Source organism: Rhizobium sp. 007 (assembly GCF_015353075.1).
Classification (GTDB): Bacteria; Pseudomonadota; Alphaproteobacteria; order Rhizobiales; family Rhizobiaceae; genus Rhizobium.
The window spans coordinates 3,492,501-3,548,469 of sequence record NZ_CP064187.1; the positions used below are offsets into that span (position 1 = coordinate 3,492,501).

At 60.3% G+C, this 55,969-nt stretch carries 54 protein-coding genes, 1 tRNA gene and 2 pseudogenes (1 of these 57 running past the window's edge); 29 read left to right on the forward strand and 28 right to left on the reverse strand.

Annotation, left to right across the window (positions count from 1 at the left end):
* The first annotated feature begins 208 nt into the window (after positions 1-208).
* A complete protein-coding gene (locus ISN39_RS17095) occupies positions 209-2,140 on the forward strand; it encodes a M23 family metallopeptidase (RefSeq protein ID WP_074069794.1) in 1,932 nt (643 codons plus the stop codon).
* 52 nt (positions 2,141-2,192) lie between these two features.
* Here ISN39_RS17095 and clpB read toward each other — a convergent pair whose 3' ends face one another.
* Positions 2,193-4,796, reverse strand: a complete 2,604-nt coding sequence (clpB, locus tag ISN39_RS17100; RefSeq protein ID WP_194728296.1) for an ATP-dependent chaperone ClpB — start codon at positions 4,794-4,796, stop codon at positions 2,193-2,195.
* A gap of 283 nt (positions 4,797-5,079) precedes the next feature.
* Between clpB and ISN39_RS17105 the strand changes: the two genes are divergently transcribed.
* A complete protein-coding gene (locus tag ISN39_RS17105) occupies positions 5,080-5,676 on the forward strand; it encodes a LysE family translocator (RefSeq protein WP_194728297.1) in 597 nt (198 codons plus the stop codon).
* A 16-nt stretch (positions 5,677-5,692) separates the two neighbouring features.
* On the opposite strand, the gene ISN39_RS17110 is transcribed toward ISN39_RS17105, so the two are convergent.
* The 5 genes from ISN39_RS17110 to ISN39_RS17130 form a co-directional block, all read right to left on the reverse strand.
* Positions 5,693-6,367, reverse strand: a complete 675-nt coding sequence (locus ISN39_RS17110) for a DUF4167 domain-containing protein (RefSeq protein ID WP_194728298.1) — start codon at positions 6,365-6,367, stop codon at positions 5,693-5,695.
* Positions 6,368-6,707: 340 nt separating this feature from the next.
* Positions 6,708-7,580 carry a peptide chain release factor N(5)-glutamine methyltransferase gene (gene prmC, locus ISN39_RS17115; protein WP_074069798.1) on the reverse strand — a complete coding sequence of 291 codons (873 nt, stop codon included), beginning with the start codon at positions 7,578-7,580 and terminating at the stop codon, positions 6,708-6,710.
* Positions 7,577-8,656: a peptide chain release factor 1 gene (prfA, locus tag ISN39_RS17120; RefSeq protein WP_194728299.1), complete on the reverse strand. Its 1,080-nt coding sequence runs from the start codon at positions 8,654-8,656 to the stop codon at positions 7,577-7,579. Before prfA ends, prmC begins: the two co-directional genes overlap by 4 nt.
* 28 nt (positions 8,657-8,684) lie before the next feature.
* Positions 8,685-10,952 (reverse strand): phosphoenolpyruvate--protein phosphotransferase, encoded by a 2,268-nt coding sequence (ptsP, locus tag ISN39_RS17125; RefSeq protein ID WP_074069800.1) that lies wholly within the window; start codon positions 10,950-10,952, stop codon positions 8,685-8,687.
* An 87-nt stretch (positions 10,953-11,039) separates the two neighbouring features.
* Positions 11,040-12,314, reverse strand: coding sequence for an aspartate kinase (locus tag ISN39_RS17130; protein WP_074069801.1), 1,275 nt, complete (start codon positions 12,312-12,314; stop codon positions 11,040-11,042).
* A 271-nt stretch (positions 12,315-12,585) separates the two neighbouring features.
* Between ISN39_RS17130 and ISN39_RS17135 the strand changes: the two genes are divergently transcribed.
* A complete protein-coding gene (locus tag ISN39_RS17135; RefSeq protein ID WP_194728300.1) occupies positions 12,586-13,995 on the forward strand; it encodes an adenylate/guanylate cyclase domain-containing protein in 1,410 nt (469 codons plus the stop codon).
* A 34-nt stretch (positions 13,996-14,029) separates the two neighbouring features.
* On the opposite strand, the gene ISN39_RS17140 is transcribed toward ISN39_RS17135, so the two are convergent.
* The gene (locus ISN39_RS17140) at positions 14,030-14,473 is read right to left on the reverse strand and encodes a YetF domain-containing protein (RefSeq protein WP_039846247.1); all 444 of its coding nucleotides are present in this window, start codon (positions 14,471-14,473) and stop codon (positions 14,030-14,032) included.
* A 12-nt stretch (positions 14,474-14,485) separates the two neighbouring features.
* Positions 14,486-14,986 (reverse strand): hypothetical protein, encoded by a 501-nt coding sequence (locus ISN39_RS17145; protein ID WP_194728301.1) that lies wholly within the window; start codon positions 14,984-14,986, stop codon positions 14,486-14,488.
* Between the two features lie 159 nt (positions 14,987-15,145).
* Here ISN39_RS17145 and ISN39_RS17150 point away from each other — a divergent pair.
* From ISN39_RS17150 to ubiG, 3 genes and pseudogenes are all read left to right on the forward strand, one after another.
* Positions 15,146-15,385: pseudogene (locus tag ISN39_RS17150) on the forward strand (isochorismatase family protein); the annotation flags it as partial.
* Between the two features lie 79 nt (positions 15,386-15,464).
* Positions 15,465-16,892, forward strand: coding sequence for an amidase (locus ISN39_RS17155; protein ID WP_194728303.1), 1,428 nt, complete (start codon positions 15,465-15,467; stop codon positions 16,890-16,892).
* 53 nt (positions 16,893-16,945) lie between these two features.
* Positions 16,946-17,692, forward strand: coding sequence for a bifunctional 2-polyprenyl-6-hydroxyphenol methylase/3-demethylubiquinol 3-O-methyltransferase UbiG (gene ubiG / locus ISN39_RS17160; RefSeq protein WP_194728304.1), 747 nt, complete (start codon positions 16,946-16,948; stop codon positions 17,690-17,692).
* A 3-nt stretch (positions 17,693-17,695) separates the two neighbouring features.
* On the opposite strand, the gene ISN39_RS17165 is transcribed toward ubiG, so the two are convergent.
* The 4 genes and pseudogenes from ISN39_RS17165 to ISN39_RS17180 all read right to left on the reverse strand — a co-directional run.
* Positions 17,696-18,124, reverse strand: a complete 429-nt coding sequence (locus ISN39_RS17165) for a DUF1178 family protein (RefSeq protein WP_194728305.1) — start codon at positions 18,122-18,124, stop codon at positions 17,696-17,698.
* Positions 18,121-18,978, reverse strand: a complete 858-nt coding sequence (locus ISN39_RS17170) for a carbon-nitrogen hydrolase family protein (protein ID WP_194728306.1) — start codon at positions 18,976-18,978, stop codon at positions 18,121-18,123. The genes ISN39_RS17165 and ISN39_RS17170 overlap by 4 nt, the downstream gene beginning before the upstream one ends.
* 10 nt (positions 18,979-18,988) lie before the next feature.
* Entirely contained in the window at positions 18,989-19,246 is a 258-nt protein-coding gene (grxC, locus tag ISN39_RS17175) for a glutaredoxin 3 (protein ID WP_022718762.1), read from the reverse strand.
* Between the two features lie 114 nt (positions 19,247-19,360).
* Positions 19,361-19,817 (reverse strand): annotated as a pseudogene (locus ISN39_RS17180) (double zinc ribbon domain-containing protein); the annotation flags it as partial.
* Between the two features lie 77 nt (positions 19,818-19,894).
* On the opposite strand from ISN39_RS17180, the gene ISN39_RS17185 reads away from it, so the two are divergent.
* Positions 19,895-20,779, forward strand: a complete 885-nt coding sequence (locus ISN39_RS17185) for a methyltransferase domain-containing protein (RefSeq protein ID WP_074070449.1) — start codon at positions 19,895-19,897, stop codon at positions 20,777-20,779.
* 23 nt (positions 20,780-20,802) lie between these two features.
* Here the strand turns inward: ISN39_RS17185 and ISN39_RS17190 are convergent, their stop codons facing one another.
* From ISN39_RS17190 to ISN39_RS17215, 6 genes are all read right to left on the reverse strand, one after another.
* On the reverse strand, positions 20,803-20,970 hold the full coding sequence (locus ISN39_RS17190; protein ID WP_194728307.1) for a Flp family type IVb pilin: 168 nt from the start codon (positions 20,968-20,970) through the stop codon (positions 20,803-20,805).
* A gap of 37 nt (positions 20,971-21,007) precedes the next feature.
* Positions 21,008-21,325, reverse strand: coding sequence for a hypothetical protein (locus tag ISN39_RS17195; protein ID WP_074069810.1), 318 nt, complete (start codon positions 21,323-21,325; stop codon positions 21,008-21,010).
* Positions 21,326-21,449: 124 nt separating this feature from the next.
* A complete protein-coding gene (gene mutT / locus ISN39_RS17200; protein WP_039846256.1) occupies positions 21,450-21,863 on the reverse strand; it encodes an 8-oxo-dGTP diphosphatase MutT in 414 nt (137 codons plus the stop codon).
* Positions 21,860-22,642, reverse strand: a complete 783-nt coding sequence (locus ISN39_RS17205) for a GNAT family N-acetyltransferase (RefSeq protein WP_194728308.1) — start codon at positions 22,640-22,642, stop codon at positions 21,860-21,862. Before ISN39_RS17205 ends, mutT begins: the two co-directional genes overlap by 4 nt.
* A 7-nt stretch (positions 22,643-22,649) precedes the next feature.
* Positions 22,650-23,891, reverse strand: coding sequence for a bifunctional glutamate N-acetyltransferase/amino-acid acetyltransferase ArgJ (gene argJ, locus ISN39_RS17210; protein ID WP_194728309.1), 1,242 nt, complete (start codon positions 23,889-23,891; stop codon positions 22,650-22,652).
* Between the two features lie 114 nt (positions 23,892-24,005).
* On the reverse strand, positions 24,006-24,881 hold the full coding sequence (locus ISN39_RS17215; RefSeq protein WP_074069814.1) for a peptidylprolyl isomerase: 876 nt from the start codon (positions 24,879-24,881) through the stop codon (positions 24,006-24,008).
* Positions 24,882-25,128: 247 nt separating this feature from the next.
* On the opposite strand from ISN39_RS17215, the gene secA reads away from it, so the two are divergent.
* From secA to ISN39_RS17230, 3 genes are all read left to right on the forward strand, one after another.
* Positions 25,129-27,843: a preprotein translocase subunit SecA gene (gene secA / locus ISN39_RS17220; protein ID WP_194728310.1), complete on the forward strand. Its 2,715-nt coding sequence runs from the start codon at positions 25,129-25,131 to the stop codon at positions 27,841-27,843.
* A 162-nt stretch (positions 27,844-28,005) separates the two neighbouring features.
* Positions 28,006-29,415 (forward strand): oligosaccharide flippase family protein, encoded by a 1,410-nt coding sequence (locus ISN39_RS17225; RefSeq protein WP_194728311.1) that lies wholly within the window; start codon positions 28,006-28,008, stop codon positions 29,413-29,415.
* 2 nt (positions 29,416-29,417) lie between these two features.
* A complete protein-coding gene (locus tag ISN39_RS17230; protein ID WP_194728312.1) occupies positions 29,418-30,695 on the forward strand; it encodes a GNAT family N-acetyltransferase in 1,278 nt (425 codons plus the stop codon).
* Here the strand turns inward: ISN39_RS17230 and ISN39_RS17235 are convergent.
* Positions 30,679-32,319, reverse strand: coding sequence for an AMP-binding protein (locus ISN39_RS17235; RefSeq protein WP_194728313.1), 1,641 nt, complete (start codon positions 32,317-32,319; stop codon positions 30,679-30,681). The two genes, ISN39_RS17230 and ISN39_RS17235, sit on opposite strands and share 17 nt — an antisense overlap.
* A 208-nt stretch (positions 32,320-32,527) precedes the next feature.
* Between ISN39_RS17235 and ISN39_RS17240 the strand changes: the two genes are divergently transcribed.
* Complete coding sequence (locus tag ISN39_RS17240; protein WP_194728314.1) at positions 32,528-33,505, forward strand: aldo/keto reductase; 978 nt, start codon at positions 32,528-32,530, stop codon at positions 33,503-33,505.
* A 23-nt stretch (positions 33,506-33,528) separates the two neighbouring features.
* Here the strand turns inward: ISN39_RS17240 and ISN39_RS17245 are convergent, their stop codons facing one another.
* Positions 33,529-34,113 (reverse strand): TetR/AcrR family transcriptional regulator, encoded by a 585-nt coding sequence (locus tag ISN39_RS17245; protein WP_194728315.1) that lies wholly within the window; start codon positions 34,111-34,113, stop codon positions 33,529-33,531.
* Between the two features lie 125 nt (positions 34,114-34,238).
* Here ISN39_RS17245 and ISN39_RS17250 point away from each other — a divergent pair, with 125 nt between their 5' ends.
* Both ISN39_RS17250 and ISN39_RS17255 read left to right on the forward strand, forming a co-directional pair.
* Positions 34,239-35,534 carry an MFS transporter gene (locus ISN39_RS17250; protein WP_194728316.1) on the forward strand — a complete coding sequence of 432 codons (1,296 nt, stop codon included), beginning with the start codon at positions 34,239-34,241 and terminating at the stop codon, positions 35,532-35,534.
* Positions 35,535-35,656: 122 nt separating this feature from the next.
* Positions 35,657-35,741, forward strand: a tRNA-Leu gene (locus ISN39_RS17255).
* Positions 35,742-36,071: 330 nt separating this feature from the next.
* On the opposite strand, the gene ISN39_RS17260 is transcribed toward ISN39_RS17255, so the two are convergent.
* Together ISN39_RS17260 and ISN39_RS17265 are read right to left on the reverse strand one after the other, a co-directional pair.
* Positions 36,072-36,650: a DUF1643 domain-containing protein gene (locus ISN39_RS17260; protein WP_194728317.1), complete on the reverse strand. Its 579-nt coding sequence runs from the start codon at positions 36,648-36,650 to the stop codon at positions 36,072-36,074.
* Positions 36,647-36,907 (reverse strand): hypothetical protein, encoded by a 261-nt coding sequence (locus tag ISN39_RS17265; RefSeq protein WP_194728318.1) that lies wholly within the window; start codon positions 36,905-36,907, stop codon positions 36,647-36,649. The genes ISN39_RS17260 and ISN39_RS17265 overlap by 4 nt, the downstream gene beginning before the upstream one ends.
* 81 nt (positions 36,908-36,988) lie before the next feature.
* On the opposite strand from ISN39_RS17265, the gene ISN39_RS17270 reads away from it, so the two are divergent.
* Complete coding sequence (locus ISN39_RS17270) at positions 36,989-37,576, forward strand: hypothetical protein (RefSeq protein WP_074069824.1); 588 nt, start codon at positions 36,989-36,991, stop codon at positions 37,574-37,576.
* A gap of 65 nt (positions 37,577-37,641) precedes the next feature.
* On the opposite strand, the gene ISN39_RS17275 is transcribed toward ISN39_RS17270, so the two are convergent.
* On the reverse strand, positions 37,642-37,848 hold the full coding sequence (locus ISN39_RS17275) for a hypothetical protein (RefSeq protein WP_194728319.1): 207 nt from the start codon (positions 37,846-37,848) through the stop codon (positions 37,642-37,644).
* A gap of 207 nt (positions 37,849-38,055) precedes the next feature.
* Here ISN39_RS17275 and ISN39_RS17280 point away from each other — a divergent pair, with 207 nt between their 5' ends.
* On the forward strand, positions 38,056-39,822 hold the full coding sequence (locus ISN39_RS17280; RefSeq protein WP_194728320.1) for a cation:proton antiporter: 1,767 nt from the start codon (positions 38,056-38,058) through the stop codon (positions 39,820-39,822).
* On the opposite strand, the gene ISN39_RS17285 is transcribed toward ISN39_RS17280, so the two are convergent.
* On the reverse strand, positions 39,792-40,091 hold the full coding sequence (locus ISN39_RS17285) for a hypothetical protein (RefSeq protein WP_074069826.1): 300 nt from the start codon (positions 40,089-40,091) through the stop codon (positions 39,792-39,794). The genes ISN39_RS17280 and ISN39_RS17285 overlap by 31 nt on opposite strands.
* Positions 40,092-40,290: 199 nt before the next feature.
* On the opposite strand from ISN39_RS17285, the gene ISN39_RS17290 reads away from it, so the two are divergent.
* Both ISN39_RS17290 and ISN39_RS17295 read left to right on the forward strand, forming a co-directional pair.
* Positions 40,291-40,881: a YqaA family protein gene (locus ISN39_RS17290; RefSeq protein WP_074069827.1), complete on the forward strand. Its 591-nt coding sequence runs from the start codon at positions 40,291-40,293 to the stop codon at positions 40,879-40,881.
* 22 nt (positions 40,882-40,903) lie between these two features.
* On the forward strand, positions 40,904-41,419 hold the full coding sequence (locus ISN39_RS17295) for a disulfide bond formation protein B (RefSeq protein ID WP_074069828.1): 516 nt from the start codon (positions 40,904-40,906) through the stop codon (positions 41,417-41,419).
* Between the two features lie 14 nt (positions 41,420-41,433).
* On the opposite strand, the gene ISN39_RS17300 is transcribed toward ISN39_RS17295, so the two are convergent.
* Both ISN39_RS17300 and ISN39_RS17305 read right to left on the reverse strand, forming a co-directional pair.
* A complete protein-coding gene (locus ISN39_RS17300; RefSeq protein ID WP_074069829.1) occupies positions 41,434-41,991 on the reverse strand; it encodes an HNH endonuclease in 558 nt (185 codons plus the stop codon).
* 111 nt (positions 41,992-42,102) lie between these two features.
* Positions 42,103-42,792, reverse strand: a complete 690-nt coding sequence (locus ISN39_RS17305; protein WP_194728321.1) for a DNA-3-methyladenine glycosylase — start codon at positions 42,790-42,792, stop codon at positions 42,103-42,105.
* Here ISN39_RS17305 and gluQRS point away from each other — a divergent pair.
* Positions 42,791-43,672 (forward strand): tRNA glutamyl-Q(34) synthetase GluQRS, encoded by an 882-nt coding sequence (gluQRS, locus tag ISN39_RS17310; RefSeq protein ID WP_194728322.1) that lies wholly within the window; start codon positions 42,791-42,793, stop codon positions 43,670-43,672. The two genes, ISN39_RS17305 and gluQRS, sit on opposite strands and share 2 nt — an antisense overlap.
* On the opposite strand, the gene ISN39_RS17315 is transcribed toward gluQRS, so the two are convergent.
* Positions 43,634-44,551, reverse strand: coding sequence for a YihY/virulence factor BrkB family protein (locus ISN39_RS17315; RefSeq protein ID WP_039846275.1), 918 nt, complete (start codon positions 44,549-44,551; stop codon positions 43,634-43,636). The genes gluQRS and ISN39_RS17315 overlap by 39 nt on opposite strands.
* Positions 44,552-44,627: 76 nt before the next feature.
* Here ISN39_RS17315 and ISN39_RS17320 point away from each other — a divergent pair, with 76 nt between their 5' ends.
* The 7 genes from ISN39_RS17320 (at position 44,628) to ISN39_RS17350 (ending at position 50,009) form a co-directional block, all read left to right on the forward strand.
* Positions 44,628-45,461, forward strand: coding sequence for an SDR family oxidoreductase (locus ISN39_RS17320; RefSeq protein ID WP_194728323.1), 834 nt, complete (start codon positions 44,628-44,630; stop codon positions 45,459-45,461).
* Between the two features lie 18 nt (positions 45,462-45,479).
* Positions 45,480-45,683, forward strand: a complete 204-nt coding sequence (locus tag ISN39_RS17325) for a twin transmembrane helix small protein (protein ID WP_194728324.1) — start codon at positions 45,480-45,482, stop codon at positions 45,681-45,683.
* A 23-nt stretch (positions 45,684-45,706) separates the two neighbouring features.
* Entirely contained in the window at positions 45,707-46,285 is a 579-nt protein-coding gene (locus ISN39_RS17330) for a cob(I)yrinic acid a,c-diamide adenosyltransferase (protein ID WP_194728325.1), read from the forward strand.
* Positions 46,286-46,320: 35 nt separating this feature from the next.
* Positions 46,321-47,088, forward strand: coding sequence for a rhomboid family intramembrane serine protease (locus ISN39_RS17335; protein ID WP_194728326.1), 768 nt, complete (start codon positions 46,321-46,323; stop codon positions 47,086-47,088).
* Positions 47,089-47,277: 189 nt separating this feature from the next.
* A complete protein-coding gene (locus tag ISN39_RS17340) occupies positions 47,278-48,027 on the forward strand; it encodes an electron transfer flavoprotein subunit beta/FixA family protein (RefSeq protein WP_194728327.1) in 750 nt (249 codons plus the stop codon).
* 21 nt (positions 48,028-48,048) lie between these two features.
* On the forward strand, positions 48,049-48,978 hold the full coding sequence (locus ISN39_RS17345) for an electron transfer flavoprotein subunit alpha/FixB family protein (RefSeq protein ID WP_194728328.1): 930 nt from the start codon (positions 48,049-48,051) through the stop codon (positions 48,976-48,978).
* A gap of 149 nt (positions 48,979-49,127) precedes the next feature.
* On the forward strand, positions 49,128-50,009 hold the full coding sequence (locus ISN39_RS17350) for a 3-hydroxybutyryl-CoA dehydrogenase (protein ID WP_074069839.1): 882 nt from the start codon (positions 49,128-49,130) through the stop codon (positions 50,007-50,009).
* Between the two features lie 2 nt (positions 50,010-50,011).
* Here the strand turns inward: ISN39_RS17350 and ISN39_RS17355 are convergent, their stop codons facing one another.
* Positions 50,012-50,674 (reverse strand): TlpA disulfide reductase family protein, encoded by a 663-nt coding sequence (locus tag ISN39_RS17355; protein ID WP_074069840.1) that lies wholly within the window; start codon positions 50,672-50,674, stop codon positions 50,012-50,014.
* A 41-nt stretch (positions 50,675-50,715) separates the two neighbouring features.
* On the opposite strand from ISN39_RS17355, the gene argH reads away from it, so the two are divergent.
* The 4 genes from argH to ISN39_RS17375 all read left to right on the forward strand — a co-directional run.
* Positions 50,716-52,119 (forward strand): argininosuccinate lyase, encoded by a 1,404-nt coding sequence (gene argH, locus ISN39_RS17360; RefSeq protein WP_074069841.1) that lies wholly within the window; start codon positions 50,716-50,718, stop codon positions 52,117-52,119.
* 76 nt (positions 52,120-52,195) lie between these two features.
* Positions 52,196-52,390, forward strand: coding sequence for a lipoprotein (locus ISN39_RS17365; RefSeq protein WP_074070451.1), 195 nt, complete (start codon positions 52,196-52,198; stop codon positions 52,388-52,390).
* A 12-nt stretch (positions 52,391-52,402) separates the two neighbouring features.
* Entirely contained in the window at positions 52,403-53,671 is a 1,269-nt protein-coding gene (lysA, locus tag ISN39_RS17370; RefSeq protein ID WP_194728329.1) for a diaminopimelate decarboxylase, read from the forward strand.
* A gap of 149 nt (positions 53,672-53,820) precedes the next feature.
* Positions 53,821-55,969: the 5' portion of a TIGR02302 family protein gene (locus ISN39_RS17375; RefSeq protein ID WP_194728330.1), read on the forward strand. The gene runs 515 nt beyond the window's last position; only the first 2,149 of its 2,664 coding nucleotides appear in the window; the start codon lies at positions 53,821-53,823; the stop codon falls past the right edge of the window.

Here is a 55,969-nt window from a genome sequence, read left to right on the forward strand (position 1 = left end):
AACGCCGGTAAAAATTGCCTTCGGCCATGGTTCCGCCCTCACAAGATCACAATCGGGTGGTCTCAGAAGGACGCATGATTCACGCAGGCATGGGCGCTAGATTGCGCCCTGCGGCGTGATTTGACTTCCATGCCCGAAATATGCACATCTTTCGGCCCAGCCGGAGCAGCCCCGAGTAAGCCCATGAAAGGACGCGGATAAAACTGCCATGATGACGGAGAAGATGATGATCCGCTCGTTGGGTAACGAGCCTCCGCTTCTCGCCGATGGCAGGCGCGCACCCGACAAGCGTGAGGTTTCTTTACGCTGGCTTTCGGGCACGTTCCTCACTGGCATCACATCGAGCGTGCTGATGGGTGTCGCGCTCTTTGCCGCCCTTGATGGCCGGCAGCAGCTGGCGATCCCCGCCGAGGCCTTTGCCAGCATCAATACCCATGAAGATAGCGCCGTTACCCGTGGCGGACGGCTGATCGCCCCCGCGATCGCCGCCAGACCTTCGGACCGGGCGATCATGGAAGTGTCGACGGTCGTCCATGACGGTGACAAGGAAATCGTGCGCCGCCAGCCCTTCTCGCATGTAAAGATGCGGCTCGCCGCCAATCACGTGGCGACCGAGGATTATCCGGATTTCGACGCGCTTGCGATCTTCGCGGCCGATGAGGCGCAGCCCGCACCGGCCGCACGCACCGGCGCGATTTACGGCTCGGACGTTGAATCCGAGGTCAGCCTCAAGACCGTTCCCTTCCCAACCGGAAAGAGCGACTTTCAGGCGGCGCCAGGCATGACTCTGGATGAAGTCGAGGAGAACGTCCGCTCGAACGGTTCGGCGCTGACTGACGGAGCCACTCAAGTCGCGGCGCTCTACTATGTCGACCCTCAGCGCTTTTCGAACGAGGACAACGATGTCGATCTGACATCTGGCCTGTCGGCCCGCGTTCTCGAGCAGAACATGACGGTGTCTGCGCCGGAATCGATCACGCCGCAGACCGAGGAATTTGCCGACGACATCGTGCCGGCCCGCCAGGATGTCACCATCGTCAAGGCGCTGATGGATTCCGGCTATCCCGAGCCGCAGGCGAAGATGCTCTCTGCCAACCTCGCGCCGCCACTCGGCAGCGACGAGCTTGCCAAGGGCGACGTCCTGCGTGTCGGCATCATCCAGAAGGGCGAACAGGCCAAACTCATCCGCGCCAGCGTCTATCGTGGCACGCGTCATCTCGTCACGATCGCTCTCGATGACAAGAGCCGCTTCGTTGAGGCAAGTGAACCGCCTAGGCTTGACGCGATCGCGACTGCCTTCGATGACAATTCGCTATCGGTTCCCGCTGGCCAGAACCTGCCGCGCGTTTATGACGGCATTTATCGCGCCGCTCTTTCCTACGGCATGACCAAGGATATGACGGCGCTGATCATCAAGCTGCTTGCGGCAAACGTTGACTTCCAGGCGCAATTGAGGGCGACCGATTTCCTCGAGGCCTTTTTCTCTGTCGCCGATTCGAGCGGCCGCGCGACGCCGAATTCCGAACTGCTTTACGTCAATGCCCGTTTTGGCGATACGGTGACACGCTTCTACCGCTTCCAGGATGCGGACGGAAACGTCGATTACTTCGATCAGGACGGCAAGAGCATCCGTCAGTTCTTGCTGCGCAACCCGGTGCCGAACGGCATTTTCAAGTCCGGTTTCGGTATGCGACGCCACCCGATCCTGGGTTTTGCCCGCATGCATACGGGCGTCGACTGGGCCGCTCCCCGCGGTACGCCGATCATCGCGACCGGCAATGGCACGGTCGAGAAGGCCGGCTGGGATTCTGGCGGCTATGGCAATCAGACGATCGTCCGTCATGCCAATGGATACGAGTCCTCCTACAACCACCAGAGCGCCATTGCCAAAGGCATCGTGCCCGGAGCCAAAGTTCGCCAGGGCCAGGTGATCGGCTGGGTCGGCACCACCGGCGAATCCACCGGACCGCATCTGCACTACGAGATGATCGTCAACGGTACCAAGGTCGATCCGCTCCGCATCCGCCTGCCGGGCGGCAAGTCGCTGGCCGGCGAAGCACTGGCTAAATTCCAGGACGAGCGCAAGCGCATCGATACGCTCCTGAATAACCAGCCGGTCGATCAGATCGCCAGCAAGTAGTCCAAAAAAATGGCGGCCGGAGCCGCCATTAGCTTTCCCGGACGCCGGTCTCTTACGCTGCTTCGCTGACGGCGGAATTGCGCGGGCGGAACAACAAGCGGTCGGAACCGTTGGTGACCTTCACCGTCGATCCGTCCGGCACCTGGCCGGAGAGAATCTGCTCGGCGAGCGGATCTTGGACATATTTCTGGATCACCCGCTTCAATGGCCGCGCGCCATAGACCGGATCGTAGCCTTTGTTGGCAAGCCAACTGCGGGCATCGTCATCGAGCTCGATCGTGATCTTGCGCTCGGCCAGCAACGCCACCAGCCGTTTCAGCTGGATATCGACAATCGCGCCCATCTCATCGCGCTTCAGGCGATGGAAGAGGATGATCTCGTCGACGCGGTTCAGGAATTCCGGCCGGAAATTGGCGCGCACGACCTCCATCACCTGCTCGCGAACCGTGTCGCTGTCCTGGCCCTCGCCCAGTTGGGTGAGGAATTCGGCACCGAGGTTCGAGGTCATGATGATCATCGTATTGCGGAAGTCGACCGTGCGGCCCTGGCCGTCCGTCAGGCGCCCCTCATCCAGCACCTGCAGCAGGATGTTGAAGACGTCGTGATGCGCCTTCTCGATCTCGTCGAAGAGCACGACCTGATAAGGCCGGCGGCGGACAGCTTCCGTCAATGCGCCACCTTCCTCGTAGCCGACATAGCCGGGAGGGGCGCCGATCAGCCGGGCCACGGAGTGTTTTTCCATGTATTCCGACATGTCCATGCGCACCATCGCCGTCTCGTCGTCGAAGAGGAAGCGGGCGAGCGCCTTGGTAAGCTCCGTCTTGCCGACGCCGGTCGGGCCTAGGAAGATGAATGAGCCGATCGGCCGGTTGGGGTCCTGCAGCCCGGCGCGCGCGCGGCGAACGGCACGCGATACGGCTTGCACCGCATCGCCCTGGCCGATGACCGAAGTCGCCAGTTCGTCTTCCATCCTGAGCAGCTTCTCGCGCTCGCCTTCCAGCATCTTGTCGACCGGAATGCCGGTCCAGCGGGAAACGACATGGGCGACATTGTCCGGGGTCACGACCTCCTGCACCATGGCGCTGCGGTCGCCATCCTGGCTTTCCGCATCGGCCAGTTGCTTCTCCAGCTCCGGAATGACGCCATAGGTCAATTCGCCGGCGCGCTGGAATTCACCCTTGCGCTGGGCGATTGCCAGTTCGTTGCGGGCGTCGTCGAGCTCCTTCTTGAGATCGGCGGCAAGACCGAGCTTCTGCTTTTCCGATTGCCAGCGGGCCGTCAGCGCATTGGCCTTCTCCTCCAGGTCCGTCAGTTCGGCATCGAGCCGCGTCAGACGGTCGGCGGAGGCCGCATCCGTTTCCTTCTTTAGCGCTTCACGCTCGATTTTCAGCTGCATGATGCGGCGATCTAACTCGTCGAGCTCTTCGGGCTTCGAATCCACCTGCATGCGCAACCGCGCGGCCGCCTCGTCCATCAGGTCGATCGCCTTGTCGGGCAGGAAGCGATCGGTGATATAGCGGTTTGACAGCGTCGCAGCCGCCACCAGCGACGAGTCCGAAATGCGAACCTTGTGGTGCTGCTCGTATTTTTCCTTGAGGCCGCGAAGGATCGAGATCGTGTCCTCGACCGTCGGTTCATCGACCATGACGGGCTGGAACCGGCGGGCGAGTGCTGCGTCCTTCTCGACATGCTTGCGGTACTCGTCGAGCGTGGTGGCACCGACGCAGTGCAACTCGCCGCGCGCAAGCGCTGGCTTCAGAAGGTTGGAAGCATCCATCGCTCCATCCGCCTTGCCGGCGCCGACTAGCGTGTGCATTTCGTCGATGAAAAGGATGATCTCGCCGTTTTCCGACTGCACTTCGTTGAGCACGGCCTTCAGCCGTTCTTCGAATTCGCCGCGATACTTCGCACCAGCAATGAGCGCGCCCATGTCGAGCGCCATCAGCTTCTTGTCCTTGAGAGACTCCGGCACGTCGCCGTTGACGATACGTAGTGCCAGTCCCTCGACGATTGCCGTCTTGCCGACGCCGGGCTCGCCGATCAGCACCGGGTTATTCTTGGTGCGGCGGGAGAGGACCTGAATGGTACGGCGGATTTCGTCATCGCGGCCGATCACCGGATCGAGCTTACCCTCGCGGGCCTCGCCGGTCAGATCGCGGGCGTATTTCTTCAGGGAATCGAAGCCTTGTTCCGCATTAGCGGAGTCGGCCGTGCGCCCTTTTCGAATATCGTTGATAACCTGATTGAGGCTCTGCGCCGTCACGCCAGCATTCTTCAGCGTCGCTGAGGTCGAAGCGGAAGTCTCAATCGCCAAGGCCTGCAGCAACCGCTCGACCGTGACGAAGCTGTCGCCGGCTTTCTTGGCGGCCTCTTCAGCCGTGGAAAAAACTCTAGCGAGCGGCTGGGCGAGATAGATGTTGCCGTTGCCGCCGGAAACCTTCGGCAGCTTTGCAAGCGCTGCATCGTTTGCAAGCCGCGCGGCCTTGGCATCGCCGCCGGCGCGTTCGATCAGCGAAGCGGCCATGCCTTGATCGTCGTCAAGCAGGACCTTGAGGACATGTTCCGGCGTGAATTGCTGGTGACCCTGCGCCAAGGCATAGGTTTGGGCGGACTGGACGAAACCGCGAACCCGCTCGGAATACTTTTCGATATTCATATTCTACCTCCATGGATCGCCCTGCCCTTATAAGGCACAGACCGATGATTGAGATTGAGCTCCCTCAAAAGGCGAGCCGTTGCTTCATCCTTTTTGGAAATTGGACGAAGCATTCGAGGAGGAATATGGGATGGATTTTCGCGAGTTTAAAGAGCCCGGAACCACGAAACCCGGGCCGAAGAATCCTCCGCGAACGCGCGGCGCGGGCTGATGGCACGAACGTTCAAGACCCGATTGTAGCGCTGCTGGTATGCGTTGCAGCTTCCTAAACAGCAGAGCCTTGATGACCCTCGAGCAAACGATTGCATTTCTGACCTTTTCAGTCGTCGGCGCCATCACGCCCGGCCCCAGCAACGTCATGATCATGGCGACCGGCTCACTCGTGGGTTTGACACGCGGCCTGCCATGCGTGCTCGGTGCTGCCTTGGGAATGTCGTCGCTATTCTTCTGTGCGGGCCTCGGCCTTGCGCAGTTGTTTCTGCTTTATCCGCTTACGCTAACGATCATGAATCTGATCGGCGCTGCGTTTCTGTTTTGGCTGGCCTGGAAGATCGCGACCGCGGACGTGACGCAGGCGAAAGGCGACACGAAAGCCGTGAGCTTTCTGCAAGCGGCGGCGTTTCAATGGATGAATCCGAAGGGCTGGCTGGTTGCCGTGAGTGGGATTGCCGCCTACTCCGGCGCATCTCCAGGAAGCGCTTTCGGCTTGGCCGCAACCTTCGCAGTTCTATTTTTTGTGGCAGCTTTCCCAAGCGGTCTCGCCTGGTTAATGGCCGGGGCATTGATGCAGAAACTGCTTCAAGACGCGCGCATTGCGCGCGCCTTCAATATCGTGATGGCAATCATACTCGCCGGCTCTGTCGCGACAATATTCGTGTGAGCCGGAGACGGCAGCCTTATTCCGTAGCCGCTTCGACCAGAGCCGGTGCTTCGGCGGAAGCAGCCTCGCCTTCGCCTTCGGCGCGGCGCGGACGGCGCGGGCGGTTGCTGGCGTTACGGCGGCGCGGCTGGCGTTCGCGCTGCGGGCCGCCTTCTTCCTCCATGGAGACTTCGGCCGGAATGCCTTCGATATCCGGCTGAGGGCCGGTTCCGTCGTTGGTATCCTGAGCCGGGGCCGGTAGAGAAGCGGGAGCTTCTGCGCGCTGTTCGCGACGATGCTGCTCGCGCGGCGGCTGAACGACGACGGCATCATCGCCGTCTACTGTATCCAGTTCGTCGCCATCGCGCTCGCCACCTTCGCGGTCGGTATATTCGTTCCGATCGTCGCGCTGGAAACGTTCCTGCATCTGCGTCTGGGCGGCCGCAATGATGCGGTAATAGTGCTCTGCGTGCTGCAGGTAGTTCTCGGCTATGACGCGGTCACCGGAGCTCTGGGCATCGCGGGCAAGCTGCGAATATTTTTCAGCAATATGCTGAGCCGTACCGCGGATCTTCACGTCGGGGCCGGAGCTGTCGTAGGTCCGAGTCAGCGGATTGCCACCCTTGCGGTTGAAATTGTTGTTGTTATTTCCGCCGCCGTTATTGTTACTGCCACGCCCTCGACCGCGCTTGTTCTGCTGTCCTGGCCTCATAGATCGTTCACCTGAATTCGCTGTTTGTGTGGAGTTATGGCACCAACCGCCGTGGCCGGTAAACCGGCTCAGGGCCTTCGTGCCGCAAGCATAATGCGCCTTCGCGCCGACCTGCCGCTTGTTCTCAAGTCATATTGACTGATTCACGCATTGGGTCGTGTTCAACCTTTGAAACTCTCGTTTAAAAGAGTGGACCCCCGAGGCCGACCAAGTACCGAACGAATCGACGTTCCTTCTTGACTGCCCAACGCGTGAGGGCAACCTATATCGCTTCCCCGGGAAATCCAAGCCTTTTCTTCGCAATAGCAGTAATGTCCTGTTCAATGCTGCAATTTGTCGCTCAAGCGATGGGTGCGAACACGAGCACCCGGTCATTCTGGCCATAATCCTTTGCGGATTCGACGCATTTGAAACCTGCGGCCTCGAAGACCGCCGTCACGTGATTGCGCTGGTCGTAGCCGATTTCCAGTCCTATGACGCCGTTTGGCTGCATGAACCTGGCAGCATCCTTGGCTATCGCTTTGTATGCGTCAAGCCCATCGGGGCCACCATCCAGAGCTGCCGCCGGATCAAATTTCGTCACTTCAGGAGCGAGATTGTCGATGACATTGGAAGCAATATAGGGCGGATTTGAGACGATTGCGTGAAACGTACCGTGAATGTTTTGAAACCAACTTGATTGCACAGTCTCAAACCGTTCCTTCAATCCGTTTCTTGCAGCGTTTGATTCAGCCGTCCTGAGGGCATCTGCAGATACATCGCTTCCGATACCCGACGCTCCCGGAAATTCGCTCAAAAGCGCAAGGCATATTGCCCCGGTTCCGGTTCCTAGATCAAGGATATGGAGATGTTCCTCCGTCTTTGCAAGGGTTCTTAAATAAGGAAGCATCGTATCGACGAGAATTTCCGTATCTGGCCGCGGCTCCAGCGTCTCGGCGGAAAGCGAAAGCGGCAGACCGTAAAATTCACGCTCGCCGAGAATACGGTGGACCGGCTCATGCGCTAGCCGTCGTTCCACAGCCGCCGGGATCAGCGCCTCTTTATCGGCAGCGACGGGCTCATTACCGCGTGATAGCATTTCGCTCGAGGAGAACTTCAGCAATCCGGCGACGAGCAGTCTTGCATCCGTTGCGGGATCGGCGATACCGGCTTCGGTGAAGCGGCGGCGGACTTCGGCGAGAACTTCAGAAACCGTCGGCCGCGCTCCGGTCATTGCTGCTCGCCAAGCTGAGCCAGTTGGCTTGCCTGATAATCGGCAAGCAGGGCGTCCACCACTTCATTGATCTCGCCTTCCATCATCCGGTCCAGCTTGTAGAGCGTCAGATTGATGCGGTGATCGGTAATGCGGCCCTGCGGGTAATTGTAGGTGCGTATCCGCTCCGAGCGGTCGCCGGAGCCGACCTGGCTCTTGCGATCGGCGGAACGTTCGCTATCGGCCCTTTGCCGTTCGGCATCATAGAGCCTCGAACGCAGTACCTGCATCGCCTTGGCGCGATTCTGGTGCTGTGACTTTTCCGAACTGGTGACGACGATGCCCGTCGGCAGATGCGTGATACGGACCGCGGAATCCGTGGTGTTGACGTGCTGGCCGCCTGCGCCGGACGATCGCATCGTATCAATACGAATGTCTTCCGGCCGGATCTCAATGTCGATTTCTTCGGCTTCGGGCAGCACGGCGACCGTTGCTGCCGACGTATGAATGCGCCCACCCGCTTCCGTTTCGGGCACGCGCTGCACACGATGCACGCCGGACTCGAACTTCAGCTTGGCGAAGACGCCCTTGCCGGTGATCGTGGCGATAATTTCCTTGTAGCCGCCGGCTTCGCCCTCGCTTGCGGAAAGGATTTCGACCTTCCAGCCATTCGCCGCGGCGAAACGCTCATACATGCGAAAAAGATCGCCTGCGAAGAGTGCGGCCTCCGAGCCTCCCGTACCCGCGCGGATTTCAAGGATCGCGCTCTTTTCGTCTGCGGCATCCTTCGGCAGCAGCAGGATCTGGATTTCCTGCGCCAGCGCCTCGATGCGCTCCTTCACATCCGGCAATTCCTGCTCCGCGAGATCGCGCATCTCACGGTCGACGGACCTGTCTTCAAGCAACGCTTCGAGATCGGAAAGCTCGGCTTCAGCCTTTTCATAGGCGCGGATCTTGGTGACGACGGGCTGCAGCTCGGAATATTCGGAGGCGAGCTTCACGTAGACGTCCGCCGACGGGCCGGCCGACATCCGCGCTTCAATTTCGCCGAAGCGGCGTTCCAGCTCGCGCATCTTTTCAACGGGAAGCTTCGCCACCCTTCGCTCCGATTCTTCTTATAATTTGCTAAAGGGGAATATTGTGGCTCTCGGCGAAGTGGGCAAGCACCTCGCGCATCGGGGTCGTCGCGTGGATATCGTCCAACGCCTCGTTCATGACCTTCGCCAGCGCCGCGGCATCGAGACCGAGCAGCATTGCCTTTACCGGCCCGATCGAGGCCGGCGACATCGACACCGAGCGAAAGCCGAGACCAAGCAGCGCCATCGCCGAGATCGGCTTGCCGGCAAGCTCGCCGCACAATGTCACCGGCGTATTGTTGCGCTCACCGGCTCGCACGATGTCGCGCAAGAGCCTGAGGAACGGCCTGCCCAGCGTATCGAAGCGGTCGGAAACGCGCGCATTGCCGCGATCCACTGCCATAGCGAACTGGAAGAGGTCATTGGAGCCGACCGAGACGAAATCGACAGCCGCCATCAGTTCGTCGAGCTGCCAGAGTAGTGCCGGCACCTCCAGCATCGCACCGAACTGCAGCTTGCGCGGCAGACCGTGGCCGAAGCGGGAGAGGTGTTGCACTTCCTTCTGCAGAAGCTCGCGAACGGCCGCGATCTCGGAAACCTCGGTCACCATCGGCACCATGAGCTTCAGCTCGGCCCCGGCAGCCGCCTTCAGCATGGCGCGAAGCTGCGTGCGCAAGAGCCCCGGACGGTCGAGCGACAAGCGAATGGCACGCCAGCCGAGTGCCGGATTCTCCTCTTCGTGGCCGCGGAAATAGGGCACAACCTTATCGCCGCCGATATCGAGCGTGCGGAAGGTAACGACGCGGCCGGCCGCCTGCTTCAGCACGTTGCGATAGAAGATTTCCTGCTCGTCGGCCTTCGGCATCGTCGAAGCGATCATGAACTGCAGCTCGGTGCGGAAGAGACCGATACCTTCGGCACCCGATTCCGCAAGTTGCGGCAGATCGACCAGAAGCCCGGCATTCATCAGCAGCGAAATCCGCTGCCCGTCCCTCGTCAGCGGCTCAACGGAGCGCAGCGCCCGGAATTGCTCCTGCCGGCGCGCGCGGAACCGGACTTTTTCCTCGTAAGACCTCTGATGCTCCGGCAACGGCCTCAGATGCACATGGCCGCCGTCGCCATCGATGATCACGGCATCGCCGTTTTCGGCAAGCGCGACAACGCCTGCCGCCTGGCCGATCACCGGAATGCCCATGGCCCGGGCGACGATGACGACGTGACTGGTGACGGCACCTTCCTCGAGCACCAAGCCGCGCACATTGGCGCGCGGGTAGTCGAGCAGTTCGGCGGCACCCATGGCGCGCGCGAGGATGATCGCATCACTCGGGAAACCATCACCCGACGTGTGGCCGCTGTAGCCAGTCAGTTGCCGCAAAAGGCGGTTCGCCAAGTCTTCGAAGTCATGCATGCGCTCGCGCAGATAAGGATCCGTCAGACGTATCATGCGCGCTTTGGTGTCGCTCTGGACTTTTTCGACCGCTGCTTCCGCCGTCAGGCCGTTGCGGATCGCCTCTTCGAGCTTCCGCACCCAGCCCTGGTCATGTGCGAACATGCGGTAGGTTTCCAGAACCTCGCGATGCTCGCCCTCCATCGACACGTCGCGGCTCGAAAGCAAGTCGTCGATCGAAATCCGAAGCGAACCCATCGCCTCCGCCAGCCTGCGGATTTCCTTCTCCGAATCTTCGTTGAGAAGATTGGTGACGACGATGCGCGGCTCGTGCAGCACGACATAACCGAGCCCGATGCCTTCGTTATAGGTATCGCCGTTGATCGTGACGGAGCGCGTCAGGTCAAGTTCAAGGCCGGGCTTCGTGATCTTCTTGAGCTCGCCGGTGGCGATCATCTCGGCGAGCACCATCGCCGTGGTCTCGAGCGCTTCTAGTTCTTCCTCGCGGTAGGTACGGCTCGCCTTGTTCTGCACGACGAGAACGCCGAGCGAACGGCCGGTGCGTAGGATCGGCACGCCGAGGAAGGAATGGTAGATTTCTTCGCCGGTTTCCGGGAGATAACGGAAAGCGGGGTGCGACTGTGCATCGGAGAGGTTGAGCGGCTGCGCCGAAGCGGCGATCGTACCGACGAGGCCCTGCCCCATCTTCAATTGCGATAGGTGGACGGCCTCTTTCTTCAGGCCCTCAGTCGCATAAAGCTCGAGAACGCCGTCAGAGCGCAGCACGTAGACGGAGCAAACCTCGGCCACCATGTTGCTGGCGATCTGCCGAACGATCCGGTCGAGACGCTCCTGCGGCTCCAGCGGCTCCGCCATCAACTCGCGCAGCCGCTTGAGCAGCACGCGCGGACCGCCGGATAGGTCTCTCATGGCGTCTCAAGCTCCAAAAACAAAAGCAAAGTAACCCGGCAGACGCCGCGTGACTTCACAACTTAAATGCGGCAGGCCTGCTGGGAATCAATTCTTATCCAGACCGTAGCAGGAATGCAAAGTCCTGACAGCGAGTTCCGCATAAGGACCGTCGATCAGGATGGAAATCTTGATTTCCGAGGTCGTGATCGCCTTGATGTTGATGCCCTTCTCGGCAAGAGCCTTGAAAGCGGTGGCGGCAACACCGGCATGCGAACGCATGCCGATGCCGATGACCGAAACTTTGACCAAGCCCGATTCGTTCTGCACGACGTCGTAGCCGATCTTCTCCTTGTTCTCGCCGAGCACCTTGATCGCCTTCTCGACGTCGCCCGAAGGCACGGTGAAGGTCATGTCGGTCTTTGAACCGTCCTCGGAAATGTTCTGGACGATCATGTCGACATTGATATGGCTCTCGGCGAGGGGGCCGAAGATCGCGGCGGAAACGCCGGGCCGGTCGGCAAGACGGCGAAGCGAGATCTGAGCCTCATCCTTGGCATAGGCGATGCCGGTGACTACTTCTTGTTCCACGATTTCATCCTCGTCACAAATCAGCGTTCCGGGCGGATTCAACAAATCACCCATGCCCGGAGCATCGGGATCTTCGAAAGAGGAGCGCACGAAGGTACGGACCTTGTGTACCATGGCAAGCTCGACCGAGCGGACCTGCAGCACCTTGGCGCCGAGCGAGGCCATTTCGAGCATTTCCTCGAAAGCGATCTTCTTCAGTCGACGCGCCTGCGGCACGATGCGCGGATCGGTCGTATAGACGCCGTCGACATCGGTATAGATATCGCAGCGATCGGCTTTGACAGCAGCCGCGATCGCCACCGCCGACGTATCCGAACCGCCGCGGCCAAGCGTCGCTATCCGATTGTCCGGCCCGAGACCCTGGAAGCCGGCGATGACGGCAACCTGACCCTCGCCCATGCGCTTAATGATATCGGCACCGTCGATTTCAAGGATGCGGGCAGCGCCATGCGCATTGTCGGTGCGGATCGGAATCTGCCAGCCCTGCCAGGAGCGCGCATTGATGTCCATGGCCTGCAGCGCGATCGCCAGCAACCCGCAGGTCACCTGCTCACCGGAAGCGACGACCGCGTCATACTCGCGCGCATCGTAGAATGGTGAATTGGCACCGACCACCTTCGGCGTCCCCTGCACCCAGCCAACCAGCTCGTTAGTCTTGCCGGACATCGCCGACACCACCACCGCAACCTCGTGGCCGGCATCGACTTCACGTTTCACATGGCGGGCAACGTTCTTGATGCGGTCCAGATCAGCGACGGACGTTCCGCCGAATTTCATTACGATGCGTGCCATAAGCCTCTACCACAGCAAACGCCGGGAGAGACGAAAGCCAGACCCGGCATGACGGAGCCCTGAAAACAGCATGGCCGAAGGGTCGGATAAGCAGTCTGTGGAACCCTTCTAAGGCCTTGCACCCAAGGGCCCAAGTTGCGGCGTCTCTTAGCGAGTTTGAATGGGGGTGGCAAGGTGGCCGTCGACTGAAACGGAAAGACCCGCGCGACAATCTCATCCACCTTGAGGAAATCCGCTTATCGCGCATCGGATTCGGTGTAAGATGTTTATCATGAATGAGGCCCGGTCTTTATTCGCACAACTGCGCCAGTCGGCGCAGCCGGAAATCGTCGACACTATGGAGCGGCTCGTCCATGACGCCCCCGACCGCAAGCTTTGCCGTGTCAATGCGCTTGCCTTCGCAGCCAGCGAGAACCTCGACGAAGAGCAGGTGGTCAACGCCTTCCTGCACGCGTCCCGCCTCGGCATATTCGATCTGTCATGGAACGTGCTGTGTCCCGGCTGTGGCGGGGTGCTCGACGCCAACACCTCGCTGAGGACCGTCCAGAGTGACGAGTATAACTGCGCACTTTGCGCGGCGGGCTACGAGCCGACGCTGGACGAGATGGTCGAAGTCACCTTCACTGTCAGTCCGCGGGTGCGCCGCATTGCCGCTCACAATCCGCACGAATTGCCGCCATTGGAGTATTTCCGCCAGATCTATTGGAGTTCAGGTGTCGACCTGCCGGAGGAAGATTTTGAGGCGAAGGTCGACGAATTCGTGCTTGAATCCCTCGAACTGCCGCCGGGAGAGAAAGCCGTCATTTCCCTGCAGTTGCCTGCGGATTTCGTCATCATCTTCGAACCGGTCACCCACGCAGCGCAGTTCCTGGATATCAAAGGCGAGCCAACTAAGGAGCGGCAGAGCCTCTCGCTTGTATTCGATCGCGCGCACCGGCATAGCGAGCCCCTTGAGCTGAGGCCCGGTCCGGTGCGCATTTCGGTGGAGAACCACACCGAGGTCCGCACATTGCCATCTGTTTGCATAGCGAACGAGGCCCTGCATGGTTTGCTCGGCCGCCGCCGCCCGTTCCTGACTGCCAAGCGCCTGCTCTCCAACCAGACCTTCCGCGACATCTACCGCACCGACACGATAGAAGTAGATCAGCGGTTGAAGATCACCAGTTTGACCTTCCTCTTCACCGATCTCCGCGGTTCGACTGAGCTTTACGAAAGAGTAGGCGACCTTGCGGCATTCGACCTCGTGAAAACGCATTTTAGCATTCTCAACGACATCGTTGGCGCGGAAGCGGGTGCTGTTGTGAAAACAATCGGCGACGCGGTGATGGCCACTTTCCCGACCCCCGACCGGGCAGTCATCGCGGCCATGCGAATGCGCGAGGCGATGCGCAAGCTCAACCAGGAACGCGGCAGTGAAGATCTGCTTCTGAAGATCGGCATCCACGAAGGACCATGCATCGCGGTGAACCTGAACGAACGGCAGGATTACTTCGGGCAGACGGTGAACATCGCCTCGCGCGTCCAGCATCTGGCCACATCGCGCGAAATCTTCGCGACCGGCTCGGTGTTGGGCGACCCGCGCGCCTTCAGCCTTCTGACGGATCGCGGCCTCAATCCGATGTCGCAAAAAGTTGCGCTTCGTGGCATCGCCCACGAAATCAGCATCTTTGCGATTCCGTAAGCCACCTTCCTGGCCTTCGAAGGCGGCTCAGCACTCATTGATTTTTGATGATGCTGATGGCGCCGCTCACCTCGAGGATAGCGAAGCGGATGTCCTTGACGCTTTCGACACCCTGTTGATTGCGCGCGGCCTCGAGCACGTCTTCCATCTGCAGCCTGCAGCCGCGCAAGGCCTCCTGGTCTGCAACCCCATTCGCAATCAGAATGGTCGGAACGCCGTCGATGACCTTGCCCGCAAGCGGTGACCAGCTCTTGAGATAGGAGAGCAGGATATCCGCAAGAAACAGGGTCAAGATCAGCACGATCGCATTGGTTATCGAAAAATCGTCGCCGAGCATCGCCTGCTGCGTCGTCTCGGAGACCACCAACAGGATCACGAGGTCGAACGGCGTCATCTGTGCGAGCGTCCGGCGGCCCGACAGGCGTATGATGACAAGGAGGGCAAAATAGATCGAAAGGCCGCGAATAACGCTTTCCATATCGAGTTCTCCTCACGGAAGGATCAAGACAAGCGGGGCCGAAACGTGATCGCCGATACCGAGACGAATGCGATGAAAGCCCGGCGACTGGGTGTGCAGGTGGAACCTGACATCGATCGGCATGCCTGGATCCCCGGGAAACTGATAATGGATCAGGCCGGCTTTGGACGTCACCGCCTTTGGTGGCGGGTCGATGCCCTCGACGAAAAAGCCCTTCAGAAACGCTGCATCGACTGTGAAGACGCAATCCGCATCGCCGGGTCCGAATCGAATATGAATCTCGTCCGGCGCATTCCATCGCGAGATGGCTGGGTAGTCGACCGTTCCTTGCGGCGTTTCCACCAAGGCGCGGGAAAGATATCCGTTTCCCAACGCGCCGACGAGGCAGCTCGCGAGGATAAGACCGAAGACAAACCAGGCCACACGCTGAACGATCCAGACCCGCCGTTGAAAGTCTCGATGTTCAGTGACGCCGTCGGGCAAATAGTCGCTGCCGGTCCCTTTGTTCGTCATCTGCGCCGCCTTTATCCGCCTGCGAGATAACGCCGCGGGCCGCAACGAGTTTCAATAATTCAAGGAACCCGACCTATGCCGAGTTAAAAGGTCGGAGGTTCCAATGAACAGAGGACCGCTCGGAAATTGGTGCCATATCTGTGTCGACATGCAGCGGCTGTGCTTCAGGCGCAACCATTCGAAACACTGGTGATTGCAGGCGGCGAAACCGACGTGTGCGTGATGGCGACGACACTCGGAGCGATTGATCTCGGCTACCGCGTCATCCTTGTCGAAGATGCGGCCTGCAGCAGCGACGACCAAACCTCCGATGCCTCGCTGGAATTCCTGAGAAATCGCTTCTCCGTTCAGCTCGAGCTGATGGCAACGGATGACTTTTTGCAGCAAGCACGTGGTTGATCGAGGATGCTTCACTATATCCGTTGAAACTAGAGCCGCATGAGAACGCACGCACTCCTTCACGCCGGCAGAAGCCACGATGAGTAAGCCACTGGAAACCGCCACACCACATCCGCTGGACCTTCCTGCAATGGAAATCGCAAGCGGTATCTGCCAGGGCCGGTTCGCCTCCGAAAACGTGGTGGCGGAATCGATCCGCCGCGCCAAGGCGGTGCGCGAAACGCTGAATCCGTTCACCGTCCTCCGTGAGGAGCAGGCGCTCGAAGCGGCCCGCGAGGCGGATCGCGCCGCCGCCCGCGGCGAAGCAACCGGTCCACTACACGGTGTACCGTTCGCCGCCAAGGACCTGACGCCGACCGCAGGCGATCTGACGACGCTGGGCTCATGGACAAAGGGCGACTGGGTGCCTGCCGAAACAGCGCTCTGCATCCGCCGTCTTCAAGCCGCGGGTGCCATTTTGATGGGAAAGACGACAACGCCGGAATTCGCCTTTGCGAGCTTCACCGAAAGCCCGCGCTGGGGCGTGACCCGCAACCCGTGGGATCCGGAGCGCACCTCCGGCGGCTCCTCCGGTGGGTCGGCCGTTGCGGTCGCGACCGGCGTCGTGCCCTTCGCGGAGGGCACGGATATGGGCGGCTCTGTGCGTATTCCGTCCGCATTCTGCGGCACGGTCGGCCTGAAACCGAGCCTCGGACGAATTCCGATGACGATCCTGCCAAGCGTTTTCGACAACATCTCGCATTTCGGTCCGCTGGCGCGCACGGTGGGAGACGCCATCGCCTTCATGGAAGCGGCCTGCGGTCCGAGCGACGAGGACATTTCTTCGCTGCCTATCGGCTTCATGTCACATGCGGCACGAGACGGCCAGTTGGAAGGCAAGCGTTTCGCACTCTCAATGGACCTCGGTTACTATCGTATCCAGCCCGAGGTCGAGCAGGCGATACGCGTTGCTGTCGAGGAACTACGTCGCGCCGGCGCCGCCGTCGATGAAGTCCCGATGCATTGGACCCGCTCGGTTAACGATGAATGGTTCGATCTCTGGTGCGTCTTCATGTCTGGCTTCTTCGGCGAGACAATTACCGAATACCGGGAGAAAATGGATTCCGCCGTCGTTGCGATCATCGAGCGCGGCTTTTCAATGAATGCCACCGCCTACAAGCGCGTGGAATTGCTGCGCACCGCAATGTGGCGCGATATGGCAAAGCTCTTCGAGAGCTACGACGCCCTGCTCTGCCCCACCTGCGCCATCACCGCTCCGCTCGCCAGCGAAACTGACGACGACTATGTCGCGACCTGTCCGGACGGCCGTTTCGCCGGGCTCGACATGACCTGCCCTTTCAACATGCTGCCGCAACTGCCCGCGCTTTCACTGCCGGTCGGTCCTGCAGCAAATGGCATGCCGGTCGGGCTGCAGATCGTCGGACGCCGCTTTGCCGACGAAGACGTCCTGGCGATAGGCGCGGCGCTCGAGGCGCGTCTTGCCGTTCCCCGTTTTCCTTCCTCTTGACTTATGCTGCTGATCGTCCGACTTCACTCACGACGAACGCAAGGAGCAGGGTCATGAGCGACGCGGCAAAAAGCACGATCGACCAGAGCGAGGTGGACCGCTTTTCCGCAATGGCGGCGGAATGGTGGAGCCCGACCGGCAAGTTCAGACCGCTGCACAAGTTCAACCCGGTGCGCCTCACCTATATCCGCGACAAGGCAGCCGAAAACTTCGGCCGTGACCAGAAGAGCCCGCGTCCGCTGGAAGGCCTGCGCGTGCTTGACATCGGCTGCGGCGGCGGCCTGCTTTCGGAACCCGTCGCCCGAATGGGCGCAAGTGTTGTCGGTGCCGATCCCTCGGAGAAGAACATCGGCATTGCCTCGACACACGCGCAAGCGTCTGGCGTCACAGTCGATTACCGCGCAGTCACCGCCGAACAGCTTGCGGAAGCCGGCGAGACCTTCGATATCGTGCTGAACATGGAAGTCGTCGAACATGTCGCCGACGTCAATTTCTTCATGACGACCTGCGCCGGAATGGTGCGCCCCGGCGGGCTGATGTTCGTCGCCACCATCAACCGCACGATGAAGGCCGCCGCACTCGCGATCTTCGCCGCCGAGAACATCCTGCGCTGGCTACCGCGCGGCACGCATCAATATGAAAAGCTGGTCCGCCCTGAAGAGCTGGAAAAGCCGCTTGCGGCGAGCGGCATGACGATCATCGAGCGCACCGGCGTCTTCTTCAATCCGCTGTCGAACCAGTGGAACCTGTCCAAGGATATGGACGTGAACTACGTGCTGCTGGCGAAGCGGCCCGAATAGCGATCAGTTCACGTCTTCGGGCAGGACCGGAAGCGCTGCAATTTCGATGCCTTCTTCGAGCAGCGCCTGGGCCTCGTCGGTCGTCGCCTGTCCGATGATGCCACGGGCGTCGGCCTCGCCATAGTGAATCTTGCGAGCTTCTTCGGGAAACTGCGCGCCGACATCCTCGGCGTTCGCCTTGATGTGAGCGACGGCCGCCTTCAGCTTCTCAAAGGCGTCGCGGCGCGCGGTATCCATTGCCAGCGTCTTCATCTCGTCCTTCTTGCGGGCGGTCGAGACGGATGGCGCCATCAACGCCTTGGAGATGGATGTGGAATTACAGACCGGACAGGTGAGGTAACCGGACGCAACCTGGCGGTCGAAATCGGCACTTTCGGAAAACCATGCTTCGAATTCGTGGGCATTCTCGCAGCTGAGGGAATAACGGATCAAGTGGCGACGCCTCCCACGACAGCCCCTGTAATTTTTTCGATCGAGAATTCACGGCCGTTCTTCAGATTCGGAATCTTGTCACGCGCGGCCTTGACCGCCGTTCGATCGATGTCCGCGACAATCACCGCCTCGCCGGTACCGCCGGCCGAGGCCAGCACCCTGCCCCAGGGATCGATGATCATCGAATGCCCGTAGGTCTCGCGGCCGTCCTCATGAAGCCCGGCCTGCGCCGCAGCAATGACGAAAACCCCGTTTTCGATGGCGCGGGCACGAAGCAGGATTTCCCAATGCGCCTGACCCGTCTGCCTCGTGAATGCGGCAGGCACCGTCATGACTTCCGCTCCGGCGATCGCCTGGGCGCGGAAAAGCGCAGGAAACCGAACATCGTAGCAAATCGTAAAGCCCATTTCCGCAAATGGCAGCGACAAGACGCGCGCTTCCGAGCCCGGACGATAGGCGGCACTCTCCCGCCAGCTTTCGCCGTTATCGAGATCGACGTCGAACATATGGATCTTATCGTAGCGATTGAGGATTTTGCCTTCCGGGCCGAAGAGAAAGCCGCGATTGGCGATTTTGCCGTCGTCGAGTGCGATCGCCGTAGAGCCGACATGCAGGTAGATGCCGAGTTCGGCAGCGAGTGCGGACGCCGTTCTGACGATGATGTCGTCCGTCTCTTCGCGCAACGCCAGTTTCGCGGCAATCCGGTCGCGCTGCAGCATGCCGGTCATTTCCGGCGTCTGCACATAGATCGCGCCTTGGGCTGCTGCTTCACGCACCAAGTGCATCATCGAGGCTGCGTTCTTCGCGGGATCGACTCCGGAACACATCTGAACGGCAGCGGCCTTGAACGTCATCGGTCTCCCCTCAGGCTACCAGCATGGGATCGAGCCCGCCGGCCCGGTCCAACGCATAAAGGTCATCGCATCCGCCAACATGCTGCCCGCCTATGAATATCTGCGGGAATGTGGTCCTGCCATTTGACCTGCCAATCATCTCCTGGCGAAGGTCCGGCGAAAAGGTCGCATCGTGTTCGACATAATCGATCCCTTTCTCTTCGAGAAGAGATTTTGCGCGAGCGCAATAGCCGCAGAACTGCCGCGTATAGATGATGACTGGTGCCATATTTTATCTCCAGACGGATGCCGGTCTCTTTTTCTCATATAGGTTCCGAGAAAGCCCTTGCATAGGTTAAAACCGTGATGACCACGGTGCCCGCCCGCCGAAAGAACGCGCCTTGCGGGCAAGCTCTGCTGTCTGATTGAACTTGCGTGACAGCATACGGGAGCGATGGAGCGGAATCGGAACAAATACATCGCAGGCCCCGATCATGCCGTCGCTGGCGCGAAGCATCCAGCCCGCCATCATCGGCGCCAGATCGGTGCGGTCGCGATATTTGAGACCTTGGGCGAGATCGCCGACGGCGTGATCGTGCGCGGCGACCGAGCGAAGCCGGTCAAAGGGAGGTGGATTGGCGATCGCCTCGGCGCTAACGGCAGACCCAGCACTTCGCCATAAGGCAGCTCGGTGAAGTGCACGCCGGACCAGCATTTCGGACATAATCCGCGGTGGCCAGCGGCAACAATGCCGCAGGAGGCGCGGGCCGGCGGATAGAGCCGATCGGCGAACATGGCGAAGGGCCGCACGCATTGCGTTAATCGCAGCGCCCCGGTCGTTCGAAATTGATAAGCCCCATTTGCGAAGATCGGCGCTTTCCGCAGGAAAGGAAAATCCGCCTTGCCGCCCTTCGCGCGCAGGACTATGGACATGCGCATGGATATGATCTTCGACCGGACCGCGATCGCTGCAAACCGCCGTCGCGCACTGAAAAACGCCGATCCGAAAGCTGCCTTTCTCCTGGATATCGCCGCCGCGGAACTTGCCGATCGGCTGGCTGTCGTCGAACGCCATTTCGAGACCGCCGTGGAACTGCACGGGATGACAGGAGCAGCTGCGCGGGCGGCAGTCGCAACAGGCAAGATCGGTGCGATGACCCGGGTCGAGGCGGAACAGGCATTTGCCGCGCCGAATGAAGTGCTGGCCATGGCGCCGCTTGAGGACGTGCCGATCGAGCCGCAGTCGGCCAACCTCGTTCTTGCGCCGCTGTGTCTGCATCTCACCAACGACACGCCCGGCGTCTTCATCCAGATTCGCCGCGCTCTCAAGCCCGACGGCCTGTTTCTTGCGGCAATCCCCGGAGCAGGTACTCTCCAGGAACTCAGGGATGTTCTGCTTGCAACGGAAGCGGAGATGACCGGAGGCGCGAGCCCGCGCGTGATCCCGTTCGCCGACGTCCGCGATGTGGGCGGCCTCCTCCAGCGCGCCGGCTTCGCGCTGCCGGTGATCGACGCCGAGACCTATACGGTCCGCTACGATTCCCTCTTCTCGCTGATGAAAGATCTGCGCGCCATGGGCATGACCAATCCGCTCGCCGCCCGCAGCCGCAAGCCGCCCACCCGCGCATTCTTTCTGCGCGCGGCAGAAATCTATGCCGAGCGCTATTCCGATCCGGACGGGCGTATCAGGGCGACATTCTCGATCATCTATGTTTCAGGATGGGCACCGCATGAAAGCCAGCAGAAGCCGTTGCAGCCGGGATCGGCGAAAGCGCGGCTTGCCGATGCTTTGCGCGTGGAAGAGCACAAGCTGAAGCAGTGAATGGAGGCGAGCCAGTTGAGCGCCTAGTGGTTGTCGAGGTTGTTGGACACCGTATTGAAGGTGTTTTGCAGGCTGTTGCCGAAGGTCGTCAGTCCGCCGACAAGGGCGGCTGATATCAGGGCGGCCAGCAGACCGTATTCGACGGCTGTCGCGCCGCGAACATCTGCAAGGAAAGCTTTCAGAATACGCATGCCCAACCTTTCCCGCCAAGGCGGATATCCGATTTCCTCAGCAGCCGGCTCCTGAACCGTACCCCTGGACAACGCAGACCGAGCCGGGCGTCTCCTGCAGGACGCTACGTCGTATCGTGTAGCGCTTGCCGTTTTCCGTTCTCGGGATCGATCCGGTCGTGATCGTATCGAACTCGGCCGGAACACTGGCGAAAACGCTCGACTTGGACTTGTCGGCGAGCATCGGCGTGAGGATGAGCGTCAGGGCAACGACCGCGGTGCCGAAAAGCAAAACGAGATTGAGCGCGCCCGTCCTGCGCGAAGCATTCGAGCTCTGTTCTTTCTCTCGGACAGCTTTCCAGAAATCGTCGTCCATGCGTCAAGCCTTTTACTCACACGCCAGTTGCTTGAGTGAGGCCGAACTTTGGCAGAAGGTGATAAACGATCGATTAATAACTCCGGCCGAAACCGGCACTTTGTCGCAAGAAAGCGATAATTCGCTAAAGTAGATCCTGAAGCATAGGGATCAACGGCTCGTCGGCTGGCGGCATCGGATAATCCCTGAGGGCCATGGGTTTTACCCATTTCAAAGCCTGGCCCTCCCTGCCCTGGGGAATGCCCTCATAGCGGCGGCAGACATAAAGTGGCATCAGGAGGTGAAATGTGTCGTAGCTGTGGCTGGCAAATGTCAGCGGCGCGAGGCAGGCAACCTTGGTCTTGACGCCAAGTTCTTCCTCGAGTTCGCGCACCAAGGTCTCCTCCGGCGTCTCGCCAGGTTCGACCTTGCCGCCGGGAAACTCCCACAGGCCGGCGAGCGACTTTCCCTCCGGACGTTGTGCCAGAAGGATACGGCCGTCGGAATCGATCAAAGCGCAGGCGGCAACCAGCAGAATATTCTTGCCGGTTTCGCTCATTGCGCCTGTTCCCGGCGCCAGTAGCTATAGCGGTAAGCTTCGCGGAAACCGAGACGGCCATAGAGCGCCAGAGCTGGCACGTTTGCAGCCTTGACCTGCAGCCAGGCCGAGCGGGCGCTGCGCATGCGTGCCCAGCGAAGGGCAGACGTCAGGATTTCGAGGCCGAGACCCTCCCGCCGCCGCTTCTTAGCCACCGAAAGCGACATGATGCCGGCAAGATCGTTGTCCTGAACGCAAAGCACGGTTGCAAGCGGGCCGGTTTCCGGGTCCTCGATCATGAAGAGACCGCACGGCGGTCCGATCGCGTTAATGATCTCCGCAAGCGCCGGCTTCAGCTTCGGGGAGACTTGATCCGTCGCGAGATTGGCATCGACGAAGCGGCCGATGTCATGCGTCGGCAGGTGATCGAGCGTGTCCGGCAGTTCGGCATGCGCCAGGTCGCAGGTCATGACGATTGTCTCGTCGAAATGCGTCCATTGCCGCTCTTTGACGAGATCGATCAGAACCGGCGACGCAAGCGGTGTCTGGCGAAGAACGGCCGGGCGGCCATAAGCCTCGAATTTGCGGCTGGCCTTCTCCAGCCGGACTTCGACGTCGCGATGATCGGAAGGGTCGAGCGGCACGATGGAATTCAGCCGGTTCGACGGATGGCCCGCCGTCAGCCGTACCTGCCAGCTGCCGTCATATTGCACGGAAGAAGCCGGCCACGCCCGGAAACCGACAGCTTCCAGCCTGCGTACGAGCGGCAAATTTGCCTTTTGGGACAATGTTTCAGTCAATGAACGATCAGCTCCGGTAGTCGCCGTTGATCGCCACATACTCTTTTGTGAGGTCGCAGGTCCAGACCGTAGCCGCACCCGAGCCGAGCCCAATATCGACTTTAATCGGAATATCCTGCTTCTTCATTACATTCGAGGCGGCATCCTCCGAGTAATCAGGGTCGCGCTCACCGTTAACCGCGACACGTACATCGCCGAACCAGATGGCGAGCCGATCACGATCGGCCATCTCGCCGGCCTTGCCGACGGCCATCACGATGCGGCCCCAATTCGCGTCTTCGCCGGCGGCAGCCGTCTTCACCAGGGGCGAATTCGCGATCGAAAGCGCAATGCGCTTGGCAGCCGCATCGCTCTCTGCGCCGGTCACGTTGATTTCGAGCATCTTGGTGGCGCCTTCGCCATCACGGCAAACTTGCAGCGACAAATCCTTCAACACTTCATTGAGCGCCGCGCGGAAGGCGGCAAGGCGCTGATCGTCGGCACGCTCGATGCGGACCTGACCGTCCTCGGCGGCGGCGGCCGTCGCAAACAGCATCAGCGTATCGGAGGTAGACGTATCGCTATCCACCGTCATCGAATTGAACGTCGGGCCGACGCCGTCCGAAAGCAGTGCCTGCAGAGCGGCGGGCGCGATATCGGCATCCGTGACGACGAAGGAGAGCATGGTCGCCATGTCGGGTGCGATCATGCCGGCGCCCTTGGCAATGCCGTTGATCGTCACTTTCACGCCGCCGATTTCGGCACTGCGGGTCGAAACCTTCGGATACGTGTCCGTGGTCATGATCGCCTTGGCGGCTTCGAACCATAAATCGCCAGTCGCCTCGGCATGCATCCTGTCGAGAACACCTGCGAATTTCGTCGCATCCAGCGGCTCGCCGATCACGCCGGTCGACGCCAGATAGACTTCATTCTCGGCGCAGCCGACGGCAGCGGCAGCCGACTTTGCCGTCAAGGCGGTCGCCTGGCGTCCCTTCAGGCCGGTAAAGGCATTGGCGTTGCCAGAGTTGACGACGACGGCGCGCGCCACGCCATGCGGCAGATTGCCACGACAGAAGTCGACGGGCGCCGACGGGCACTTCGATCGCGTGAAAACCCCCGCAACGGCGGCCGGCTTGTCGAAGACCATCATCAACACGTCCGTCCGGTCCTTATACTTGATGCCTGCGGAAGCGGTCGCCATGCGCACGCCGCGCAGTGCCGGCATCGTGGCAAAGGTTTTCGGAGCGAGCGGGGAAACGGAACCGGACATGAGGATCGACCTGGCTATAGGCATTTCCAGGCGACTTGGAAAACGGTTCGCCGTCCGGAAATGCGACAACAGAGGATAGTGAAGGGCCCGGAAGAACCGGGCCCTGGATGGAAATTACTGCTGCGGCTGCGTTGCTGGCGCCTGCTGCTTGTTCGCGTCGTCGTAACCCTTGCGGAGCGTTTCGTCCATGATGTCGACCTTGGACGTTTCCTTCGCCTTGGCAAGGAGTGCAAGGTACTTATCGCGCATGACAAGCTGACGAACCTGGTCCTTGACCTGATCAAGCGGCGGCGGCGGAGCGTCGCGCTTGTCCTCGACCTTAATGACGTGGAAGCCGAAATCGGTCTTCACAGGCGTCTTGGAATAGGTGCCCTTTTCGAGAGAGAAGGCTGCGTCCTCGAATTCCTTGACCATGCGACCCTTGGTAAAGTAGCCGAGATCGCCGCCGTCAGCCTTGTTCGGGTCGGTGGACTTTTCCTTGGCAAGTTCTGCAAAGTCCTTGCCGCCATCCAGCTGCTTGATGACATCCTTGGCCTCTTCCTCGGTCTTCACGAGGATGTGGCGAGCATGGACTTCTTCCTGCTTCGGAAGGGCTGCGACTTCCTTGTCGTAGCGCGCCTTCACTTCATCGTCGGTAACGGTATCGACGACATGCTTCTTGAAATAGGCATTATGCAGTTCGCGATCCGAGAGATACTGTATGCGCTTCTTGAATTCGCTGGTCTGATCGAGCTTCTCGGCAGCCGCATTGCCGGCGAGCAGCTTGACGTCGATCGCGGCCGAAAGCGCGGCAACCTTCTTCTGATCGTCCGGGAGCTGCGCGAGCTGGGGATCGAGGTTGGCGACGGCCAGATCGAGTTCCGACTGATGGATCTCAAGGTCGCCGACCTTGGCAACGACTGCATCCGGCTTGTCTTCCGCATAGACCGGCGCCTGGAGCGCAACGAAAGTTGCAAGCGCCATCACGGCGAGTTTGTTGTAGCTCAACATCGAATAACCTTTCAGAGTTACATCACCGGCTTCAGCATTCGTGAATCCAGCCCAAAACAGCCATCAACACTGGAATGTGGCCTTTCTATATCAGCCAAATCCGTTGACATCATTCGACCCCCCTCTTATCTGTCACGCAACCTCGCGTCCAGAAAAGTTTCCTGGCGTTTCGAGACGTGTGCCTGATTTTCGGCTGGGTGTGCGTATAAGAAAAGCCGGGGAAGAATATTGAGAAAGGACCAGTCATATGGTCAGCTTCGGCGGTCTCGCCCGCAAAATATTTGGCTCTGCCAATGATCGCCGCGTGCGGTCCTTCCAGCCGAAAGTCGCCGCCATCAACTCGATCGAAGAGAAGACGAAGGCCCTGAGCGACGAACAGCTCGCTGCCCAGACGGTCGAGTTCCGCAAGATGCTGGCGAACGGGAAGACGCTCGACGACATTCTCGTTCCGGCATTCGCCGTCGTGCGCGAAGCCTCGCGCCGCGTACTCGGCCTGCGGCCTTTTGACGTGCAGCTTGTCGGCGGCATGATCCTGCATTCGAACGCCATCGCCGAAATGAAGACCGGTGAAGGTAAGACGCTCGTTGCGACACTTCCGGTTTACCTAAATGCGCTTGCCGGCAAGGGTGTCCACGTCGTTACTGTGAACGACTACCTTGCCCGCCGCGACGCCGCCAACATGGGCCGGATCTACAACTTCCTCGGGCTCACCACGGGCGTCATCGTCCATGGACTGTCGGATGAGGAGCGGGCTGCCGCTTACAATTGCGACATCACCTATGCCACGAACAACGAACTCGGCTTCGATTATCTTCGCGACAATATGAAGTATGAGAAGGGCCAGATGGTCCAGCGCGGCCACAACTTCGCGATCGTCGACGAAGTGGACTCGATCCTGGTTGACGAAGCACGCACGCCGCTGATCATCTCCGGTCCGCTCGACGACCGCTCCGATCTCTATAACACGATTGACGCTTTCATTCCGCTCTTGTCGGGAGAAGATTACGAGATCGACGAGAAGCAACGTTCGGCGAACTTCTCTGAAGTTGGTACTGAAAAGCTCGAAGGCCTCCTAAAACAGGCCGGCCTCCTGAAAGGCAGCGCGCTCTACGACATAGAAAACGTCGCGATCGTCCACCACATCAATAATGCGCTGAAGGCCCACAAACTCTTCCAGCGCGACAAGGACTACATCGTGCGCAATGGTGAAATCGTCATTATCGACGAATTCACCGGCCGCATGATGCCGGGCCGCCGCTATTCGGAGGGCCAGCACCAAGCGCTGGAAGCCAAGGAAAAGGTGCAGATCCAGCCGGAAAACCAGACGCTGGCGCAGATCACCTTCCAGAACTATTTCCGCATGTACGGAAAGCTCGCCGGCATGACCGGTACGGCGCAGACGGAAGCGGAAGAATTCGGCAACATCTACGGCCTCGATGTCATCGAAGTGCCGACCAACCTGCCGATCCAGCGTATCGACGAAGACGACGAGGTCTACCGGACCTTCGAGGAGAAGTACAAAGCGATCATCGCCGAGATCGCAGACGCCCAGAAGCGCGGCCAGCCGGTGCTCGTCGGCACGACCTCCATCGAGAAATCCGAACTTCTGGCTGAGCTGATGCGCAAGCAGGGCTTCAAGGACTTCCAGGTCCTGAACGCCCGCTATCACGAGCAGGAAGCGTATATCGTTGCGCAAGCAGGCGTGCCGGGCGCGGTCACGATCGCCACGAACATGGCGGGCCGCGGTACCGACATCCAGCTCGGCGGCAACCTCGACATGCGCATCGAGCGCGAGCTTGGCGAGGCCGAGCCTGGCCCGGAACGCGACGCCAAGATTGCAGCGATCGCCGAGGAGATCCAGAAGCTCAAGGAGCAGGCGATCGCCGCCGGTGGTCTCTATGTCATCGCGACGGAACGCCATGAAAGCCGCCGCATCGACAATCAGCTCCGTGGCCGTTCCGGCCGTCAGGGCGACCCGGGCCGCTCCAAGTTCTATCTGTCGCTTCAGGACGACCTGATGCGCATCTTCGGCTCCGATCGCATGGACGGCATGCTCCAGAAGCTTGGTCTCAAGGAAGGCGAGGCAATCGTCCATCCCTGGATCAACAAAGCTCTGGAGCGCGCCCAGAAGAAGGTCGAGGCCCGCAACTTCGATATCCGCAAGAACCTGCTGAAATACGACGACGTGTTGAACGATCAGCGCAAGGTGATCTTCGAACAGCGCCTCGAACTGATGGAAGCTACGAACATCTCCGAGACCGTTTCGGATATGCGCCGCGAGGTCATCGAGGACCTCGTCGAGAAGCATATTCCCGAGCGCGCCTATGCCGAGCAATGGGATGCTGCCGGATTGAAGGAGCAGGTTGGCGCGCTTCTCAACCTCGATCTGCCAATCGAGGACTGGGTGAAAGAAGAAGGCATTGGTGAAGACGATATTCGCGAACGTCTGACGGAAGCGTCCAACGCTGCCTTCACCGAAAAAGCAGAGCGTTTCGGCCCGGATATCATGCACTATGTCGAGCGTTCGATCGTGATGCAGACATTGGACCATCTCTGGCGCGAGCACATCGTCAACCTCGATCACCTGCGGTCCGTCATCGGCTTCCGCGGCTATGCCCAGCGCGATCCGCTGCAGGAATACAAGTCCGAAGCCTTCGAGCTCTTCCAGACCCTGCTGAACAGCCTGCGCGAGGCTGTGACGGCGCAGTTGATGCGCGTCGAGTTGGTGCAGCAGGCGCCCGCCGAGCCGGAACTGCCGGTCATGCAAGCCCAGCACCTGGACCCCGACACGGGCGAGAATGATTTCGCGCCGATCTACCAGGCATCCGAAGTGATCGTCTCGCCGGAAAACCGGGATCCGAACAACCCGTCCACCTGGGGCAAGGTCGGCCGCAACGAGCCGTGCCCCTGCGGTTCTGGCAAAAAATTCAAGCACTGCCACGGTGCGTTTGCCGAAGCCTGAGCGACGGCAGGCAGCTGAAGAATGCCGCCTTCGGGCGGCATTCTTTTTGCGCGAATTAGACTGGCGGTTAAGGATAATCTGCTCGCCACAACCGTTTCTTAATCCTGATCTGACAAGAGTTCTGACACGATTTGCCTGAGTTCAGAGTGTTGCGTGTTCGTAATGGCGGTCATTGAAACAGCGGAAAGACTACTGCCTGCGGGCCTGCGTCCAGCGGGAAGCCGTCTGCTGCGCGTGCTTGCCGCAGTTCTGACCGGGCACGGCGACAAGGCAACCGCACAGCGGATGGCACTTACCGCCTTTTCGATCCGCATAGTGAGCGCCGCCCTCGCCTTCATTTCCCAGATCATCCTCGCGCGCCTCATGGGCGAATATGAATACGGGATTTTCGTGTTTGTCTGGGTTCTGATCGTCCTGTTCGGCGATCTCTCCTGCCTCGGCTTTCACACCGCGATCGTTCGTTTCCTGCCGCAATACAAGGCTGCAGGTGCCTTGGAGGAGATTCGCGGCCTGACGGGAACGGCCCGTACCTTCGCCATGCTTTCCGGAACGCTGGTGATGGCTGCCGGTATGGCGGGACTCCATTTCCTGGGCGACAGGATTGAGTCCTATTATCTCATTCCTGTCTTCCTTGGCCTTCTCGCCATGCCGATGATCGCGCTCGGCGACATTCTGGAAGGCACCTCGCGTGCCAATCACTGGCCGGTCATGGCGCTGAGCCCGGTCTACATCATCCGGCCTGTCCTCATAATTCTCTTCATGCTGGCAGCGATCGGAGCCGATGCGGAGCATTCTGCCGTCACCGCCATGAAAGCCGCGCTGGCCGCAACCTATGTCACCGCCATCGGCCAATACATCGCGACACTCCTCCGCCTGCGCCGCCACTACAGCGAGGGACCACGCAGGGTCGATTTCCTCAACTGGCTGAACATCGCCTTCCCGATATTCCTGGTCGAAGGCGTGAGCTTCCTCTTGACCAATTCGGATGTGGTTGTCGTCGGCATCTTCCTCGAGCCGCATGACGTGGCGATCTATTTTGCCGCCGCAAAGACGATGGCGCTGGTGCATTTCATCATGTTCTCGGTAAAGGCAGCATCCGGTCCACGCTTCTCCAGCCTCATCGCAGAAGGCACCCGCGAGCAGCTTGCCGCAGCAGCAATCGACGCTGCGCGCTGGACCTTCTGGCCGGCGCTGGCCCTCGGGCTCGCAGTCGTTGCAGCCGGTCACTTGCTGCTGTCGCTTTTCGGCGGAGCCTTTACGGCAGGTTATGTTCTGATGGCGATCCTGCTTGCGGGCATCCTCGCCAAGGCCCTCGTCGGTCCGGCCGAAACGCTGCTGATGATGGCCGGAAAGCAGAACCTCTGCGTCGCCCTCTATGCGGCGGCGCTCACGGCAAACGTCTCCTTGAATATCGCCTTGATCCCGCACCTTGGCACCGTCGGCACTGCGATCGCGACGGCATCGGCAATGGGTGTGGAAGCGATCCTGCTGCACATCGCCGTGCGCCGGGCGCTCGGCATTGTCCTTTTTGCATTCAGCCGCCCTCCGGCAACGATAGAAACGAGAGCCTGATAATGGTGCGTGTCCCCCCCGTTACCGAAAGCACCGATACCAATGCCAATCGCATGGTTCACGAGCTTGCCTCGATAAACTTCGACTTGCCGCAGGCCGAAGCGCGCGTCGAGATCGGACGTCCGGGCCGGGAGCTCTGCCTCTATCCGGGCAGGCTCGGCTATGAATTGCAGGACGAACTGGATTTCCTTTCGAACCGTGCGATGGAGCCGAATGTTTTCTTCACCGGCCGCTTCCTTGCGCCCGCCATGCCGCGGCTTGAAGACCGGCAAGTGAATTTCGCACTGATCCGCGATGAGAACGGCCGGCGCAGCCGCTTGCGTTTCCTGATGCCGTTCTCTGTCGAAAGACCCGGCTTTGCCGTCGGCCCCTCGATCATCCGCGCATGGTCGAACAGCTTCGCGCCGCTCGGCACCCCCCTGGTGGATGCCGAAGATGCGGCTGAGACGCTGGACAATCTTTTTGAAGGCTTGACGGCGCGCGATCTGAACCTTCCCGCAACGTTGGTGCTGCCGGATATTCGCCTGAACGGCATCTTTGCTCGCATGGCAAAGGCGGTCGCGCTGAGCCGCAACCTGCCGGTCACGGTCACCAATCCATCGCAGCGGCCTATGCTGCAGAGCGAGGACGACGCTATGGCCTATCTTGGCCGTACCATCTCTTCTTCGCATAAAAGGGAAATGCGCCGTCAATGGCGGCAGCTCGAAGAGCTCGGAACAGCTGTCTATGGCGTCGCGCGCCAGCCCCGCGATATTCATGTGCGGTTTGAAGAATTCTTAGCAATGGAAGCCGGCGGCTGGAAAGGCAAGAGACGAAGCGCGCTGGCAACCGACCGCTACCACACGGCCTTTGCCCGCGAAGCCGTCTCGAACCTTGCGGCGATCGACGCGGTGCGCATTCACACGATCGACCTGAACGGCAAGGCGATCGCGGCAACAGTCGTGTTGATGATGGGCGGCGAGGCCTATACTTGGAAGACGGCCTACGACGAGGCCTATGCCCGCTATTCTCCGGGCAAGCTGCTGATGGCCGAACTGACGGAGTGGCATCTCGACGATGCGAATATCGTGCGTTCCGATTCCTGCGCGGTGCCGGATCATCCGATCATGAGCCGTTTCTGGCAGGAGCGCGAGGAAATGGGAACGCTGGTGATCGGCCTGACGCAGAACGGCGACCGCGATGTTCGGCAGGCCGCCGCTCAGTTGCATATGTATCGCAGCACCCGGAATATGGCGAAGATGCTGCGCGAGAAGATCATATCGCTTACGCGGCGCGGTTAGGCCCCTCGCCGGCCGCCTTTTCGCGCAGAAGTCTGCGGATGACCTTGCCGGTCGTCGTCAGCGGCAGCGCGTCCACGAATTCTACCTCGCGCGGATATTCGTGCATCGAAAGCCGCATCTTCACCCAATCGCGGATTTCAGCGCCGAGCGCATCGCTGGGCGTGCAGCCAGGTGAAAGCACGATATAGGCCTTGACGATCTCGGTGCGCACCGGATCCGGCTTGCCGACGACGGCAGCGAGCTGCACGGCCGGGTGGCCGCACAGACAGTCCTCGATTTCGGCAGGACCAATGCGATAGCCTGACGAGGTGATGACGTCATCATCCCGGCCTTCGAAAATGACGTAGCCCTCGTCATCCTGATGACCGAGATCGCCGGTTAGCAGCCAGCCTTTGATGAACTTCTTCCTGGTTGCCTCGCCGTCGTTCCAATAGCCGAGGAACATGACCGGATCGGGCGCCTTGATAGCGATCTGGCCTGTCTCGCCGGGGGACACTTCATCGCCGCTCTCGCCGATGATAGCAACCCGGTGACCGGGAACCGCGCGGCCGATCGCGCCTGCCTTCGTGACACCATAGCCTGCACTGGAGGAGAGTACGAAATTGCACTCCGTCTGGCCATAAAACTCATTGACGGTGATGCCGAACGCCTGGCGCGCCCACTCATAGGTTTCGCGACCGAGCGATTCACCGGCGGAGCCGATGGTGCGCAGATTGAGATCGTATTTCGCGCGGGGATCACTGATCGATTTCAGCAGGCGGAGCGCTGTCGGCGGAATGAAGGCATTCCGCACCTTCATCTCGGCCATGATGCGATAAGCCATATCGGCGTCGAACTTCTGCGCCGGAGAGGAAACGACAGGAACGCCAAGCAGGAGGCTTGGCAGCAGCGCATTCAGCAGCCCGCCCGCCCAGGCCCAGTCCGAAGGCGTCCAGACCTTGTCGCCGGGCTGCGCAAAACCTTCATGCGCGAGTTGCATACCGGGAATGTGGCCCGCTAGAACGCGATGGCCATGCAACGCGCCCTTGGGCGGCCCCGTCGTGCCTGATGTGAAGATCATCAACGCCGGATCTTCCGGGCTGGTCGCAGCAACGTCTAAAAGCGGCGGATGCGCCTCGACGAGCGCTCCGAAAGCAATCGCGTCGCCGCCATCGATGCTGATGACCGTGCTGAGTTCCGGCAGGTTTTCACGAATCTGGTTCACCCGCTCCAGTCCGAACGAGTTGGTGACGATCGCAGCCGCGCCTGACGTTCTCAGCCGGTATTCCAGTGCCTCGACGCCAAAGAGCAGCGCGAGCGGCAGCGCAATCGCACCCATCTTGTAGATCGCCACATGGGCGATCGCCGTCTCGAAACATTGCGGCAGAAGCAACGCGACGCGATCGCCGCGGCGAATGCCGAGCGACGTCAATGCATTGGCAAAAGACGACGAGCGCTCCGCCAGCGCGCCGTAGGTCATCGACAAATGACGGCCATCCGGGCTGAAATGTTCGAGGCAGATGCGTTCCGGTGCCTGCGCCGCCCATTCGTCGCTGACGGCACGCCCGATATTGAAGTCTTCCGGAATCTCCCACGAAAAATCGCGATAAAGACCGTCATAGCGGTCGCGGGCGGGAAGTCTCATACTCGAAATCCAGTGAATGCTGCACCAGCTAACACCTTGCGGCGATCGAGTGCAAGTTCGCTTGATCGCGTGTTTCAAAGCTCCACCTCATGATCGCACGGATACGCCTGAAATATTCTTTCGCCGGATTGCTGACATTCTCACCGATTGCGCCCTACATCACCCCGAGGTGTCTCGGGGGATTGAGATTCATTCACGGAGTCAATTCATGGACTATGTCAAATTCGGAGGCACTGGCCTTGAAGTTTCGAAGATCTGCCTCGGCTGCATGACCTTCGGCGATCCGGGCCGCGGCAATCACGCCTGGACGCTCGGCGAGGAGGAAAGCCGCGCGATCATCAGGCAGGCACTCGATCTTGGCATCAATTTCCTGGACACGGCGAATACCTATTCCGACGGCTCGTCCGAGGAAATCGTCGGACGGGCAATCAAGGACTTGAAGCGCGAGGATATCGTACTCGCGACCAAGGTCTTCAACCGCATGCGCCCCGGTCCGAACGGCGCTGGTCTTTCCCGCAAGGCGATCTTTGACGAAATCGACAACAGCCTGCGCCGACTCGGCACGGATTACGTCGACCTCTTCCAGATCCATCGCTTCGACTACACGACGCCGATCGAGGAAACGCTGGAGGCGTTGCACGACGTCGTGAAGGCCGGCAAGGCGCGCTATATCGGCGCCTCCTCCATGTACGCTTGGCAATTCGCCAAGATGCTCTACACCTCGCGGCTGAACGGCTGGACTCAGTTCGTGAGCATGCAGGACCATGTCAACCTTCTCTATCGCGAGGAGGAGCGCGAGATGCTGCCTTTCTGCGAGGACCAGAAGATCGCTGTCATTCCGTGGAGCCCGCTTGCCCGCGGCCGCCTGGCGCGCGACTGGGACGAAAAGACCGCCCGCACGGAAACGGATGAATTCGGCAAGACGCTCTACAGGCAGGCCGAAGATGCCGACCGCAAAATCATCGACACGGTCGGCCGATTGGCGAAGACACATGACGTCTCCCGAGCCCAGATCGCCACTGCTTGGATCTTGCAGAAGAGCGCGGTGACCGCACCGATCATTGGCGCATCCAAGCCGCACCATCTTTCGGACGCCGTTGGGGCATTGGCTGTCAAGCTCAACGCCGAGGACGTCACCGCTCTCGAAGAGCCTTATGTTCCGCACCACGTGGAAGGCTTCAAATAAAGCAGACACATGCCGGCGGGCACTCAGGCGTCGACATATTTTGCCGGTGCCAGCTTCTCCCGCATCGTCGAAAGGAACTGACCGGCCAATTCGCGATTTTCGACCGCGCGCGCCAGACTGACGGCCCCCATCATTGATGAGAGCGTCGTAAAGCCATTCTTGCGGCGCTCCTCAAGCGTCTCACCCGGAACGATCTCCGCCAGGATATCGACAAGCGTGGAAAGCCCGTCGTTGAAGGTTTCCCGCACCGCACCGCTGCTGCGGCTCACCTCTTCCATCAGCGCCACGAAGACACAGCTCGAGCCTGGATTGTCGACGGAACACCAGGAAACATAGTGGTCGAGGAGCGCTTCCAGGGGGCGATCCGGAGCATCGGCGATAAGAGCCTTCCATCGCACTTCCACCCTGGCGATCAGCGCACGGCTGACCTCCAGCTGCAGCTCTTCCTTTGATTGGAAGTGGCCATAGAACCCTCCATGTGTCAGCCCGCAGGCTTTCATGATATCGGCAACCCCTACGCCATCAAACCCGTTTTCGCGGAACATTACGCCCGCGACTTCCAGGATCTTCTGGCGGTTTTCTGCAAATTTTTCGCGGCTGACGCGCATGATCCGGCTCCGAAAAATAGTCCCTTGACAAATTATATGACGCCTATCATCAATACGCAAGAAACATGATGACCATCATCTAAATCAGTGATGTATCGATCATTCCCACGAATGGAACTTGCCCCATGGTTTCCACTGCGCTTGCCTCCACCCTTGCACGCCGCAACATCCATTACGGATGGATCGTTGTCGGCGCGACTTTCCTGACCATGCTGGTCACCGCCGGCGCCATGGGCGCGCCGGGCGTGCTGATCAAGCCGCTGCAGGACGAGTTCGGCTGGGAAACTTCGCAGATTTCCTCCGCACTTGCGATCCGCCTGGTCCTCTTCGGCCTGATGGGTCCCTTCGCGGCGGCTTTCATGAACTATTTCGGTGTGCGCAAGGTCATCGTCTTCGCGCTTGCGCTGATCGGCGCGGGCTTCGTTGGCTCGCTCTTCATGACATCGCTTTGGCAGCTTCTGCTGCTCTGGGGCATCGTCGTCGGTTTCGGCACGGGCCTGACGGCCATGGTTCTTGCAGCGACCATATCTGCCCGCTGGTTCACGAAGCACCGCGGCCTCGTCGTCGGGATGCTTTCGGCAAGCTCGGCCACCGGTCAGCTCGTTTTCCTGCCGCTGATGGCGGAACTAACAGAACGCTACGGCTGGCGCTCCACGGTCTTCTTCGTCTGCGCCATGATCATGGTTGCCGCACTTGCCGTGCTTGCCTTCATGCGCGACCGGCCCTCCGACTTAAACCTGCCCTCGCTCGGCGAAGCTCATGTCACGCCGCCGCCGGCACGCGGCACGTTGGTCGGCGCGCTGAAGACGCCGATCACGATCCTGAAAGAGATCTCCGGAACTTCGACCTTCTGGATCTTGTTCGCCACCTTCTTTATCTGCGGCCTCAGCACCAACGGCCTGATCCAGACTCATTTCGTCACGCTTTGCGGCGACTTCGGCATCCTGCCTGTCGCGGCGGCCAGCGTTCTAGCCGTAATGGGTATCTTCGATTTCTTCGGCACGATCGGCTCCGGCTGGTTGTCGGACCGCTTCGACAACCGCTGGCTCCTCTTCTGGTATTACGGTCTGCGCGGGCTTTCCTTGCTTTTCCTGCCCTTCAGCGATTTCAGCTTCTACGGTCTTTCGATCTTCGCGGTGTTCTACGGCCTCGACTGGATCGCCACCGTTCCGCCGACCGTAAAGATTGCCGCCGACCGCTTCGGCCGGGAGAAGGCCGGTCTGGTCTTCGGCTGGGTCTTTGCCGGCCATCAGCTGGGCGCGGCAACCGCTGCCTATGGTGCCGGCCTTTCACGGACCGAGCTGTCGAGCTACCTGCCGGCCTTCTTCGTTGCCGGCGCCTTCTGCCTGCTCGCCTCGATCCTCGCCATCACGTTGAAGAAGTCCGGCTTGACCGAACCGGCACCGGCTACCGCACACTGATTGCAAAAGGCTTTCCACGGAACATCAAGCCGGAAGCCGTATCAAATCAGCCTGATAAGCCCGCCCGCCGTCTTGCGCGGTCGGGGGTCGCATGTTAGACACCCGGCTCGTCGGTATCCGTTGCCCCATTGGCGGAATTGGTAGACGCGCTCGACTCAAAATCGAGTTTCGAAAGAAGTGCTGGTTCGACCCCGGCATGGGGCACCACCGACGAAAAACGATCCGATAATTCGTATAGGTCGTCGTCTGGCTCTTCGTCGTCCAGCCGAAGATCGCCATCAGTTCTTCGTCGGTCGCACTGTTCTCAGCGGCGATCGTCGCTCCCGCCTTGCGGGGGGCCGGGTGCAGTGGAACAGCTCGGCCTGGTCGCACCAGTCACGCATCTTGTTGCCGGGGCCGTTGACCGTGAACGGCTTGCCGAACTCCGTCGCTGGCACGACCCTTCGGCTTAAACCGGTTCAGGCGACCAACTCGCCCGCCAGAGTGAAAGAATATACGACGGCGCTCGGCGATCACATCGTCGATTGCTTTTGACGTTTACGCAGCCTGCGTTGCGCGCCGGAACATGACCGGCTGCTGGTTCCGATCAATGCGATGGACGCCACGTGCCATCGGGTGTTTCGGAAATCCGTCCTTCGTCAGCCCGAGGCAGACGAGATCGACGGTGTGGTGGCGGGCGCGGCCGCAGAACCAGTCCTGTCCACCTTCCCCATCGTTCAGACCTGCGTGGTGCCCGCCGTTGGCGCCCCATGCGGCAAGAGCCGGCGTGTTCTGCGAGCGGGCGAGCGTCAAGGCGGTATCGATGAACTGGACGTTCTTCGGGCCGCGCGGACAGTGCGACGACATCATCACGATCGGGCTCGACGAGCGGAAGGCGAAGAGGTTGACGACCAGCAGGCCGCCATAGCCCCACGCCTTGCCAAAATGGATCAGCGCGCGGATCGTCGGATCATCGTTGTCGGCATCGGCCGTCGAAGGGTTCAGCATGCAGGTGACGAGCAGCGGCCTGCCCTTCTCCCACACACGCGTCAGCTCGTAGCGAAATCGGCCGCAATGGGAAATGACGGCGGCCTTTTTCATTAGACCGATGCTGCCATCGAGTGCGAGCTGCGTCATGCCGCCTGTCCTTTCGAGACGTCGACGCAAGATGTTCCGGCCATGCGAACGACGCCGACCATCATTACCGTCTTGTCGTCCCCGACCGGGCTGACGAAGGCGGAGATGCGGCCTTCGCCGACAATGATCTCCACTTCGTCGCGATTGAGATGCTCAAGAGCGGCGATGACGAAGCATCCAGTATATCCCTGGCGGAGTTCGCCGGTGCAACTGATGGCGATCTCGTCGTCAACGGTCAGAGCTGTGAAAAATTTCAACCAAAGCGATTATTCTTGTCGACCTTTTCATTCTGATGATCTAGCGTTCGGGAAACCCTAACCCGCTGCCATCAAAAGATCATGATCAAAAGGCGCCTCTTCAACCTGCTCCTTCTTGTTGTCCTTCCGGTTGTTTCTTATGGCGCGGATTGCCCTTCAGCCAAGAGTGCAAAGAACGGTTTCTTATTGAGGAATTCGGGGGCGATAAGCGAATTCCGGCCGGCGCAAGGGCCGGTGGTCGCAATAACCAATTCCTTCGGGAGTTCGGAGAAGCAGACGGTTTATTCGTACCAGGGGCTTTTCGATCTGTCGCGCTCCAGCAGCGATGAGCGTTACGCCATCTATCCACTCGATGGCTTGGACAAGCTTCTGCCCATCAAGAAGGATGGTCATCACGTCATCCCCTTTGTCCCCTTGGATCCTCAACAATCCAGTGACAAGTGGACGCTGGAGCTGACGGTAACTAAACGCGAGACAGTTGCAGTTGGCCGGTGCAAATACGAGGTTTTCAGGATCAGAGAGGAAACCAAAAGAGGCGGCGAGCGGGTTGAGCTCTGGAGCGCTCTTTACTCCCCTGACCTGCACGCGACCCTTGCCAAGATCTACGACGAGGGCACAAGCGAGGAAGCCATCGTCAGTTACGACTACATCCAATCCTTATCGCGCTGACGTCGTTACCGCGGCGGGGTTTGCGAAAAGAACTGCAAGAAGTGCGGGACCACACGCGACGACTCCTACTGGATCAGCTGAATCCTGATCTCTTCCTTTGCAGCGAAGGAGCGGCATTCGTCTAGGTCGTCGCCGACGAAGATCACATCACCTTCGGAATCGAACAGACCCCAGCAGGCTTCGTCCTCAAGAGATACCTCTCGGACATACCCGAATTCGACGGCTTCGAAAGACCGTTTGAACGCGACATCAACAGCTTCTATTTCTCGCATGGAATTCTCCAATGAGACAGCGACTTCTGTTTTAGTGCGCGCTTATATTGATCTGCGAAACTGACGCCAAACTGGTGTCGCCACGAGAACGCTCCAGTATCGCTGGAGCTCAGCATTTGCCGGTGATACGGAAACTCAAATCAAGTATTTAATTTCACTCACGCTTCGGTCAAAGTGGCGGTCGCCAACGAATATCAAGGGACGGATGTGCATCAGGAAGTAACGCTTATTGCCACAGTCGCCGTCAGCTTCGTCTTTGCGGCGGTGCTGGGATATGTGGCCGACAGGCTGCGGCTGCCGCCGCTGGTCGGCTACCTCGTGGCAGGCATACTCATGGGACCGTTCACGCCGGGCTTCGTCGCCGATACAGCGCTTGCCGGACAGCTGGCGGAGATGGGTGTCATCCTGCTGATGTTCGGCGTCGGGCTGCATTTTTCCGCCGCTGACCTGCTTGCCGTGCGCGGTATCGCCGTGCCGGGCGCGATCATCCGGATCATCATCGCTACGCTGCTCGGAATTGGCCTCGCGAAATGGTGGGGCTGGGGGCTCGGCGCCGGGATCGTCTTCGGCCTCAGCCTGTCGGTGGCAAGCACCGTCGTGCTGCTGAAGGTCCTTGAGGAACGAAACCTCCTGAATTCAGCAAGCGGCCGCGTCGCGGTCGGCTGGCTGATCGTCGAAGACTTGGCGATGGTTCTGGCGCTGGTCTTGCTGCCTGCCCTTGCGGAATTGCTCGGCGGCCACGCCGCCAGCGATGCTGCACAGGGCGCTGGGCTGCCGCTGTCGCTGGCGATCGCGCTGACGCTGCTGAAGGTCGGCGCCTTTGCGGTCATGGCGATCTTTGTCGGCCCGAAGATTGTTCCCTGGCTCCTGACGCTCGTCGCCCGAACCGGCTCGCGCGAACTCTTCACATTGACGGTCCTTGCCATCGCCCTCGGCATCGCTTTCGGCTCCGCCGAGATCTTCGGCGTTTCCTTCGCACTCGGCGCTTTTTTCGCGGGCGTCGTGATGAGCGAGTCCAATCTCAGCCACCGGGCCGCTGCCGATTCTCTGCCGCTTCAGAACGCCTTTTCAGTCCTGTTCTTCGTGTCGGTCGGCATGCTGTTCGATCCATCGATCCTGGCCCGCCAGCCAATGGCCGTCATCAGCGCGCTGACGTTGATCATCGTCGGCAAGGCGATTATCTCCTTTCTGATCGTCATCCTGCTTCGATATCCGATCGGAATGGCGCTGACCGTCGCAGGCGGACTGGCGCAGATCGGCGAATTTTCCTTCATTCTTGCCGGCCTCGGCGTCTCCCTCGGATTGCTACCGACTGACGGGCAGGATGTCATCCTTGCGTCCGCGATCATTTCGATCACGCTCAATCCGCTCGTCTGCGCCGGCGCCGAGGCGCTGCATACCTATGTGCACGCCCGATGGCCGGTGCTCAGCAATCATTACGGCCGCCGCCGGCATGAGGCGCTCGGACGCGAGCTTGAAAAGATCAGGGCACTTACCGAAGCGCGGGAGCGCCAGCATCAGCTGGAGATGCAGCAACTGATCGAGACTTTCCCGCTTTTCGCCAAGGTCGATGAGCACTCGCAGGAGGAACTGCTCCTTCTCTTCCGTCCCAAATCCGCGCTGCCGGGCGAACGCGTCATGCGCAAGGGGGACCGCGGGGACGGCATGTATTTTCTCTCGTCCGGAGCCGTGGAAGTCCGTCTTCCCGGCGGCGCCGTCCGTCTCGAACCGGGTGCATTTTTCGGTGAAATGGCTCTGCTGAGCGGCGGACGGCGAACCGCCGATGTCATTGCCATCGATTTCTGCCAATTCCTGGTGCTGGAACGCCGTGACTTCAATATGTTCACCGCCCGCCACCCGGCGCTAAGGGCCGCCGTCAGCGAAATGGCGCGAGAGCGCTCGCAGATGAACGCACTAAACGCGAAGCGCGAAGAGCAGCCGGATCAACGCGAAGTGTCGGCGGAAGGCCAATAGGCATCCGCGGAGAAGTCGTGGGGGATCGGATCGAGCCGCGACAGCGTCTCGGCCGCAAAATCGAGCTGCATCTTCAGATATCTGAGCGCTTCCGGCGCAGGAACACCCGTCGCAAACTCTCTCACATAAGACGAATGATAGCCGCTTTCCCGAAGCCGCCTGACGGCTTCCCGCCGTACATCCTCCCTGCTCGGCCTTCGAGCTGAAGCTACGGTTTCGCGCGCATCGGCCGCTTCGCCGAGCCCGCCCTCAATCACCCTCAATTTCATTCATAGCCACCTGCAAGAACCAATCGGAAACCAGCTTGCAGAAGATTCACCGATTTGCAATCTCCCGAAAACCTGGGAGCACAGCCGCGATACGGATCACGAAAATTTTCGTGGCACGCTGGCATCATTGCCACACTAGGCATTTACAGCGTCAGACTGCCCCCCTAAAGCTTTTGCACCGCAGCACGAAAGGAATGGAATGCTCCGCAGACTTTACGACTGGACCATGTCTCTCGCCGCCCGCAGATCGGCCGAAGTCTGGCTCGCCGTTATCGCCTTCGTCGAAAGCTCCGTCTTTCTCGTCCCGGCCGATGTCCTTTTTCTTCCCATGGCACTCGCCAAGCCCGAGCGTTCATATCGATATGCGATCGTTGCCACGGCCGCCTCGGTTCTCGGCGGCATCGCCGGCTGGGCGCTCGGCTTCTATGCCTACGAGACCGTGGCGCGGCCGGTGCTGGAATTCTACGGAAAGCTCGATGCCTTCGAGCAGATGAAATCTTACGTCACTTACGAGACGATCCTGCTTTTGCTGGTGACGTCGGGACTGGCGCACCTGCCGCCGATCAAAATCGTGACGATCCTGTCCGGGGTGATTCACGTCAACATATGGCTGTTCGTCATCTCGGCGATCGTTGCCCGCGGCGCGCGCTTCCTATTCCTGGCCTGGCTGCTTCGCCGCTACGGCGAGCCGATTCGCCATTTCATTGAAAAGCGCTTGGGGCATATTGTCAGCATCGGTGCAGTGGTCGCCATCGTGCTTTATATTGTCTATCGCTACCTTGCCCACTGAGCCAAGCTCGCGGAGTTCCGCCATGACTGCCATTGCCTCGCCTCTTTCCCGCCCGGTCGTTCTCTATTCGCTGCTGCTGGCCCTCGGCATGGCGGTGGTCGTCGGAACTGCACTCGGCTTCCAGTATATCGGCGGCTACATTCCCTGTGCGCTCTGCCTGCTGCAGCGCGAGCCCTATTACTACGGTATTCCGATCGCGATCCTCGGCGCGCTCGCATCGTTTTTCGGTCTGCCGAACTGGGTCGCCCGTGCCCTGCTTCTGGCGGCAGGTATGCTGATGGTGGTCGGTGCCGGCATGGGTGTCTATCACGCGGGCGTCGAATGGCATTTCTGGGCAGGGCCAGCGACCTGCTCGACGAGTGCAGGCGCCATGACGCAGAATGCCGGCGACCTGCTGACGGAACTCAACACAATTACCGGCCCCTCCTGCACCGATGCGGCGCTGCGCGTTCTCGGTCTTTCCTTTGCGGGCTGGAATGTGATTGCGAGCCTGATCCTTGCCGCTTTCGCTTTCGTCGGCGTCCGCAAATCGGCATAAGGAAATAGCGGCAATCAGGGCTGCAGTTCGGTATCCCAGTAGAGATAGTCGAGCCAGCTGTCGTGCAGATAGTTCGGCGGAAAGAGCCGGCCGTTGTTGTGCAGGTCCTGCACGGTCGGCTGATACGGCTTCTGCGAGGGGAACATGCCTGCCTGCTTCGGCAGCTTGCTGCCCTTTTTGAGATTGCAGGGAGAGCAGGCCGCCACGACATTTTGCCAGGTCGTCTCGCCGCCATGGGCGCGCGGGACGACGTGGTCGAAGGTCAGATCGTCATGCTCGCCGCAATACTGACATTCGAATTTGTCGCGGAGAAAGACATTGAACCGGGTAAAGGCCGGGTTCCGCGAAGGCTGAACGTAGGTCTTGAGGCAGACGACACTCGGAAGCCGCATCGAGAAGCTCGGCGAAGAAACTGAATGTTCGTATTCCGCAATGATATTCACACGGTCAAGGAAAACCGCCTTGATCGCGTCCTGCCAGGACCAGAGCGACAAGGGATAATAACTCAAAGGCCGGTAGTCAGCGTTCAGGACGAGCGCCGGCAGGGCCTGGGGGGAGACTGCAATCGTCAAGGTACTCTCCTGAGCGATTCGGCATCTGCATCCTTATATTAGGCCGGTTGTGACAGCCTTGTGAAGCCCAATAAATTCAGTCAATAACGGCATTTCGATGAGCGTTGCCCATCAGCCGACCGGCAGGAGCCCGCGACCCAGTTTCTGAGCATAGTAAGCCCAGAAAAGCCTTGCTGCGACCGATCTCCAGGGCGACCAGACCATGGCAAGCGAGGCGAGCACTTTCGCGTGCGGACGCTGTGCGAGACCAAAGGCAGCAGCGACGGCGTTCTGCAGTGCGACGTCTCCTGATGGGAAGACATCGGCGTGCCCGCCGCAAAACATCAGATAGACTTCCGCGGTCCACGGACCAACGCCCTTCAACGCCGTCAACTCGGCAAGCGCCTCCACCGGCGGCCTCGAGGAAAGCAGAGCGAGATCAAGGCGGCCCGATACGACTGCTTCGGCGATGCCCGACAGTGTCGTCGCCTTGGCACGCGACAGACCGAATTCCCGCCAGGCATCCGGTCGCAGTGCGACATAGCGTTCGGCCGTCAGCACTCCTTCTTCAGCAAGCGACATGCGCCGCCAAATAGCATCGGCGCTTGCGCGCGAAACCATCTGCGAAACAATGATATGGGCAAGGCCAGCAAAACCCGGCTCGTGAAGGCGCAGCGGGATCGGACCCACCTCCTTCGCAATATCGGCGAGCCGCGGGTCGAGGCGAAACAAATGCTTCAGTCCCTCGCGGATATCCTCTTCGCTTCGAATGATTTGCACGTTGCCTCGCGATGGTTTCGAATTCGTGGCAGAAGAAAGCATGACCACGACTCAGCGTCAAAAGCCCATTTTCCGTTTTGCGCCCAGTCCCAACGGCCCGCTGCATCTCGGCCACGCGCTCTCGGCCTTCCTCAACCAGGATATGGCCGCAGCAATGGACGGACGCCTGCTGCTGCGCATCGAAGACATCGACCAGACACGTTGTACACCCGAATTCGAAGCAGGCATTTATGCCGATCTCGAATGGCTGGGAATCGACTGGGAGAAGCCCGTCCGGCGACAATCCGACCATTTCGCGGAATATCAGACAGCATTGCATGGTCTGATCGAGCGCGGATTGGTCTATCCTTCGTTTCTGACGCGCGGCGAGGTGAAAGCCAGAGTGTCCGCTTCCGAAGCCGGCGGCAACCCCTGGCCGCGCGATCCGGACGGTTCGCCGCACTATCCTTCCGACGATCGCGACCGAAGTGAAGGCGAGCGGCGCAAGATGCTTGCTTCAGGCCTGAAACACGCTTGGCGTCTGGACATGGGGCGGGCACTGCAGGCTGCCGATCGTGTTTTATCCTGGAGCGAGACCGGCGACGGCGAGACCGGGGGGATTGCCGCCGATCCATCGGTGTGGGGGGACGTCGTTCTTTCGCGCTCGGATGCCCCCTCAAGCTACCACCTTTCGGTGGTTATCGACGATGCGCTGCAGGCCGTCACTCATATCGTGCGCGGGCTCGACCTCTTTCACGCAACATCGGTCCACCGGCTGCTGCAGGTGCTGCTCGACCTGCCTCAGCCGGTCTACCACCATCATCGGCTGGTGACGGATCCAAAGGGACGCAAGCTCTCGAAAAGCGATGGCGATACCGGGCTTGCGGATTTGCGTGGCAAGGGGCTATCGGCGGCCGATATCCGGAATCTTGTCGGTCTTTGAAAGCTTGCTGCCCTGCCCGCTCAAAAAATTGCGGGCGAAGATGGCGCGCACCCGAAATTTCATCAGTGCCGCATTGATTTCCGCGCCAATGATGAAGATCACGCCGACCATGTAGAGGAAGATCAGCACGACCATCACCGATGCCAGACCCGCATAGGTCGCTGTGTAATTCGCGAAGGTGGCGAGGTAAAAGGCGAAGATCAGCGCGCCCGCGAGCCAGAAAAGCAGTGTCAGCAAAACCCCAGGGATAACGTCGTAAACCCGCCTGCGGCCGGCAGGCAGCCAGAGGTGAACGACGAGCAGACCGACCGTCAGCACGAAAAGCGTTCCGTAGATTCGCCAGCTGAAAACGATTTCGAGCGTATCGGCAAAGAGCGGAAACCACTGCCGCGCGTAATCGAGAGCGAGCGGCACGGCGACGAGCAGGATGCTGATGGCGGCAAAAATGATCACCGCGATCAGCACGTAACCGAGGCTGGCCAGGCGCGTGAAATACCAAGGCCTCGTCTCCTGTACGCGATAGGCGCGGTTGAGCGATATGCGCAGCGCCTCGACACCGTTCGAGGCGAAATAGGCGGCCGCCAGCACCGAGACCGTCAGCAGTCCGCCGCGCGGAATCGTCAGCACCTGCAGCACCTGGTCGGCCACAGGTTTGGCGATCGCTTCCGGCCAGGTATCGAAAATGAGATGAACGGCCGTGGAGGAGAACTGGTCGGCTCCGAGGAAGTTTGCGAGCGTCGTGCCGAAGATCAAAAAAGGAAAAACCGCCAGCAGGATCGACAATGCGACATGGCTCGCCATCGCGAAACCGTCATCCTCGATTAGGTGGCAGATCGCGTCGTATGCCACATCATAGAGCGTACGCACTATCTTCGGCATTCCACCCCCGGGCTTCGTCATTGTATCGTCGGTTCGAATATGGGAAACGAGTCCCAATTTGTACAGGAATCATTCCATGGCGGAGCAACGCACCATCATCGTGACCGGATGCTCATCCGGCATCGGTGCCTATTGCGCGCGAGCCCTGAAGACCGACGGCTGGCGCGTCTTTGCAGCGGTCAGAAAACACGCCGACCTCGGACCGCTGCAGGAGGAGGGCATCGAAGCCTTCCTGATGGACTATACGCGGTCGGATACGATCACTGATTTCGTTCGCGATGTAGCAGAGGCAAGCGGCGGGCGCATCGACGCAGTTTTCAACAACGGCGCCTACGGCCAGCCCGGCGCGGTCGAGGATTTAACGACCGACGTGCTGCGTGCGCAGTTCGAAACGAATTTCTTCGGCTGGCATGAATTGACACGGCAAATACTGCCGCTGATGCGAAGGCGCGGCTCGGGCCGCATCGTACAATGCTCGTCCATTCTCGGCGTCGTGCCCTATCGTTTTCGCGGCGCCTACACCGCTTCGAAGTTTGCGCTCGAGGGGCTGAGCATCACGCTGCGCATGGAACTTCAGGGCAGCGGCATCCACGTGTGCCTGATCGAACCAGGTCCGATTGCCTCGCGCTTTACCGCCAACGCGCTCGCGAAGTTCAAAGAACATGTCGACATCCGCAATTCCGTGCATGCGGCAGATTACCGCCGACAGCTCGCGCGTCTTGACGGGACTGGCCCGAAGAATCGACATAAGCTTCAACCCGACGCCGTCTATACTGTGTTGAAACACGCATTGAACTCGAACAATCCGAAGCCACATTATCCTGTAACGACACCGGCAAAACAGGGCATGTTCCTGAAGAGGCTGATTCCGGCGGACCTTTTTTATCGCCTGATGCGCTGGACCGATTAATCAAGAAAGCCGACTTCCATGTCCACGGCCACTTATATTTTCGCGATCATCATCATGGGCCTCGTCGCGATCGTGTTGGTCCGCGGCCTCTTCAACATGATGAAGGGCGGCGACGCGAACACTTCCAACAAGCTGATGCAGCTCCGCGTATTGCTGCAGGCGATCGCTGTGATCCTGATCATGCTGACGCTCTGGCTGACAGGCGGTGGCCGCCCTAGTTAACGCCGGGAAGAGAGGGGATAGGCATGGTAACACTCAACAAGATCTATACGAAGACCGGCGACGACGGCACGACTGCGCTCGTTTGCGGACCGCGCCGTCTCAAATACGACCTGCGCGTGGAAGCCTATGGCACGATCGACGAGGTCAACTCCGCAATCGGCGTCGCAAGACTGCACATGCAGGGCATGCCGGTTCTCGAAAGAATGCTGACGCTGATCCAGAACGACCTTTTCGACCTCGGCGCTGACCTTGCGACACCCGACGACGGCAAGCCGCCGGAGCACGAGCCGTTGCGCATCATCGATACGCAGGTGGCGCGGATCGAGAGCGAGATCGATGAACTGAATGCCGATCTGCAACCCTTGAAATCCTTCGTTCTGCCCGGCGGTCATTCGGCAGCTGCCTATCTTCATTTAGCGCGCACAATCGCGCGCCGCGCAGAAAGGCTGATGGTGGAACTCGCCCGCACGGAGGGCGAAATCGTCAGCGGAGCGGCCCTGAAATATGTTAACCGGCTTTCGGACTTCCTCTTCGTTGCCGCGCGCCACGCCAATGACCGCGGCAACGCGGATGTGCTTTGGGTTCCTGGAAAAAACAGATAGGCTTCTCGCGGTCACGATAGCCAGGGGCAGGCTTTATGTTCATACCGCTGCACGACGCCAATACGCTGAAACACATCAAGGTCCAGTGGGTGACGCTGGGCTTGATCGGCATGAATATCGCCGTCTGGCTTTTCACCGGCTTCTTCGCTCCGGAACAGACGGCTCAGGCGACATCAGTCGGCCTGGGCTACATACCGGCGGTCTCCTTTGACTATGCAACACTTGCACCCGGCCTCGCGATTGTTCCGGAGCCGCTGACCTACATCACCCATGCCTTTGTGCATGCCGGCTTCTGGCACCTCGTTTCCAACATGATCTTCCTCTGGGTCTTCGGCGATAATGTCGAGGATGCCATGGGGCATGTCCGCTACCTGATCTTTTATCTCGTTTGCGCCGCCTTCGGCGCGCTTTGCCATGGCTTGCTCGTGTCGGAATCGCAGGCGCCGCTGGTCGGCGCCTCAGGTGCGATCTCAGGGGTGGTTGCTGCCTATGTCGTCCTTCACCCGCGCGTGAAAATCTGGGTGCTGGTCTTCTTCCGCGTTCCGTTGCCGCTTCCTGCCTTCGTGCCGCTGCTGCTTTGGATCGGCCAGCAGTTCTTCATGCTGCTTGTCGATCCGGACGGCAATGTGTCCTGGGGCGCCCATGCCGGCGGCATCGTCGCCGGCGCCGTTCTAGTCTTCTTCATGCGCCGCAAGGGTGTGCCGCTGTTCGACCGCGAGATCGTCACGCCCCGCGCCGTTTTCAGCACGCCGGCTGTGAGGCGGGCGGTCGTCGCCGCTGACGACGGGGCGCCTGGACACTGAAAAGAAATATCGCGCCTCCTCGAATATTGACGTGAACGTAAACGTCATATATTTGCAGACGCAATTTGTCTGTCTGCGACCGGCAAGCGTTGTATTTGGAGGAAAAACGCGTATCCATGTCGCCATTCGACAATCGGAGCGACGCCGAAGCGCGCATTTTCTTGGCGAAAGAGTTGAAGGAAGGACCCCATGAAAATTCTCGTCCCCGTGAAGCGGGTGGTTGATTACAATGTGAAGATCCGCGTCAAGCCGGATGGCACGGGCGTCGAGCTTGCCAACGTCAAGATGTCGATGAACCCGTTCGACGAGATCTCGGTGGAAGAGGCGCTGCGGCTGAAGGAAGCCGGCAAGGCTGCGGAAGTGGTCGTCGTGTCGATCGGTCCGGCCAAGGCCGAAGAGACGCTGAGGACGGCGCTCGCCATGGGTGCCGATCGCGCCATCCTGGTCGAGACCGACGAGACGCTCGAGCCGCTTGCCGTTGCCAAGATCCTCAAGGGCGTGGCAGACGCCGAACAGCCGGGCCTGATCATCGTCGGCAAGCAGGCGATCGACGACGACAGCAACCAGACCGGCCAGATGCTCGCCGCGCTCTTGGGCTCTGCCCAGGCAACCTTCGCCTCGAAGATCGAGATTACCGACGGTAAAGCGACCGTCACCCGCGAAGTCGATGGCGGCCTGCAGACGATCGACATCAAGCTGCCGGCCGTCGTCACCACCGACCTGCGCTTGAACGAACCACGCTATGCTTCGCTGCCGAACATCATGAAGGCGAAGAAGAAGCCGCTCGACAGACAAGCGCCTTCCGACTTCGGCGTTTCCACCGCTCCGCGCCTGAAGGTGCTGAAGACCGAAGAGCCAAGTGGCCGCAAGGCGGGCGTCAAGGTCAAGTCGGTCGCCGAGCTCGTCGAGAAACTCAAAGTCGAAGCCGGCGTCCTCTAAGGCGAGAAAGGAAATACGACCATGGCCATTCTGCTTCTGGCTGACCACGACAATGCAAGCCTTTCCGACCAGACCGCCAAGGCGCTGACCGCTGCTCGCCAGATCGGCGGCGATGTCACCGTGCTGGTTGCCGGCAAGGGTGCCAAGGCTGCCGCCGATGCCGCTGCCAAGCTTTCCGGCGTTTCCAAGGTGCTGCTGGCCGAAAGCGACACGCTTGCCAACAATCTGGCCGAGCCGCTGGCCGACCTGATCGTTTCGCTCGCCGGCAGCTACGACACGATCATTGCGGCTGCGACCTCGACCGGCAAGAACGTCGCTCCGCGCGTTGCAGCCCTTCTCGACGTGGCGCAGGTGTCGGAAATCATCGAAGTCGTCGCGCCCGACACCTTCAAGCGGCCGATCTATGCCGGCAACGCCATCCAGACGGTGCAGGCAACCGACGCCAAGAAGGTCATCACCGTGCGCACCGCCTCCTTCGCTGTTGCCGAGACCAGCGGTTCGGCTCCGGTCGAGGCAATCCCGGCCGTTTCCGATCCGGGTCTTTCGACCTTCGTCAAGGACGCGCTGTCGGCTTCCGACCGCCCGGAGCTGACGTCGGCAAAGATCATCATCTCCGGCGGCCGCGCACTCGGCTCGGCCGAGAAGTTCAGGCAAGTCATCCTGCCGCTCGCCGACAAGCTCGGAGCCGCCGTCGGCGCAAGCCGTGCGGCCGTCGATGCCGGCTATGCGCCGAACGACTGGCAGGTCGGCCAGACCGGCAAGGTCGTCGCCCCTGAACTCTACATCGCCTGCGGCATTTCCGGTGCCATCCAGCACCTTGCCGGCATGAAGGACTCGAAGGTCATCGTCGCCATCAACAAGGACGAGGAGGCCCCGATCTTCCAGGTCGCAGACTACGGCCTCGTCGCCGATCTCTTCGAGGCCCTGCCGGAACTGCAGAAAGCTCTTTAAACGGGCAGAATGCCAGCTTTTCGCACTTGCGAATGACTGGAAAATTATCTCTTATGGGGCTACTACTGCTGCCGGGCGATCGTTTTGCCCGGCAGTTTCATTAGAAGAAAAATACGGGCGGAGCGGGCGGCTGCCACGGGGGTTTGGAGATGAGTGCGGTGTTGAAAACGATCGGTATTGTCGGCGCGGGCCAGATGGGCTGCGGCATCGCCCATGTTTCAGCAGCTGCGGGCTATAAGGTCCAGCTCTACGACCTGACGCAGGAGCGCATCGAATCCGGTCTCGCGACCATCAATGGCAACCTTGCCCGGCAGGTAACGAGCGGCAAGATGACGGATGAGGAGCGCAAAGCAACTCTTTCCCGCATCTCCGGCTCCGCCAACCTCAATGACCTTGCTCCCTCCGACCTCGTTATCGAGGCGGCAACCGAAGAGGAAGCGGTAAAACGCAAGATCTATGCGCAGGTCTGTCCAGTGCTGAAGCCGGGCGCGCTGCTTGCGACGAACACGTCCTCGCTCTCCATTACCCGCCTGGCATCGGCAACGGACCGGCCTGAGCACTTCATGGGCATTCATTTCATGAACCCCGTCCCGGTGATGAAACTGGTGGAACTGGTGCGCGGCATCGCAACGGACGAGGTTACGTTTTCGACCGCAAAGGAATTTGTCGCCTCGCTGGAAAAGACCGTCACGGTAGCTGAGGATTTTCCGGCCTTCATCGTCAACCGCATCCTGCTGCCGATGATCAATGAGGCGATCTACACGCTCTACGAAGGCGTCGGCACTGTCGATGCCATCGACACGGCGATGAAGCTCGGCGCCAACCACCCGATGGGCCCGCTTCAGCTTGCCGATTTCATCGGCCTCGACACCTGCCTCTCGATCATGCAGGTGCTGCACGACGGCCTAGCCGATTCCAAGTACCGCCCCTGCCCGCTGCTGGTAAAGTATGTCGAAGCCGGCTGGCTCGGCCGCAAGTCCGGCCGCGGCTTCTACGATTATCGCGGCGACACGCCCGTCCCGACGCGGTAGCGCTAAGACCCTGTTGCACCCTGGATCAGCGCCTTTGCATCGCCGCTATCCCATGCGGCAGGGCCGTTCATCGCCGAAACCAGGCACCCTTTGTCGTCGATGAGCAACGTCACCGGCAGGCCGAAAGCAACCCCCTCTTTCTTCAGGCTGTTGAAGACGCCGATCGTATTGTCGCGATAGAACTGCAGGGAATCGACGCCGATTTCGCTTAGGAAAGCCTTCGGTTTCTCTTCATCTCCAGTGTCGATATTGACCGCGACGACCTGGAATTTGTCACTGCCCATCTCCTTCTCCAGCGCGTTCAGCGCCGGCATTTCCTCGCGGCAGGGCACGCACCATGTGGCCCAGAGATTGAGAAGCACGGTCTTGCCCGCGAAATTCTCGAGCGTCACCGGATTGCCGTCCGGACCGTTGAAGGCGACGGACGTGAGCTTTCGTGGCGCGTTGACAGCAACCATCGCCGCCACCGCGCCTTTGGCGAGCGGCGTAATCTTCTGGACGAGATCCTTGGCCGCGGTGCATTCGGCAGAGGCCGTTTCACCGCCGGCATTGCCATACCCGGCCTCCTTAATGTAAACCGCTGCCGCACCGGCAATTACGCCTGCGACGGCGGCTACCGCGATCAATTTCAAGGATGGCAGCCCGAACAGCTTTCTTGTCGTCATTTCATTCTCCAGGGCATGCACCCTTAAGACAGGCATCTTTCATGGCCGACGGCACAAAGGACACCAAATCCTCCAACCAGATGTGGGGCGGACGTTTCGCATCCGGCCCCGACGCGATCATGGAGGAGATAAATGCCTCGATCGGTTTCGACAAGAAGCTCTTTGCCCAGGACATCCGTGGATCGATCGCCCACGCGACGATGCTTGCCCATCAGGGCATCATTTCCGTGGACGATAAGGACAAGATCGTTCACGGACTAAGCACGATCCTGTCAGAAATCGAAAGCGGCAATTTCGAATTCTCCCGCCAGCTCGAAGATATTCACATGAATATCGAAGCCCGCCTTGCCGCGCTGATCGGCCAGGCCGCCGGCCGCCTGCACACCGCCCGTTCACGCAATGACCAGGTAGCGCTCGACTTCCGCCTCTGGGTGAAGGAAGAGCTGCAGAAGACTGAAGCGATGCTGACGAACCTCATCGCAGCCTTCCTCGACCGCGCTGAAGAACATGCCGAAAGCGTCATGCCGGGCTTTACGCACCTGCAGACCGCTCAGCCCGTCACCTTCGGCCACCATTGCATGGCCTATGTCGAAATGTTCGGCCGCGACCGTTCGCGCGTACGCCACGCCATCGAGCATCTGGACGAAAGCCCCATTGGCGCTGCAGCGCTGGCCGGGACCGGCTACCCGATCGACCGCCACATGACGGCAAAGGCGCTCGGCTTCCGGGAACCTACGCGCAACTCGATCGATACCGTCTCCGACCGCGACTTCGCCATCGAGTTCCTGTCGATCGCCGCGATCTGCGGCATGCATCTGTCACGCTTGGCCGAAGAGATCGTCATCTGGTCGACGCCACAATTTGGTTTCGTGCGGCTTTCCGATGCATTTTCGACCGGCTCCTCGATCATGCCACAGAAGAAGAACCCCGACGCCGCCGAACTCGTGCGTGCCAAGACCGGCCGCATCAACGGCTCGCTGATTGCGCTGCTGACGATCATGAAGGGCCTGCCGCTCGCCTATTCCAAGGACATGCAGGAAGACAAGGAACAGGTGTTCGACGCGGCCGAGAGCCTGGAACTTGCGATCGCCGCCATGACCGGCATGGTCCGCGACATGACGGTCAATACGCAGCGCATGAAAGCCGCGGCCGGTTCCGGCTATTCGACGGCCACCGATCTCGCCGACTGGCTGGTGCGCGAGGCGGGACTTCCGTTCCGCGACGCACATCATGTGACCGGCCGTGCCGTGGCGCTTGCCGAAAGCAAGGGCTGCGACCTCGCCGAACTGCCGCTTGCCGATCTCCAGTCCATCAACCCGGCAATCACCGGCAAGGTCTACGACGTCTTGACTGTCGAGGCTTCGGTTGCAAGCCGCAAGAGTTTCGGCGGCACGGCACCCTCCGAAGTGAGGAAGCAGATCGCCTTTTGGCGGGCTCGCAACTGAGAAAACAATCAGGGTGCACAAGGCGGATAAACTTCGCTATGAAGATGTCCACCAGCGCCGCTCCAAGAGGAATCCCATGCAGACCAGCTTGCCGCACCTCATCCGCCTGACGGTTGTCTTTGCCGTCATCGGCCTTGCCGTTGCCGGATGTGGACGCAAAGGCGATCTCGATCCGCCGAGCGCGATGGCAACGAAGGAAGGCGACGTATCGAAGCCGACGAAACAGCCGGGCGCCGTCGACAGGCCATTCCTTCTCGATCCTTTGCTTTGATAGGCACGTCCCGTGAACCACTTCGAATATCGCGACGGCATCCTTTACGCCGAGAACGTCCCCGTTCCGGAGATCGCCAAGGCCGTCGGCACGCCTTTCTATTGCTATTCGACCGCAACGCTTGAGCGCCACTACCGGGTCTTCGCCGAAGCCTTCAGCGATATCGACTCCATGGTCTGCTATGCGATGAAGGCGAATTCGAACCAGGCTGTGTTGATGACTCTCGGCAAGCTCGGCGCCGGCATCGACGTCGTGTCCGAAGGCGAATTACGCCGCGCGCTTGCTGCCGGCATCCCGGCAAGCCGCATCATGTTCTCCGGCGTCGGCAAGACGCCCCGTGAGATGGACTTCGCGCTCGAGGCCGGCATCTACTGCTTCAATGTCGAATCCGAACCGGAACTCGAAATCCTCAATCAGCGCGCGGTCAAGGCCGGCAGGAAGGCGCCGGTCTCCTTCCGCATCAATCCGGACGTCGATGCGAAGACGCATTCGAAGATCTCGACCGGCAAGAAGGAAAACAAGTTCGGCATTTCCTGGGAACGCGCTCGCGCCGTCTATGCGCAAGCCGCCAAGCTGCCCGGTATCGAAGTCACCGGCATCGACATGCATATCGGCAGCCAGATCACCGAGCTGCAGCCCTTCGACGATGCCTTCAAGCTGTTGCGCGAACTGGTCGACACCCTGCGTGCCGACGGCCACGACATCCACCATGTCGATATTGGCGGCGGCCTCGGCATTCCTTACAAGGAAGACAACGAGCCGCCGCCGCTGCCGGATGCCTACGCGGCCATCGTCAAGAACCAGCTCCGCGGGCTGAACTGCAAGATCGTGACTGAACCGGGCCGCCTGATCGTCGGCAACGCCGGCATTCTCGTTACCGAAGTTATCTATGTAAAGGACGGTGGCGAAAAGACCTTCGTCATTGTCGATGCGGCAATGAACGATCTGATCCGCCCGACGCTTTACGACGCCTGGCACGAAATCCGGCCCGTCGTGATCTCGGCGGCAAATGCTCCGCGCATCAAGGCCGATATCGTGGGGCCGGTTTGCGAGACCGGGGACTATCTGGCGCTCGATCGAGAGATGGCGATGCCGAAGCCGGGCGATCTCTTTGCGGTCAGTTCCGGCGGCGCCTATGGCGCAGTGCAGGCAGGCACCTACAACAGCCGCCTGCTGGTGCCAGAAGTTCTGGTGAAGGGCGCCGATTTCCATGTAATTCGGCCTCGCCGAACCTATGAAGAACTGATCGGCCTCGACTCCGTACCTGCCTGGATCGAGTGACAGCCTCATCACTTTTTGGCGAATAGAGGTGAAAAAACGGCTTTGCCGACCGCCTGCCCTCGCCTTCGCCACAAAGAGTGTTATCTTTTCTTCATGCGAGCATATTGCCTAGCAAGCGCCGGAAGCGCCCTCCATTACTCCAGCATCAAATGGCGGAGACCGGATTGACGAACAGCCCCCGCAGGCAAAGACATGGCACGTATGCCCTTCGGCCCTCTCTCGCGAGGCTCGTAGCGGTAAAGCGGTTCTTTGCGCGCCTGGTACTTGTATCCGAGCAGGTCCTGCCACCGCTTGTCCCGGTTCTTTCCGTCGTTGCCTTCTATCTGGCAGCGTCCTGGTTCGGCCTCTTCCGCTCCGTTCCTGACTTCATGCGTGTCGGGCTGCTGATTGCCTTCGCCATCGCCTTCCTCGCCGCGCTCATCCCATTTCGCAATCTCCGCTGGCCCAATACCGCCGAAGCCGACCACCTGCTCGAGGAGCGCAACGGCCTACCGCATCAGCCGGTGACGGTGCAGGAAGATGAACCGGCCTTCGACACGCCCTTCGCAAAGGCGCTTTGGCGCGAACATCAGACGCGGATGGCGAAGACGATAGCAGCCCTCGACACTGGCTTCCCCCGCCCGGACATCGCAACCCACGACCGTTTCGCGCTGCGTGCCATCCCGGCCCTCCTTCTCGTCACGGCCTTCGGTTACTCGCTTTCGACCAACGGCGGCTCAATCACCGACGCGCTGCAGCCACCCGTCGCGCCGGCAGCGACCGATCCGGCTGTGCGTATCGACGCATGGGTCACCCCGCCCTCCTATACCAGCCGCGCTCCAGTCTATCTGACGGCAACCGGCACTGAGCAGGCGATCAACATTCCGCAGTTCTCGAACCTGACCGTTCGCGTCAGCGGCGGGCAGACGGACGAAAAGGTCGTATTCAGGAAAGAGAGCGGCGAGGTGCGGGAAATCGCAGCCGAGGCAAAGGCAAATCAGCAGCCTGGTGCTGCACCGCAGGCGAAGCCACAGACTCCTGCCACGCCAGCACTTGCCGCACAGACACATTTGATGAAGCTTGAGGAAAACGGTGCGCTGCTCGTCAATGGCCGCAGGTGGAACTTCAATGTCATTCCCGACAAGGCACCCGAGATTGCTTTCGACGGATTGCCCAAACCCAGCGTAAACGGCGCGCTGGAAATCGGCTTCACGGTAAAGGATGATTACGGCGTGCAGGAAGCGCGTGCGGAAATCCTGCCGGCCCAATCCGATCCGGAGGCAAAGCCGCTTTATCCACTCCCCGATTTCCGGCTCGACATTCCGCGCCGCAACGCGCGTGATGCCAAGGCCGTGACCAGCAAAAACCTGACCGAACACCCGCTGGCCGGAAAGCGCGTACGCGTTACGCTGGTTGCCAAGGATGCGGCCGGCCAGACCGGCCGGAGCCCGCCGCATGAAATGACGCTGCCGTCACGGCCGTTCAACGAACCGCTGGCCGCAGCCGTTGCGGAAGAACGCCAGGTTTTCGCACTCGATACCCGCAAGATGCCGGAAGCGATCGCTCTCAACGAGGCGCTGACGATCCGTCCTGAAGAAACGATTCCTAGGCTCACCAACTATCTGCTGCTGCAATCGGCGCACACGCGCATGAAGCTCGCCAAGGGCGACGAGCAGTTGAAGGATACGGCCGACTATCTCTGGGATATCGCGATCGGCATGGAGGACGGCGACCTTTCGCTTGCGGAACGCAACCTGCGCAACGCCCAGCAGAATCTCGCCGACGCGCTTCAGCGCAATGCGCCGGACCCGGAGATCAAGAAGCTCATGGACGAGCTTCGCAAGGCGATGAACGAATACATGAAGGAACTGGCTCAGCGCATGCAGAATGCGCCGATGCAGCCGAATCAGAACGCGCAGAACGTCATCCGCCAGCAGGATCTGGAGCGCATGATGGACCAGATCGAGAATCTGGCCCGTTCAGGCAACCGCGATGCCGCTCAGCAGATGCTTTCAGAATTGCAGCGCATGATGAACAACCTGCAGGCAGGCAGGCCGCAACAGGGCCAGCAACAGCAGGGCGACAACAGCCAGATGCGCCAGCAGATGGACAAGCTTGGCCAGATCCTCCGCGACCAGCAGAAGCTGATGGAGCAGACCTTCAAGCTGGACCAACAGTTGAAGGACCGTATGCAGCGCGGCGACCCGAATATGGGTATGAACGATCCGCTGCTTGACCAGATGATGCCAGGCCAGGATGGCCAGCCGCAGGATCAGCAGCAGGGGCAGAACGGCGAACAGGGGCAGTCACCGTCGGAGC

Bases quoted from the DNA above. Each gene is read 5' to 3' on its own strand.
- ISN39_RS17260 (WP_194728317.1), bottom strand. From the start codon at position 36,650: ATGACGCAGCTCGCACTCGATGGCAGCATCGGTCTAATGAAAAAGGCC.
- secA (WP_194728310.1), top strand. From the start codon at position 25,129: ATGGTCAGCTTCGGCGGTCTCGCCCGCAAAATATTTGGCTCTGCCAAT.
- ISN39_RS17365 (WP_074070451.1), top strand. From the start codon at position 52,196: ATGCAGACCAGCTTGCCGCACCTCATCCGCCTGACGGTTGTCTTTGCC.
- ISN39_RS17315 (WP_039846275.1), bottom strand. From the start codon at position 44,551: ATGCCGAAGATAGTGCGTACGCTCTATGATGTGGCATACGACGCGATC.
- ISN39_RS17330 (WP_194728325.1), top strand. From the start codon at position 45,707: ATGGTAACACTCAACAAGATCTATACGAAGACCGGCGACGACGGCACG.
- ISN39_RS17240 (WP_194728314.1), top strand. From the start codon at position 32,528: ATGGACTATGTCAAATTCGGAGGCACTGGCCTTGAAGTTTCGAAGATC.
- ISN39_RS17245 (WP_194728315.1), bottom strand. From the start codon at position 34,113: ATGCGCGTCAGCCGCGAAAAATTTGCAGAAAACCGCCAGAAGATCCTG.
- ISN39_RS17345 (WP_194728328.1), top strand. From the start codon at position 48,049: ATGGCCATTCTGCTTCTGGCTGACCACGACAATGCAAGCCTTTCCGAC.
- ISN39_RS17190 (WP_194728307.1), bottom strand. From the start codon at position 20,970: ATGCGTATTCTGAAAGCTTTCCTTGCAGATGTTCGCGGCGCGACAGCC.
- ISN39_RS17130 (WP_074069801.1), bottom strand. From the start codon at position 12,314: ATGGCACGCATCGTAATGAAATTCGGCGGAACGTCCGTCGCTGATCTG.
- ISN39_RS17335 (WP_194728326.1), top strand. From the start codon at position 46,321: ATGTTCATACCGCTGCACGACGCCAATACGCTGAAACACATCAAGGTC.
- grxC (WP_022718762.1), bottom strand. From the start codon at position 19,246: ATGGCACCAGTCATCATCTATACGCGGCAGTTCTGCGGCTATTGCGCT.
- ISN39_RS17235 (WP_194728313.1), bottom strand. From the start codon at position 32,319: ATGAGACTTCCCGCCCGCGACCGCTATGACGGTCTTTATCGCGATTTT.
- ISN39_RS17350 (WP_074069839.1), top strand. From the start codon at position 49,128: ATGAGTGCGGTGTTGAAAACGATCGGTATTGTCGGCGCGGGCCAGATG.
- ISN39_RS17185 (WP_074070449.1), top strand. From the start codon at position 19,895: ATGGATATGATCTTCGACCGGACCGCGATCGCTGCAAACCGCCGTCGC.
- ISN39_RS17155 (WP_194728303.1), top strand. From the start codon at position 15,465: ATGAGTAAGCCACTGGAAACCGCCACACCACATCCGCTGGACCTTCCT.
- argJ (WP_194728309.1), bottom strand. From the start codon at position 23,891: ATGTCCGGTTCCGTTTCCCCGCTCGCTCCGAAAACCTTTGCCACGATG.
- ISN39_RS17320 (WP_194728323.1), top strand. From the start codon at position 44,628: ATGGCGGAGCAACGCACCATCATCGTGACCGGATGCTCATCCGGCATC.
- prmC (WP_074069798.1), bottom strand. From the start codon at position 7,580: ATGACCGGAGCGCGGCCGACGGTTTCTGAAGTTCTCGCCGAAGTCCGC.
- ISN39_RS17275 (WP_194728319.1), bottom strand. From the start codon at position 37,848: ATGCGAGAAATAGAAGCTGTTGATGTCGCGTTCAAACGGTCTTTCGAA.
- ISN39_RS17290 (WP_074069827.1), top strand. From the start codon at position 40,291: ATGCTCCGCAGACTTTACGACTGGACCATGTCTCTCGCCGCCCGCAGA.
- ISN39_RS17250 (WP_194728316.1), top strand. From the start codon at position 34,239: ATGGTTTCCACTGCGCTTGCCTCCACCCTTGCACGCCGCAACATCCAT.
- ISN39_RS17340 (WP_194728327.1), top strand. From the start codon at position 47,278: ATGAAAATTCTCGTCCCCGTGAAGCGGGTGGTTGATTACAATGTGAAG.
- ISN39_RS17095 (WP_074069794.1), top strand. From the start codon at position 209: ATGATGACGGAGAAGATGATGATCCGCTCGTTGGGTAACGAGCCTCCG.
- ptsP (WP_074069800.1), bottom strand. From the start codon at position 10,952: ATGAGAGACCTATCCGGCGGTCCGCGCGTGCTGCTCAAGCGGCTGCGC.
- ISN39_RS17170 (WP_194728306.1), bottom strand. From the start codon at position 18,978: ATGACGTTCAAGGCCGCTGCCGTTCAGATGTGTTCCGGAGTCGATCCC.
- ISN39_RS17285 (WP_074069826.1), bottom strand. From the start codon at position 40,091: ATGAAATTGAGGGTGATTGAGGGCGGGCTCGGCGAAGCGGCCGATGCG.
- ISN39_RS17105 (WP_194728297.1), top strand. From the start codon at position 5,080: ATGACCCTCGAGCAAACGATTGCATTTCTGACCTTTTCAGTCGTCGGC.
- ISN39_RS17305 (WP_194728321.1), bottom strand. From the start codon at position 42,792: ATGCTTTCTTCTGCCACGAATTCGAAACCATCGCGAGGCAACGTGCAA.
- ISN39_RS17135 (WP_194728300.1), top strand. From the start codon at position 12,586: ATGAATGAGGCCCGGTCTTTATTCGCACAACTGCGCCAGTCGGCGCAG.
- argH (WP_074069841.1), top strand. From the start codon at position 50,716: ATGGCCGACGGCACAAAGGACACCAAATCCTCCAACCAGATGTGGGGC.
- ISN39_RS17295 (WP_074069828.1), top strand. From the start codon at position 40,904: ATGACTGCCATTGCCTCGCCTCTTTCCCGCCCGGTCGTTCTCTATTCG.
- ISN39_RS17270 (WP_074069824.1), top strand. From the start codon at position 36,989: ATGATCAAAAGGCGCCTCTTCAACCTGCTCCTTCTTGTTGTCCTTCCG.
- ISN39_RS17110 (WP_194728298.1), bottom strand. From the start codon at position 6,367: ATGAGGCCAGGACAGCAGAACAAGCGCGGTCGAGGGCGTGGCAGTAAC.
- ISN39_RS17195 (WP_074069810.1), bottom strand. From the start codon at position 21,325: ATGGACGACGATTTCTGGAAAGCTGTCCGAGAGAAAGAACAGAGCTCG.
- mutT (WP_039846256.1), bottom strand. From the start codon at position 21,863: ATGAGCGAAACCGGCAAGAATATTCTGCTGGTTGCCGCCTGCGCTTTG.
- ISN39_RS17215 (WP_074069814.1), bottom strand. From the start codon at position 24,881: ATGTTGAGCTACAACAAACTCGCCGTGATGGCGCTTGCAACTTTCGTT.
- ubiG (WP_194728304.1), top strand. From the start codon at position 16,946: ATGAGCGACGCGGCAAAAAGCACGATCGACCAGAGCGAGGTGGACCGC.
- ISN39_RS17325 (WP_194728324.1), top strand. From the start codon at position 45,480: ATGTCCACGGCCACTTATATTTTCGCGATCATCATCATGGGCCTCGTC.
- ISN39_RS17355 (WP_074069840.1), bottom strand. From the start codon at position 50,674: ATGACGACAAGAAAGCTGTTCGGGCTGCCATCCTTGAAATTGATCGCG.
- gluQRS (WP_194728322.1), top strand. From the start codon at position 42,791: ATGACCACGACTCAGCGTCAAAAGCCCATTTTCCGTTTTGCGCCCAGT.
- ISN39_RS17145 (WP_194728301.1), bottom strand. From the start codon at position 14,986: ATGACGAACAAAGGGACCGGCAGCGACTATTTGCCCGACGGCGTCACT.
- ISN39_RS17230 (WP_194728312.1), top strand. From the start codon at position 29,418: ATGGTGCGTGTCCCCCCCGTTACCGAAAGCACCGATACCAATGCCAAT.
- clpB (WP_194728296.1), bottom strand. From the start codon at position 4,796: ATGAATATCGAAAAGTATTCCGAGCGGGTTCGCGGTTTCGTCCAGTCC.
- ISN39_RS17140 (WP_039846247.1), bottom strand. From the start codon at position 14,473: ATGGAAAGCGTTATTCGCGGCCTTTCGATCTATTTTGCCCTCCTTGTC.
- ISN39_RS17225 (WP_194728311.1), top strand. From the start codon at position 28,006: ATGGCGGTCATTGAAACAGCGGAAAGACTACTGCCTGCGGGCCTGCGT.